This is a genomic window from Stutzerimonas sp. (assembly GCF_982611455.1).
The window spans coordinates 1-55,988 of record NZ_CEXBBO010000016.1; the positions used below are offsets into that span (position 1 = coordinate 1).

A 55,988-nucleotide genomic window follows, 5' to 3' on the forward strand; every position below is an offset into this window, starting at 1 on the left:
ATCGGCAGGGGCTGAAGTCAGCCAGAAATACACAACTACTTCAGACCATCCCTAATCATTGGTTGGCTCAGTAGTTGACTATGAGCGGTAGAGCCTGCGAGACGAGACGAAGTTCAGCCAATGAAAGCTTCGCAAAGCACTATGGCTACCGTTGCGCTGCGTTTATCTACGGCTGACCAAGCCCGAAGCCCTTGCATGACCCTCACGTACTGCTCTGCTAAGCCAAATCTTATAAATAGCAAATGACGATAGTCGCTGTGATGACCCAGCTGCCCGATTGTTGGTCGTGGAAATTCCTGCGGAGTTCGGCTTCACTCTCATTGAGGGGCCGCGGGGCTGAAAGGCGCTCGAGTCAATCTGCACATTCGGAGCAGATATAGCCCGAGCAAGCCGGAACCTATATCTACAGCGCATTTGAATTGTCTCGTTTATTTTTTCGCCGACCTCGAAAATTTTCGAACGAACCTTGGATAAAGCAGTGTCTATATCAGAAGAAGATAATAATAAAGCGGACGGAGGATTATATGAGCGGCGCGTTGAAGTTTGAAGATGCCTGCCGAATACTCGAAGCATCATTTTCGCCCTTGCGATGTTCATGCAAAAAGGACGAGGCCGGTAAGGTTGCGATAAGAATATTCGATGTTTCAGATATAACCAGATATGCAGTAAATGACATTGAAGCTAAGCGTTTAGCATCGATAAGAGGCGTTGCGCAAATGGCGCTTGAATTGAGGCAAGCGTTATCCGCGAAAGAAATCAGCCAAAGGCATAAGAAATTGAAAGCGTAGAGAGCCGTTCAGGTTATCCGGAGGGGATGCTCGGTTCGGTGCCGTTTATCCGATCTTGAGAGGGCGCGCTGAACCGTATAGATAGATACCGTTCTCAATTTATGAGCGCGCCAATTGGGCAGCCATTCTGTTTGGAGGTTATATGTCTAACGATAAAAGCGGAAATCCTGGAAACTTCGCTAATGACCGTGAGAAGGCATCCGAAGCCGGGCATAAAGGTGGCCAAAAAAGCGGCGGTAATTTTGCCAACGACCGCGAAAAGGCATCCGAAGCCGGAAAGAAAGGTGGCCAAAACAGTCATGGCGGTGGCCGCAATTCATAGTGTCACTTAGCTGCACGAATTGAGAACCCGCTATTGCGGGTTCTTTTCGTTGTGCGACCAGCATGGGCGCACTCCTGCGGGTGCAAGTCCCACCATGGTGTCATACCGGATTTTTGTTGGGCGCGGTAGCCAACGCTCAGCGGCTCATGCCGCACCTATCCACTAATAGCCGCTAACACGCCGACAAAGCTGAACAGGCCGCCGAGAGGCAGCAGCCAGCGCTTTCGCCATGCGAGTGTCAGGCTAATCACCAGCCCGGCGAACATCAGCTGTCCGAACCAGACGACCAGACCGATCGATACTCCTAGTGATGCCGAATCCAGGAGAGCGGAGCCGAGCAACGGTGCCGTCGCCAACATACGCAGCCAGCGCCGCCGATTGTGCGTCGGAGCAGCATTGAAAACCTCGCGGTGATGCCGCGTCATTGCAAGGCAGAGCATCAACATTCCTAGATAGGACAGGGCGAAAGCCAGTAAGGTCATCGTGTCAGCTCCTGCTCTCGAGTCGTCATGCGCGCTCCCTGGCGTGCTGGACTTCGCTCTTGTGGGCGACGAAGCGAGCCCCAGGCGCACAGCGAGCCCACGATCAACAACACCCCATCAACGCCAGCTAACGCCAAATCGCCGCGTGCGAGGCTCGCCAGTAAATGGCCCTCCGGTGCGGTCACGCCATTGAGCAACGGTAAACCCAGCGCAAGCGCCGCCAGCAGGGCCAATAGCTGTCGCGACAACCTAAGTGAATGGCGGCGCCCGAGGTAGGCGACGGCAACCACGACAAGCCAACTCAGCGAGAAGCACCAGGCTTCGGCGGAACCACGCGAGGTCATTGCATCGGGCAATAGGCGATTCGCCCAGAGCAACGCGAGCGAGGCGATTGGTAAGCCGAAGAAGACCGCGCCGTTAAGTGCCCGGACGACGTTCAGCCCTTGAATCTGGCGTCCCTCGCGCTTGCGCAACCATACGCCAGTGCCGGCAATCAGCATGGCGCAGCCCGCCAACCCTAGCAGCCCGTAAAGCACCCGCACGATTTGCCCCCCGAATTGCGCCATATGCAGTCCGATCAGCCATATATATGCTCGATAGCCGGCCGGCGCCTGCTGTTGCTGGAGGAGTTCGCCGGTGGTCGCGTCGTAATTCAACGTATCCTGCGGCGAGCCGATACGTGACGGATCGAGGCGACGAATGCTGATTACTGCGGACGCATCTGCGGGATGCTCGACGATAATCCAGCCGGGCTCACCCTCTCCCCAGCGTTGACGCGCATCGGTGATCAATGGGTTCAACGGAACCATTTTCCCAGCCGGCTGGTGCAGTTCATTGCGGTGGTAGCCGCCTTGTACCTCTTCGAAGAAGGCGAGTGGATCACCCCCGTACGCCACCAGCGCGCCGGCCGGCATGTAGGACGCAACGAACACCGCCACGCCGGTGTAGGCCAGTATCAGATGGAACGGCAGGCCAATGACGCCGAACAGGTTATGGGCGTCGAGCCAGGCGCGTTGGCCGTTGGCTTGCGGGCGCAGGGTGAAGAAATCCTTGAAGATTCTTCGATGAACGATAATTCCCGATACCAACGCCACCAGCATGAACATGCCGGCCAAGCCAACGATGTACATGCCGATCGAACCGGCTTGCAGGTTGTAGTGCAGCGTGAAGAAGAACTCACCACCCACCGTTTCGGGCATCGGCTCGCCGCTGCGGGGATCGAATGCGACGCGGCCACGTGCACCGGATTCGTCTTCTTCCCAGCCCAGCTTCCAATAGGGTTCACGTGCGGTAGGGCCATGCAACCAATAGGCGTGCAGCGGCGCGTGGACATTCGCCTGGATCCAGTCATTAACGTGATCGGCAGTGATCGATGTCGCCGTCGGTGTGTGCAGGGCAGGGCGCATCCAGCGCTCGATCTCCTTGTCGAAACAGGCGAGGGTGCCGGCGAAAATAATCACGAACAGCAGCCAACTGGGCAGCAGCCCGCCCCAGGTGTGCAGTCCGACCATCGATTGACGAAGTGTCACGGCCGGCTCCTCCATTCTGTGGGTAGGTAGGCTGCCAGGCAGCAAATTGCGACCAGCCCTGCGAACAGCACCCAGGCGCGCGTGGCGCTGCGGGCGGCGAATGCGTAGATCGCCGCTGCTACCCAGACCGCGAAGCACAGCAAGCTGGCGGTTACCACCCGATCCGGCCTGGGCATCGGCAGGTACACGGAAAAGAACGCCGTGAAACCATAGGCCAATGCATAGCCACCCAGTAGGGCAGCCGAGATGCGCCCGGCCAGACTGGCGTGGCGGGAAGATATAAATGTGTTCATCGATCCTGTCTCCCGGTGCCTGCTCATCAGAAGCTGTAGCTGGCAGTGCCGACTACCGTGCGGCGATTGCCGAGGAAGCAGTCGCCACGCGAAAGACAAGTGGTGTAGTAGGTTTCGTCTTCCAGGTTGGTGGCGTTGAGCGTGAACGCCCAATCCTGATAGCGGTAGCCGAGCATGGCATCGAAGAGGGTGGTCGAGGGCGTTTTCAGGGTGTCGGTGCCGTCCCAGCTTGCGCCGACATAGCGCACGCCTGCGCCCGCACTGAAGCCGGGAATACCGAACAGTTCGAAGCGATGCTGCGACCAGAGCGAGGCCATGTCGTCGGGGATTGTTGCCAGGCGGGCACCTTCCTGGCTTGGTGTTCCTTCCAGCGCTTCGGTATCGATGTGGGTGTAAGTGGCGATCAGATCCCAGGCGGGGGTGACGGCGACCACGGCTTCCAATTCCAGGCCTTGCGCGCTCGTTTCGCCTGTTTGCACGGTATTGGAGGGATTGTTCGGGTCGGGCATCTGTCGATTCTGTTCGCGCAGGTCGAACACCGCTGCGGTGTACAGGCTATTGCTGTCGACCGGTTGGTATTTCACTCCCAGCTCCCACTGTTCCCCTTCCAGCGGCTTGTAGGGCTCGATAGTAACGGCGTTCAAGCCAACAATCGGTTGAAAGGACTCGCTGTAGCTGATGTAGGGCGCGACGCCATTATCGAAGAGATAGGTCAACCCGACTCGGCCGGTGAAAGCATCGTCCTTCTGTCGTGTGCCGCCATCGGTCCGGTTGTCGGCCCAATCCTTGCGCAAACCGAGAGTCAGCATCCAGCGCTCGTACTTGAGCTGGTCCTGTACATAGAGCCCCTGCTGGGCGACGACCTGTTCGGGATCGGCGCTGAGGCTGATGACTGTGGGGTCGAAGGTTCCGTACACCGGGTCGTACAGGTCCAGCGGTGTCGCAGCTCCTCCCGCCTGTTTGCGGTTGGTGACGGCGTGTTGATAATCGGCACCGATCAATAGCGTGTGTTGCACCGGCCCGGTGTCGAACAACGCCTGAGCGCTATGGTCGGCGACCCATACATCGACCTCGGGTTTGGCAACGTAGTAGATGCGGTCGAGGGTGCGGTTGTCGGCATTGAGTACGGGCGGCCAGCCATAGATCTGCTGGTAGCTGACTTCGCTTTCCTGGTAGCGCAGGTTCTGCCGTAACGTCCAGACATCGTTCAGGCGCCAGCTGAACTGGGACGTGAGCGCCAGCTGTTCGGTGTCGTATTCGTCGAACCCCGGCTCGCTGACGAACAGATCGGTATCGTAGTGACCATAAGGCGCGCCGAGCACGGTGCCACGGTGCGGGAGAAATTGCGAAGTGGAGCCGCTGTCGTCTCGCTGTACGTTTGCCAGCACTGTCCACTCGATGTCGTCGGTCGGCCGCCAGGTGATCGACGGCATCAGCACCAGCCGGTCATTCTCCACATAGTCAACCTGGGAATCGCTGTCCCGGGCGATCGCCACCACGCGGTAGAGGAGTGTGCCTTCCTCGTTCAGCGGGCCGGTGCTGTCGATCGCTATCTGCTTATGGTCGTAATTGCCGTATTGAAGCTGCAGCTCGGTCCTTTGTTCTTCGCGGGGACGCTTGCTCACCATATTGATCAGCCCACCCACAGGGCTTTGTCCGTACAGCATCGACGACGGACCCTTGAGCACTTCGATGCGCTCGAGCGTGAAGGGATCGGTACGGGCGTTCGTGTAGCTGCCGAAGGACTGCTGCAGACCGTCGAGAAACAACTCCGGCGTACTGCCACGCACCTTGGACGAATCACCACGGGAATCCAATCCGAACGCTTCGCCGCGCACGCCTGAGACGTAGCGCAAAGCGTCCTGCACCGTCTGCACGCCCTGGTCTTGCATACGATCGGCAGTGATCACACTGATCGACTGGGGAACTTGAAGGATGGGCGTATCGGTCTTGGTGCCGGTCGCTGAACGTGTCGCGACGTAGCCTTCGACATGCCCGTCGGCCCGCTCGGCTTGGCTGGAAACGACTTCTTGCGCAGGCAACTCGAATGCCGATGCGTCTGCAGCCGGAGCTTCGTTCGTCGACTGCGCCACCGCGACCGGGCAGAGGGATGCGGCAGGCACGGCGAGACTGGCGGCGCGCAACGCCACGAAGAGCGGGCGCAAGACTGGGTGGCGGAACATGAGCATCTCCAAATCCATTTATTGTTGAGATGCGGATGTTAATGCGAATACGTTGTATTTGTAACTGACAAATTCGTATCGCGGATGAACCCCGACTGATTGATCACATAACGTCCGCCGTGTCAGGCGATGATGTGAAGCTCATTTCCATAGCGCTGCTTCGCTGTTCCGACTGGCGGCTTGCACCAATCGAGGCTTGGTAGCTCGAACCTGAAGAGGCCATTGGGGGCCTCACTGCGAGGTGAAGCATGCGAGGTGAAACCATGGATGTGCCCGCTCGGCAGCAGGCGGCAAACGATTCTGGCGCGGATGCGCCTCTGCCTGGGGATCCGGATGGTGCAAGCATCAACGATGCTCCGATGACCGATCCCGATGAGACGGAAGTCACCGACGAAGACATCGATATGTTTGAAGACGACCCGACTATTCCAACCGAGTAGTCAGCTAAAAGCCTCATGATCAAATGGGGCTTTTTTGTGGCGCGGCGTGGTGAAAAAGGCATGGCGAAAAAACTGAAAGCCCCTCCCAAGGGCTTCTTTTTTTCTTACCGGAAAAATCAAGGCGATATAAATCAGGCTCTACAATCGGCCGGTTTGGATTTTAACCAATCGCCCATCTATGAAACGCAGGAAGCTATGCGCCCCATTATCTGGGCCGTAAACCCAGGTCTCCACGGTTGCAGAATTCCTTGGTGAATTTCCGTCAGGCTGGACGGTAGGCTCAACCACCTCCTTGTCGGCAGGCTCACCGCATTTTGTCAGCACCTCAAACGAAGTTGCGCCTGTAGCAATTAGCCCGCCATCACAGCGCATGGTTGCCGCATCGGCTTGGCTAAAACAGAAAAGCGCGCCTAATAACACTGTGATAAGCGAAGCGCGTTTCATCAGACCTCCTTGAAGGGGAGAGGGGGCTCGGCCCCTTACGAGCCATTGAATCTACGATGATGTTGGTTGCATTACCTGCAATAAAAAACCGCAGCCGCCCGGAGGCTGACTGCGGTTCAGCGGAATCAGGCTGTTCAGCCTGATCCCTGTCGCGTCATTAACGGCTAAATGCTGCACCTGTGCCGACAACCGAAGCGGACGGCAGCAGCTGGCTGATGAAGCGGTTCCAGCGAGTGATGCCGGCTGGACCAACGAACACTACGTCCTGCGGTTGGAGCGGGAAGCTCTTGGCCAGGGCGAAGGCGGTCGGGGATTTGGCGTTAAGCTGGAACACCTTGGCTTGCTCGGTAGCGATGCTTTCGGCGCCGCGGATCACGTAGACCGCTTCGCCATCCGCCGTTTCCTGGCGAATACCGCCAGCAGTACCGATCGCGTCCATCAGGTTGAAGTTCGATGCCTTGAAGCTGAGCGCCTGCGGCTGCGTGACTTCGCCCAGTACATAGATCTTCTTCTGATCGTTGTATGGCAGGTGCAGCTGGTCACCGTCCTTCAGGTACACCTGATGCAGCCAGGAGTCTGGGCGGTTCAGATCGTCGAGGTTCAGCATGTACTCACGGCCGTCCCGTTTGAGCATCAGACTGGAAAGGTCGGCGGTTTCGGTATCGACGCCGGCCTGACCGATTGCCTGGACGATGGTCATCGGTGCGGTGGTCACCGGTACTTCGCCCGCCGTATTGAATGCGCCTGACAATACGACGCGCTGGCTACCGTAGCGAAGCAGGCTGACGTCTACTTGCGGGCTGTCGATGTAGTTGGCGAGGCGGCGCGCGATTTCGGCGCGCAGCTCTTCGATGGTGCGGCCCGCGGCGTTGACATTGCCGATATAGGGATAGAAGAGGGTACCGTCAGGGCGGACCAGGCGGCCATTGGCATCGAGCTGCTGCTGCGCTCCGGATGGTGCGGTCAGTTCAGGGTGATCCCAAACGGTGATAAAAAGTAGATCGTTGGCACCAACGCGATACGCCTCGGGCTTGAAATCAAGCAACTCCTGCTTGCTGGAAGTGCCCATGTCGGAAGACAGTTCGCCTTTGAGCATGTCAGGAGTGATGCGGATCAGTTGTACGGTTCCGTTCTCCACTTCCGCTCCATCCTTGAATTCATCCGGATCAAGATATTGGCCAGGCGAAAACACACATCCCTGGAGCGCCAGCACAGAAGAAAAAGCGAGAGCAAATAATGGTTTCATGGTTCTTCATCCTTGACGGAATAGTTGTTTTTACAAAGTGAAACGGCTGAATTCACTTTTAACTGAAGGAACGAGCGAAAATTGAATCGTCTATCGCCAACCGACGGTGACATCTATGAAAGCGCATAAAAACGAACTCAATATCTGCTTCTCCTGGTGTCGCTACCGCAAGCTTGTCGAGGAACTTCCTCGACTCACTAAGGGGAGACCTGTTTCGGGCAAGCTACCGGTGTTTCTTCTGCTCACCCCTGCGTAACGCCTTTTCACGAACGACCGAAACAAGCGCCTTACTGCTCACAGTAAGCATAGACCGCTGCGTTTCTCAGGGGTTCAAGAGCACAGCACAATTGAATGGCCGGCGCTGACACAAGAAGGTTTAAGAGTGTTCGAGGATTAATCTGGCCTTGATGCAAGGTATTAATTGCAAGCATCGAGTTGCGCACACTCCATCTGCCAGCTACCAATTCAGTGCAGGTATGCCGAGAGATTTAGCGCTTTTCAAGATCGGTTGGCCCGCTTCTGTTGCCAGGTGTGGTCAATCTGACGAGGCTTAATTATGTGGGAGGCGCTTCTATCATCCAGCGCAGCGTGTCGCGCAGTTCGATCTGAGGAAGTTCACCAACCAGCGAGTTCAGCTTGGCTTTGCAGCCAGATAACTTCTTGACATCAGCACTGCGTACGAAGGCAGGGTTGACCCGCACCTCGAGATGATGGCCGGATAGGATGCCCGCCTGCTCAAGAACGTACTGAAGCGTGTATGCCGAGCCAGAGCAGATATTGACGGTTTCGCCAATCGAGGCGGGAGTCTCAAGGAGTCGCCGATAGGCTTGCACCACCTGACGCACGTCGCAGAAATCTCGTGCTATATCCAGATTCCCCAGCTCTATCACTTCTGCGCGGTGGCGTATGTGCGCGACGATTTTTGGGATCAGGAATTGCTCGGCCTGACCGATACCGGTGTAGTTGAACGGTCTGGTGATGATCAATGGCAAGCGCCCGTAATAGAGCCTCGCCATGTATTCCATTGCAGCTTTGCTGACTGCGTAATCATTGGCTGGAGCCAGCACGGCTGATTCGTCCAACACGCCCTCGGTGGCGTTTCCGTAGACGTTCGCACTGCTGGCCAGGAGAACCCCTTCCAGATCCGTAGCAACTGTGCGTAATGCTTCAAGTAGATGGCGAGTGCCGAGCAGGTTGGCGTTGTATATCGCGTCGGCATCGCTATGCGCGACGAAAGACACTGCAGCCAGATGTACGACATAGGTTGGCCGGATATCCGTCAGCAGGTTTCGCAGCGTCTGCGAGTCGTTCAGCGAGCAACAATGTATGGCCGAAATACACGCAGGCAATTCGCCTTTGGATTGACGATAGCTGAGACCATGAACTTCGTAGCCGCGCGCCGCGAGTTCTTCTGCCATATAGCGGCCAGTAAAACCAGTGATGCCCGTAATCAGCACTTTACGCATGATTCTCTCGATAGGATGAGATCCGGCTCAGCGGAGCGGCTACTCCCGGTCTATTCATGGGATGTTGCCGCTCGGTTAGGGCCGGCTGGGATGACGACAGTGGCGTGTTCAAGCGGCATCATTATTCACCTCATACCAGCTCCGCCTGGATTTCAATGACCGAGCAAGCCGACGAGCGTAGCGGAGCATCTGGCATTGAGCTGAAGGGAAGCGAATGCACAGGGCTAGGTGTAGGTTGCTCTGTGCTGTTCGCTGGCCAATGCCCCAATGCCCCAATGCCCCAGTTGCATCGCTTATGACGGCGTCGTCAGGCGTTCAGGTCGCTCGCTATCAAAACGAAAAGCCTTGCTGATTGCGACGCAGGTCGGCATCAACCATCATGCGGCACAGTTGTTCCAGCGAGGTTTTAGGTTCCCAGCCCAGCACATCCTTGGCCTTCTGTGGATCGCCAATCAGCAGGTCGACTTCCGAAGGGCGATAGAATTTCGGGTTTACCCGCACAACGACCTTGCCGGTCGCCATGTCGATCGCCAGCTCCTGTTCGCCGGAGCCTTCCCACTGCAACTCGATATCGACCGCCTTGAAGGCCAGGGTCACGAAGTCGCGCACGGTTTCGGTGCGGTTGGTTGCCAGCACGAACACATCGGGCTCATCGGCTTGCAGCATGAGCCACATCCCCTCGACGTATTCCTTGGCAAAGCCCCAATCGCGCTTTGCGTCGATGTTGCCCAATTCGAGCACGTCCAATTGACCCAGCTTGATCTTGGCTACCGAATCGGTGATTTTGCGGGTCACGAATTCACGGCCGCGAAGAGGCGATTCGTGATTGAACAAAATGCCGCTGCAGCCAAAAATCCCGTAGGACTCCCGGTAATTGATGGTCATCCAGTGCGCATAAAGCTTGGCGACACCATAGGGGCTACGAGGGTAAAACGGCGTGGTTTCCGCTTGCGGAATTGCCTGGACCTTGCCGAACATTTCCGAGGTAGACGCTTGGTAATAGCGAATCTTAGGATTGACAATGCGAATGGCTTCCAGAAGATTCACCGCGCCTGCGCCGGTAATATCCAGCGTCGTCAATGGCTGCTCGAACGAAACACCAACGAAGCTTTGTGCGGCGAGGTTGTATACCTCGGTTGCGCCGGTGGTTTGTAGCAGGCGGATACTGGAGGAAAGGTCGGTAAGGTCGTATTCGACGAGATGCAGGCTGGGGTGCTTGTCGATACCCAGCTCTTCGATTCGCCAGAAATTAACCGAGCTGGTGCGACGAAATGTACCGTATACGGTATAGCCTTTTTCCAGCAGAAGCTCTGCGAGGTAAGCGCCGTCTTGCCCTGTAATGCCCGTGATGATTGCTTTCATTTTCTTCCCTGCTATGAGATGACTTTTTCAAAATGGTGTTGCATCGCTCTAGTGTCGGCGCGTTTGCGCTGTAACAGAGTCGGACGCAGTGATCGATGAGCGTGCAGCGGCTACTTGGCTTCGCCATCGCAACTGCGATTGATCAAGCTATTTTCAAATCTGTTAATTGTGTCGTAGCTGATCAAGACTCCTGTTTGGCGGGGCTGGCCTTTTGTTTGGAGCTTTTTTCACGCAAATAAGCGGGCAAAATGTATATGGCGTCGATGAAGTACCGTTTGGCCAGCCTGCGCGGCTCGAGACACATTCTATGAAGCCATTCGAGTCTGTACTCGCGCATCCAACGCGGAGCGCGTTTAATGGTGCCGGTTGCAAAGGAAATCGAGGCGCCAATGCAAAATCCCATTCCCGATCGTTCATAAGGTTGAGTCAATCCCGCCAGAACCTCTCCTCGAGGTGTTCCAACTGCATAAAGCACCAGGTCGGACGGGTTATTTCGAACGAACTGCAAGCAACGTTGCACCTCTTCCGGTTTTTTGATGAAGCCCATCGGTGGGTTGTAGTGATAAAGATCGATGCCGGGATAGATTGTCCGAAGCCTGTCGGCTTCTGTCGTTGCAGAGCCGATGAGCACGACGCGCAAGCGATCCTGGTCGGCCCACTTGAGCAGATCAAGGGTCAGGTCGCTACCAGGAATAGCTTCGTCTATATGTACGCCCAGACGACTCACCAGAGATAGCAAGATGCGACTGTCGCAAAGCCTCCAGCGCGCTTTTGCATAGGCATTACGTAACTCTTCGTCACTTTCCAGCTGAACGAGGTGGTCAACGTTGGGCGTTACTACAAACGAGTAGGGCTGCTTGATGCCCTCGCGAATGCAGGTCAATAAAGCTTTCTTATTGCCGGAATAAAAGTCAATTCCGAACGCTGTAGTATCACTTGACACTCATTGCTACTCCCTTGAAGGCGCCTTTGATACCCGACCAGACGAGGGTGGGATTTCTGAATTCCTTTATCGTCGTCACTGCCGAGAGGAGAAATGCGGAAGTAAGAGCGAAGACCGGCCCGTAGAAGCGTTTGTTAAAGCGAGTAGCAGCGCGGTTGCGGTAGTAATGGTAAAACGCCGAGCGGTTCCCCAGACTGAGAGAGCCATAGTGAAACAGACGGCTTTCAGGGATTACTTTTATCGATACGCCAAAACGCCTGGCACGATATTGCCAATCAACTTCTTCAAAATACATGAAGTATGTTTCGTCCATCAGGCCGATTTCTTCGGTCAGTGCAGCTGAAAACGCAAGGCTGCAACCCATTAAATAATCCGGGTTGTGCTTAGGGTCCTGGAGTTGTACCGCTTCAATGCTCTGGTCCTTTCCGAGCAGGCGGGCCTTGCCCAGGATTGGATATAATTTTCCGCCGCCATAGCATTCCAGGCGTCCGGTATCGGCACTTAGCACTACCGAGCCGACGAATTGCCGATCGTCTCGCTGTAAAGCCTCAAGTAACGGCGAGAATGCATCGCTATTGACATAGGTATCGTTATTGACGACCCAAAAATAGGTAGGCTGCAAATTTTCCATCGCCCAGCGCAGGCCGTAGTTGTTGCCGCCGGCATAGCCGCTATTCTCCGGATTGCTTAGCAGCGTCACCTTCCGGTACGCCTTTTCATCCAGCCATTGCTGAAAGGCAAGGGCGGATCCGTCCTGTGAGTCGTTGTCGACAATAACGATGTGGTCGATTGTCGAACAATGAGCGAGCAGGCTTTCAGCGCAGCTGATGGTCTCAGTAGCAGCTTTGTAATTGAGAATAAGTGCGACGTTCATGTACTCGTTCCTTGCTGCGAAGATGGCGTGCTCTTAAAGCATGTATTACAAAAAGCATGGCGATAACCGGCTGCGCATATTCAAAGAGGCCGCTGAGTGGCCATATCACGAAAAGTGCAAGCATTACCGCATAGCTAAAGCCCATGTCGGAATTAATGTTTCGGGCAATTCGCTGATAGATAAAAAGCGTCAGTGGGACCAATAAAAATGTCAGAAAACCGAAGCGGAACAGGGTGCCGATGATACCAATATCGGAGAGGAAGAAATGCTCGCCAAAATAGGGGATGAAGCCATCCTGCCACATCAACGATAACGATCCACTTGGTAGCCAGTTGACTAGACGCAGATGGTTGAATACCGATGCGATGGTATTCGGACGTACGCCGTCTTCGACATCGCCGTCCAAGCTATTTTCATAAAACTCAATGTTCAGTCCAAGGACGTCCAGTAGCTCCGGGTAGAAATAAAGAGGCGATAAAAGCATGCAGAGGGAAGCGGCCCATACGATGGCTTTGGCCCTTAGACAGAAAAGCGTGAATGCAAGGCAGAGCACGATGAGTTGGCGAGTTTGTGTCGCGAAAACCAGAGTCAATAGCAAGATCGCTGCCATTAGCAGATAAAAATTTTTCTGCCGTTTGTCACCGTTGATAGGGGATATGCCTTTTGACCAAATTTGTATGCAGTAGAAATAAGCAAAGCAGATAAGGAAAGGGCCGATGGATGAACGATCCGGACGATCCCAAGATGTTTGCTCTTCACGCCAATCAGGGAGCAGGCCGAACTTGAAGAGCCATGACAAAAACACGGCGATGAGTGCGGCATAGAGAATCGCACGCTCGAACTGTAGAGTGCTCAGGTTCTTTGCAAGCAATAGTAGAGGTACGAAACCAAAGGCGAACAGGATTCGCCGCTCTTCGATCAGGCCGTAAGTGATCGGCTGGCCATAGGTATAAAAAGAAAATATCGCCGGCAGTACGGTAAACACCAGGACGCTGTAAAGGGCGTAATACATCAGGATGCGAAATTCCCTGGCCGCATCTTCGGTGCTAGCAAGAATCAGAAGCAGCGATGCGCCTAGGCAAACGGCCAGATAAACCTCGTTGAGAAACTTGATACCGATAGGGTTGTGCGTACTATCACCCAGCACAGAGAAGTGCAGAACGACCGCGAGAACCGCCAATGGCAAATAAAATAATTTCGAGCTGATGTTTGTCATCACCTGAGTCCTTAGGTGCTTTTCCATGGTCCAAACCAACTTCGCTGCAACAAACTAAAGCTTTTTACATTGCCATATTGGATGGTTCGCTACGCTGCTGGTGCGTCAATAAAATGCCTACCTCTGAGCGCCCTTTTAACGACGCGTTTCTATAGGCGAAGCCGCCAGGTTGCCGAATTCTGCTCGGATTAACCCCGCTATGACTCGGTCGCAATGTTGGACAACCAGGCTTATGGTTGGGTTGCGTAGAATTTTCAGGATTTTTAAGCTTTTCCCAAATTTTTTGACTGATTTCGCATCGTTGTCCTAACCAACGGTTATTTAACTAACGGATACGAAAAATGCCGCTGAATATTGGCGTCTAGCCGGTATATCGCTTATCGATGCGAGCTGCATTCAGGTGCATGTTACGAACGCGATGTCGGTCCGAATTCCGAGCAGCTGTTGGAAATATTCTTCAGCAGAATCTCCATTTGCGGTCGGTCCTTGCCACCGATGGGTTCGACTGCCAGCACATACTTGCCCCAGCCGGGGCCGCCAGCCCAATAGGCGCTGGGAATACAGTTTTCGTTGAGGTAGGCGAGCATGTTGTCCATGGCAACCAGCATCGATTCGGAATGGTCGGGTACACCGTATTCGCCCAGAAAACCTTTCAAGTTATGTTCTTTCAGCCACTCCACGAAAGGTCGGGCGCGTTCCACGCCGAGCATCGGATCAATGGTTTCGTCGGCTGCATAGCGACCCGAGAAATCTTTGTCGAAGTACACGTGGCCCTCATAGACGATCTTGTTCGCTGGGTCGTCGATCAGAAAATCTTCATTCACTTTTCGCCAGTGGAAGGTACTGGCCCAGCGGTCGCCTTCGACAAATATCAGCGTTTCCATGTCCACCTCGCGGATCGCGTCGACCGCGGCCTGCGCGGCGGCGGGCCACAGCCCCTTGGTGGAATGGGGTTCATTCATGATGTCGTAGCCCAGCAGCGCAGGATGGTCTTTGAATGTTTCGGCGAGCTTGCGCCAGACACTGGCGTAGGCCGTGTAAGGTACTTCGGGCGAGCCAATCAACTCGCCTTTGTATCGGGCATAATTGTGCATATCCAGAATGATTTTCTGATCATGCTGTGCTGCGAAATCAAGCGTTCTTTTTAACAGGCGAATCTGATCGAAGTTAACGCTCTTGTCCAGATCGTGTTGCAACCGCTCCCAGATGAAAGGAAAGCGGATCAGTCGAATATTCTTGTCTGCGTAATACTTGAAATACTTTTTTTCGGGATAGAAATAATTGGTGCCAACTTTCCCAGGTGTTATATGCGGCGCGAAGTTGGCACCGGACATGTTGATACCGATTAGATCGATGCCCGTGTTTTCTCCGCTGGATTGGGCCTGCGCGCTTACTGCACAGCTAATCAGTGTCAGGCCAGCAATGAGCCGTATCGCACTGAACAAAGGTGAAAGAAAGTTAAGTTCCATACTTACTTGATCTCCATTGAGTTCGTAGCGGCTCGATTAACACCTTGGCTTGCGTAAATGAACAAACCGAGGCGAGCTGCTCGCGCGGCGAAAGCGTACGAATGAGTGGTCGTTACGGATCAATAATGGCGGCATGCTGTTGCCCGACATGCAAAGCATGTCGGGCTGTACGCATCACTTGCTCTGATATTCGTACTGGTAGTAACCGTACTCGCTGTAAGTCGACGCCTTGCGAATCACGGCGTTGAAGATCACACCCTTGACCAATAGCCCGTTCTGCTCGAGCCGGCGCTTGGCGAACTCGATTTCCTTAACCCCGTTCAGAGCGTAGCGAGTCACCATCAAGGTGGTACCTGCCTGGCTGCCGACGAGGGCTGCATCGGTAACGGCGAGGATCGGTGGGGTATCGAAAATGACCAGGTCATACATGCTGCTGATTTCCTTGACGAAGCGAGAGAAGTTCTCGTGCATCAGCAGCTCTGACGGGTTCGGCGGCACTTGGCCGTGAGCGATCACGTGCAGATTGTTCAATTGGGTTTTCTGGATGGCGTCGAACAGGGTGATGCGGCCCGACAGGATATCCGAAAGCCCTTTTTCCCCTTGGCAGCGCATGACCTTGTGCAGGTAACCCTTGCGCATGTCGGCGTCTACCAGCAGAACCTTCTTGCCGGACTGCGCGATCACCGCAGCGAGGTTGCTGGTCACGAATGACTTGCCCACTGCCGGGCTGGGGCCGGTGATCATCAGGATGTTGTTCTTCGCCTCGATCATGGCGAAGTGCAGGCTGGTGCGCAGGCTGCGCATGGCTTCGGTCGCCAGATCAGCCGGATCATTGATCGACAGCAAATACGAGGCGCTGCTCTTGTCACGTTTGAAGTTGGCCAGGCGCTTTTCCAGCAGACCCTGCTTCTCGCTGAAGGGGATTGCCGCGTAAACCGGGATACCGACGCGCTCGATTTCTTCCGGGTTCTCCACGCCGCGCTTGAGCGCCTCGCGGACGTAGACGAATGCGACCGCGAGAATCCCGCCGAGCAACGTGGCGACGACCACGATCAACGGCTTGTTCGGCTTCAATGGGTCGTCAATGTCGGCAGCCGCGTGGTCGACGATATGGACGTTGCCCACGGTGCCGGCACGGATGATGTCCAGTTCCTGAGTCTTATTCAGCAACATGGCATAGGTTTCGGACGACACCTCGACGTCACGGTTCAGGCGCAGCAGCTCCTGCTGGGTCGAGGGCAGGGTGCCGATCTGTTTCTCCAGTTCAGCTTTCTGCGTCTGCAGTTGATTGATCTGGTTCATCAGCGCCTGGAAGTTCGGATGCTGACGGGTGAAGCGTCGCTCCATCTCTGTGCGCTTGAGGTTCTGCTCGGAAATTTGCTTTTCCAGATCGACGATTCGATCAAGTACCGACTGGGTCTCGGCTGAAATGTCCACGGAGCGATTGCCGGTCTGGTATTTGTTCAGCGCCGTCTGTGCGGCATTGAGCTTTTTGCGAACTTCCGGTACTTGCTCGCTGAGGAATTCGAGGCTCTGGGTCGCTTCGGCGGCATTGCGCGCAATGTTCTGGTCCACATACCGCTGGGCTACTTCTTCCAGGACCAGAATGGCCTTTTCTGGATCGGCATCCTCCAGCGTCACGTTGACGATACCGGACTGCTTACCACGCTCACCGGCAGCCAGGCGCTCCTGGTAATTCTCCGTGGTGGCGTAGGTGCGGTTCTTAGTCACGCTGAACGTTGTACCCGGACGGGCATTGAGCTCGGCGACGGTGATGCCGTACTCCGGCGTTTCCACCGGTTCGCCAACCACGCCTTGAGCAACCACCTCACCGTCGGGATCACGCAGGATGAAGCCATTGTTCTCCGCGGCTTCCAGCGTAAGTTCTTCGCCATGCATCTGGTCTGGCACGATCAGTTGGGTGACGCGCAATGATTCACCGCCCCAGGCATAGGATTCGAAACCAGCCGGGTACCAACCCAGCTCGTTTTCTTCCGACGGCTCGAAACGGCGAAAAATAAAGCCGCCGACAAGGGGGAAGTGGTGCGGTTCGATGATGATGTCAAGATTCAGTGCTTCCACCGCACCGCCGACAACGGAGCGCGATTTGAGCAGCGCAATTTCTGTCTGCGCCGGGGAAACTGCCGGAGCCGCGCCAACCACATCGGTGAGGCTCGGCAGACCATTCTTCGGCTCGATCTGGATCATTGCACTGGCCAGATAGATCGGCGTGGCAAGCAATGCATAGGCCACGCCCAGCGCCGCAAAGAAACCAGTTATCGTGAGAATCAGGGCCCGATTATTGATAAATGTGTCAAAGAGGTGGGCCAGATCAATGTCCTTGTCCTCTTTCGTTTCATAGATGGGTCGGGGCATGGTCGTCATTGAAGTTCCTTCTTCTTATTTCAGGTAAGGAAGCCAGCTTTCGACAGACTGTGTCAGAAGGCTGTGAACGTGTTCGAATGCGGGCTTGGATTGACGAAATGGATCGGGGATTTCCATGTCGTCCAGCCATTTGCCCATCAGGAAGGTCTTGCCATGTACTTCGGGCGCTATCTGGCGGATGTGCTGAATGTGGCTCTGCTCCATGGCGAGAATCAGATCCGCCCCGTGCAGCATGTCGCTATCGACCTGTCGAGCACGATGGGCATTGTGTTGTAGCCCGTGGTCCTGCAGCACCTCATGTGCGTTCTTATCCATTGGATTGCCTACTAATGCACCTATGCCTGCCGAGCTGATCGCCAAGCCTTTTCCCTGAAGTCTGTGGGCCAACAATGCTTCGGCCGCCGGGCTTCTGCAGACATTGCCGACACAGACGATCAATATGTTCTGGAACATGTCGCTCAGCCTCGCAGCACGGAATGCGTGGGCGGGTTGGCGTGCGTATCGCAGAACGCAAATCTGATATTGGCTCGCTTCATTAGTTCAATCTTCCTGCGCTCACGCATGAGTTTGGTTTGTCGCCGTGATGGGGTTGGTCAATGCGTGCGGCAGTCAGTAGACGTCCTTGTTGAACAGCAGAGCGGGGATGGTTCGAGCAAGGATGTAGATGTCGAACCAGACCGACCAGCGCTCGATATAGTCCAGATCGAACTCGACGCGCTTCTCGATCTTTTCCAGGGTGTCGGTCTCGCCGCGGTAGCCATTGATCTGTGCCCAGCCGGTGATGCCCGGCTTGACGCGATGACGCGCGGAGTATTCAGAGACAGCATCTTCGAACAGCACGCCGGCGGCCTTGGTGGCGGTCGCATGGGGGCGCGGGCCGACCATCGACATGCTGCCGAGGAACACGTTGAGCAGCTGTGGCAGTTCGTCGAGGCTGGTTTTGCGGATGAAACGGCCGATGCGGGTGATGCGATCGTCGTCGCGGGTCGTTTGGCGTTCGGCATTGGCGTCGGACTTGGCGTGATACATCGAACGGAACTTGAACACCTCGATCAGCCTGTTGTTGTACCCGTAGCGCTTTTGCTTGAACAACACAGGGCCGGGCGAGTCGAGCTTGATCGCCAGCGCCAGCAGGAGCATCACCGGTGCAGCTGCCAGCAAGGCCAAGCTGGAAAGAATGATGTCCTCAATACGCTTGAACATCGGCGACCAGCCACGCAGCGGTAGATCCGAGGCAATCAGCGTGGGCAGGCCACCGACTTCAGTAATGCGCTTGTTGGCATGACGGAAGGCAACCATATCTGGAACCAGCAGCACATTTACCGGGAGCTTGCGCAGCTCGCTGATCACTTGGCCGATTCGGCTGTCGGCGAACCAGGGCAGGGCAACCAGCACCTGAGTGACCTTTTCTTCACGGATCATCTGTTCCAGTTCGCGCGTATTGCCTAGTAGCGGCAAGTCGGCGAGCGTCTTAGGCAGGCGCTCCAGACGATCATCGATGAAGCCGAGCACGCCCGTGCGAATGTCGCGGTGACTGGCCAGGTATTCGGCGACGCGCACACCGTTGTCGGTGCCGCCAAGGATCACCGCGTTCTGCAGATACACACCCTTGGCCATCAGGCGGCGAAACAGCGCGAGCATCATCAGTCGCTCGGCGCCGAACAGAACGATACTGGTGACGAACCAGAACGTCAGATGCTTGGCTTCCAAGTAGCTGAACATGCCCAGGCCCTGATGCATGAAGATCAGCAGGCTGAACGCCGCAGCCCAGGCCACCAACATGGTGCGGAAGCGCAGCAGTGTGCTGAATACTTCCTCGCTATAGATGCCGACCGATTGAAAGATGACCACGCTGATCACGCCAAAGAACATCAGGAACGTGCTGAAGGTACCGCCACCCACCGGCAGATCGAGGGGCAGGAATAACAACAGCAGAACGCCCGGCAATACCGCAGTTAGCCCATGGATCAGGCGAACGCTGGCAAGAAAATAATCGACGAAACTGGGATGGGCGTACTCAAGGGTTCCAACGGACTGTAAGCGCATACAAGGCTCCTTCCTTCGGCTATTACTAGCTCAATACTCGTTTTGATCGCCGCGATCCGCGGTTCTGATGGCAGGCCGCTATCGCAACCTTCAACTGGACAACTGCTCCGACCGCCTGCCAAGGAATGAGTTCATCGACAGGGAGCAAAGTGCCGAATAAACGGCGAGGATTAAATTGGCTTGATAACCTTTTGATTTGAGGACATAAAAGCCATTCGTAAGCACTCCGGTCAGTCATTTTTGGCTGCACGCTTCTGACAGGTGGTCGATGCGCCTAAGCCTTCGGCTTAAGCCGTCTCGGGCGGCTGAGCCACAACTTTTCTGGGCCGATGCAGGTCTATTGCCGGATACCGAAAATGGAAGCGATTGGCATGAATGAATCCAAAGCGTTGCTGGTCCTTCACGGGAAGCAGGCGCTCAATGAAGAAGTGCGTGCGGCTGTCAGCGAGTGGCGCCAGATTGGAAAAGAGCTGGCCGTGCGGGTGACATGGGAACCTGGCGACGCCGGGCGTCTGGTACACGAGGCATTGGCGGCTGGGTATCGAACGCTGGTTGCTGGCGGTGGAGACGGCACGCTGCGGGAAGTCGCGCTGGCGCTCTTGGAGAGCGGCGTCGATGCGAGCCTGGCGTTGCTGCCGCTGGGTACCGCCAACGACTTCGCCCACGCCGCCGAGATTCCGCTGGAACCCTTCGATGCGCTGACGTTGCTCGACCGGGAGCCGGTGCTGATCGATGTCGGCGAAATGAACGGTGAGCCTTTTCTCAACATGGCGACCGGTGGCTTTGGCTCCAAAGTGACGGCCACCACGTCGGAAGAGTTGAAGAAGGTGCTGGGTGGCGGCGCGTATCTGTTGACCGGCTTGTCCCGGTTCAGCGAGTTACGAGCAGCCTGGGGACGTTTCGTTGGGCCTGACTTCGCCTGGGAGGGCGATTTCCTGGCGCTGGGTATAGGCAATGGACGTCAGTCGGGCGGCGGGCAGCTGCTCTGCCCGCAGGCTTCGGTCGATGACGGACTGCTCGATATCTGTATCGTCCCAGCACCAGCGGATACCGTGGGAACCTTGGGTACGCTGCTAAGCGGCGGATTGCTTGGAATTGATACCGTTTCGGTTAAGGCGCGTGTGCCGTGGCTCGAAGCCGAGGCGCCGGACGAGATTGATATCAACCTCGATGGAGAGCCTTCTGCAGCGAAGCGCATGCGTTTTTCCGTGCGGCCCAAGGCGCTGCGGTTGCATCTGCCCTCAGACAGTCCGTTACTGCGTGGCGAGCCGCTGGTTGGGAGCTGATGCGACCAGCTGACAGACGCAGGGTCGGCTGGGGTGCGTCGCGCCATTGGTCGGCGCATCGAATCGGCCCATAAATAATTGCGCCACCGGATAAAGCGTAGGGCCTTGCGGCCGATATCCTTCTTAGTCCCGTAATCACCAAGGAGCCCGCAATGGCCGGCATTCTAGAATCAGTCGATCAACGCACCCGATTGGTGGGGCAGAATCGCCTGGAGATCCTCATGTTCCGGCTCTCCGGCCGTCAGCAATTCGCAATCAACGTCTTCAAGGTGCAGGAGGTGGTGCAACTGCCGAAAATGACGCTGATGCCGCACCGCCATGGTTCGGTCTGCGGTGTGGTCAATCTGCGTGGACAGACATTGCCGGTTATCGACCTGTCGCGTGCCATCGGTCTGCGCCCGCTGGTGCCTGATGAGCGCAGCACCATCATCGTGACCGAGTACAACCGCTCGATTCAGGCCTTTCTGGTCGGCGGCGTCGACCGCATCCTCAATCTCAACTGGGAAGAAGTACTGCCGCCACCGACGACAGCGGGCCGCCAGCATTACCTGACGGCGATCACCAAGGTCGACGATCGGCTGGTCGAAGTCATCGATGTGGAAAAAGTGCTCGCTGAAATCGTTCCCTACGACACCAGCATCTCGCCGGAGCGTCTGGCGGATCCGGTGCTTGAACGCGCCAGAGGGCGTGAAGTGCTTTGCGTCGACGACTCCACCGTCGCGTTGGCACAACTGCGCGAGACTCTGAGCCAGCTCGGCATCACCGTGCATTCAGCCAGCGATGGCATGAAGGGCCTGAACAAACTCAAGGCCTGGGCCGATGCTGGTGAGGTGCTCACCGACCGTCTGCTGATGGTCTTCACCGATGCCGAAATGCCGGAAATGGACGGCTATCGGCTCACCACCGAAATCCGTAACGATCCGCGCCTGCGTGACCTTTATGTGGTGTTGCATACCTCGCTTTCCGGTAGCTTCAATTTGGCAATGGTGCAAAAAGTCGGCTGTGACAACTTCCTTTCCAAGTTCCAGCCGGAGAAACTGGTGGAAGTCATTCGTGAACGTCTGTTGCTGGACGAAACTCGCTGACCCAGCCCATCCGATCGAGGCACCTGCATGCATCTTTGCTCGTTGTATCGTTTTCCGCTCAAGTCCGGTTCCGCTGAATTGCTTGAGGAGGGGAGGTGCGACGAGCTCGGTCTGAGTGGCGACCGTCGCTGGATGGTGGTGGATGCCGCAACCGGGAAATTCCTGACGCAACGTGCATTGCCGCAGATGGCGCTGCTGCACGCTCGCTGGCAGGGCGAAAAGGCGCTGCGGCTGAGCGCATTCGGTATGGACGATCTGCTGGTGCCGACTCCCGACTCGACGAGCGTTGCGCGTGGAGTACTGGTCTGGCGCGAAAGTCTGCAGGTCCCGGATGCTGGCGACGCAGCGGCGGCATGGTTGACTCGCCTGCTCGAGCGCCCGTGCCGTCTCGTCTACCTACCTACTAGCCAGGGTATTCAGGTCGACCTGGACTATGCCCATCCTGGCGAGCGGACGGCGTTCAGTGATGGCTTCCCGTTTCTACTGATCGGTCAGGCATCGCTCGATGATCTTTCCGCCCGGGTAGGGCGGTTGTTCGACATGCGACGGTTTCGGCCAAATCTGGTGATCTCCGGTGCGGCGCCCTACGCCGAGGACGGCTGGCGTCGCATCCGCATTGGCGGCATCGAATTTCGAGTGGTCAAACCTTGCTCACGCTGCGTCATTCCAACCATCGATCCGCTCGATGCAGAGCGCAGTCCGGACCGTGAGCCGCTGGCCACTCTGATGAACTACCGCAAGGGTGAGGGCGGGGTGTTCTTTGGACAGAACCTGATCGCCGAGGGCATCGGCGAGCTGAAGGTCGGTATGCCGGTCGAAGTGCTCGAATAGGTCCGTTGAGCAACAGACCCGACCGCTCCAAGCGCTACACGACGGCGGGGCCGCCGGCTTCCGCCCCGCAGAGCGTTAGTCCTGGCGCCTCCGCCAGCCATCCGATCGACTCATGGACCGGGCCGCGCAGGTACAACTCATCATCACCTCATGGCGATGGGTTCGACGCATCATTGAGCATCGAAGTAGCGCTCGTGCCACTCGACCAATGACTGCGGCGCGTTGAGCTTCTGCCCGTAAATGACCGAATAGGTCAGCACGTTCTGCACGTACTGGCGGGTTTCATCGAACGGGATGTTCTCGACCCAGACGTCGAAGGGCAGGTGCTCGGCGTTCTTCAACCATTGCCGGACTCGGCCGGGGCCAGCGTTATAGGCAGCCGAGGCCAACACCCGATTGCCATTAAACTGACCGTAAATCTGGCTGAGGTAGGCTGCACCCAACTGGATATTGACGTTAGGGTTGAGCACCTGTCGCGGTGATGACAGCGGGATGTCGAAGCGTCTGGCGGTCTCCTTCGCAGTGGCCGGCATTAATTGCATGAGCCCCGTGGCGCCGACAGGGGATCGTGCATCGGCCATGAACCCGCTTTCCTGGCGGGTAATGGCGAATACCCAACTCGGATGAATCTCCCTCGCTTTTGCGGCATTCACGATGCTGCCGCGATGGGCCATGGGGAAGCGGATATCCAGATCGTCCCAGTACTTCGCCTGACTGATGGTGCGGATTGCCGGGAAGTACCATTCCATCTCATAGGCCAGGCGTGCCTGGGCTACCAGCTCGTCGCGGCTGAACAAACGACTGACGTGATACCACTCGCGGCGACCGTCGACGATCTGCCCGCGAGCATGAAACTCCATGGCGCGCCGAATGCCCGCGGTGTTGCGGACCTTCTGCACCAGCTTCGGGTCAAGCGCCAATGGCTGGTGGTTGAGCTTGTAGGGTGCCTGAATGCGGTCCGCAGAGAGGAATCCGTAGAAATCTCGCTCGCTGGCAACCGGTTTGTAGAGCGGGGCTGCCTGGTCATTGTCGGGCTGTGCCAGCTCCAGGCTCCGAGCCTTCCAGTAGCGCCAACGGTTGCTGCTGGCGAGTTCCTCGGGGAACCGCTGAGTCAGCGCATAGACATCATCCCAGCGGCCCAAACGCAACAGCAGGCGTGCCCGCCATTCGCTGACCGTGTTATCGCGCAGCTCAGGATCATAGTCGGCCATCACTTTCAGCGCGCGGGCATCGAAGCGCTTGGCCAGGGTGAGGCCGATCTGCCTGGCGATCGCGACTTTCTCGTCAGTAGAGAACGACATGCGTCTGGCATAGCGGTCGAGCAGTTCGAGCGCCTGTTCCGGATCCTTGCGAGCCAGCCGGCGCAGGCCAATCGAGACGATATCACCCATGGCCGGGGTGACGGGCGTGAAACGATCCGGCTGACCGAGCATTTGCGGCTTCTGGGCGACATCGACGAGCAGCTCGCCCTGCTTTTTCAATGTTGGCAAGCTTTTCACCAGGAAGCTGGCCAGGCCGTAATTACCGCTCTCGACCGCGAGCTTGGCGCGTTTCCAGCGCAATTCCTCGGTGAGCTGTCCCGCGTCGGCCCAGCGCTCAAATAGCGCATCGCAGGCGTTGTGCTGCGACTTGCCGACCAGCCAGAGCCGCTCGGCCGTCTCGTAACCCTGCTGCTTCTGCCCGCTCGCGAGCTGGTACTGGCCGAACAAGCAATCCAATTCAGCGAAATTCATCTTCGGATCGTAGTGCGCAACGAATGGACGCCAGTCGCCGCGAGCGGCTAGCAATCGCAGCCAGCGCAGTTTCATCCAGCTGGCTTGGGGCAGGTCGCCATGCTCGTCGAGAAATTTCTCGACTTCGTCATTACTGGCAGTCTTAAGACGTGCAGTCAGCTCGTCGTAGGCCAAGTAAGGTTCGAGCGGATAGTCCCGAAGCGCGCTGGCGTAACGTCGATACGGCCCACTGTCGCCTTTGGCCAAGGCCTGCTTGGCTTCGTCATAGTATTGACGTTGCTGTTGGAGGCTGGCGGCTTGAGTGGTTTCGAGGGTGACGGCAGTGAACAGAAGGCAGAAACAGATACTGGAGAGTCGACCGCGCATGAGACTTCCGAAGACGGGGACAGAGGATTTCTTCGGCTAGCTTAGCGCGGCCCGTAGGGCAGTTAAAACGCGGATTAAGCTCTTGAAACAAACAAAGCAAGACTTCCGACGAACGTACCGTCATGACGGGTGCAACAACTTCTCAAGTGCATCTGAACGGCGACGAACGGTAGCGGCGTAGCCCGCGAGTGACGCTGGTGTTGGCGGGCTTCAACCGTTCGGCGGCGCCCGTCCGACAGGCGCCTTCTGCTAGACTGCGCGCCCTGTTTTCCGGAGGTAATCATGACCCTGCTCAAGTTGACCGATGTGTCCCTCGCCTATGGCAATAATCCATTGCTCGATGGAGTGTCTTGGCAGATTGCGCGAGGTGAGCGGGTTTGCATCATCGGCCGCAACGGGACCGGCAAATCCAGCATGCTCAGTCTGGTCAAGGGCAGCCAGTTACCGGATGACGGCGAGATCTGGCGCGCGCCGGGCCTGAAAATCGGCGAATTGCCCCAGGAGCTTCCGCTCGCCGACGCGCGCACCGTGTTCGATGTAGTGGCCGAAGGATTGTCCGGGGTAGGCCAATTGCTTGCCGACTACCATCACCTCAGCCAGAACATCCAGAACGAGGCCGATCTGGACAAGCTCATGCACGTCCAACAGGAACTCGAAGCGAAGGACGGCTGGCGCCTGCAGCAATTGGTCGACAGTACCCTGAGCCGCTTGCAGCTGCCGGCCGATAAAACCCTGGCCGAGCTTTCCGGCGGATGGCGCCGGCGCGTCCTGCTGGCTCAGGCGCTGGTGTCCGAGCCCGATCTGCTGTTGCTGGACGAGCCGACCAACCACTTGGATATCGGCGCCATCGCCTGGCTGGAAGAGGCGCTAACCGGCTTCAACGGCGCGGTACTGTTCATCACTCACGATCGCGCGTTCCTGCAGAATCTGGCGACCCGCATTCTTGAGCTGGATCGTGGCCACATGATCGACTGGAATGGCGATTACGCCAGCTTCCTGGTGCACAAGGAGCAGCAGATGGCGGCCGAAGAGACCGCCAATGCGCTGTTCGACAAGAAGCTTGCCCAGGAAGAAGTGTGGATCCGCCAGGGCATCAAGGCCCGCCGCACCCGCAACGAAGGGCGCGTCCGCGCGCTCAAGGAGTTGCGCAACGAGCGCAGCGAGCGTCGTGAACTTCAGGGCAAGGCCAACATCCAGATTGATGCGGCAGAGAAGTCCGGCAAGCAGGTCATCGTCGTCGAGCATGCAAGCTTCGGTCATCCCGGTGGGGAACTGCTCATCCGGGATTTTTCGATGGTGCTGCAACGTGGCGATCGCATCGGTTTGCTGGGAGCGAACGGTACGGGCAAGACCACACTGCTCAAGCTGTTGCTCGGCGATTTGCAGCCTACTAGCGGTACGGTCGAGGCCGGTACCAAGCTTGAAGTGGCGTATTTCGACCAATTGCGTCACCAACTGGAACTGGAAAAAACCGTCATCGATAACGTTGCCGAGGGCCGCGACTTCATTACTATCGATGGTCAGAGCCGCCATGTTCTCAGCTATCTCGGCGACTTCCTGTTCAGTCCGCAGCGTGCGCGCACCCCAGTCAAGGCGCTGTCTGGCGGCGAACGGGCACGGCTCTTGCTCGCCAAGTTGTTCAGCAAGCCTTCCAACCTGCTGGTGCTCGACGAACCGACGAACGATCTCGACGTGGAAACACTCGAACTTCTGGAAGAAGTGCTGCTCGGTTTCCAAGGCACGGTGTTGATGGTCAGTCACGACCGGGCATTCCTCGATAACGTGGTCACCAGCACCTTGGTGTTCGAAGGCAGCGGGGTCGTCCGTGAGTATGTAGGCGGCTATCAGGACTGGCTGCGCCAAGGCGGTTCGGTAAAGCTGCTTGGAGTAGCGGAGACGAAGGAAGCGAAGGCCGAAATGCCGAAGAGCAAACCGGCGACACAAGCAACTGCCGAACCCACACCGGCAAAGAAGAAGCTCAGCTACAAGGTGCAGCGTGAATTGGAGGCGCTTCCAGGGAAAATAGACGCAGTCGAGAAAAACATCGCCGCGTTGCAAACGGAAATTGCGCAACCGGCGTTCTATCAGCAGACTACCGAGCGTAGTGGCGAAACGATAGCCAAGCTGGAGACGCTGCAGAAGGAACTCGACGGACTTCTGGAACGCTGGGCCGAGCTGGAAGAATGAGCCGAGCAACCGTGGCCTGACTCGCCACGGTTCAACGCTGCACCGGCCTTTCGATGCATCGCGCAGAGTAACTCCGCAGCACCCGTATAGCGTGACGAGGGACCGTCACGAAGACACCCAACGACATCTGTCAGCACTCGATGGAGCATAGATGGCAATTGATTACCGCATCGTCCTCGACGACGAGCACGAGTTCAGCTACCGGATCGAGCTGGACCGCGCCTACGATCACGAGGCAGCCATGCAGGCGCCCAAATGGACACGCCTTGATCACCAGCAGTGCAACAACTGTCCACTGAGCCGGGAGAACTTCAGCCATTGCCCCGCCGCGGTAGATCTACACCGGGTCATCGAGGATTTTCAAGGTCTGCCAGCCGTCAAGAAAGCGCAGGTGCGCGTACGCACGCCGGAGCGTGAATACAACAAGCTGGTAGGGCTGGAGGAAGGGTTGCGAGCGTTGCTTGGCGTGATCATGGCAACCAGCGCTTGTCCGGTCCTGGGCAAGCTCAAGCCGATGGCACATCAGCACTTGCCGTTCGCCAGCAATCAGGAATTCGTGCTGCGCGCGGTATCGCTGTATCTGGCTCGGCAGTATTTCAACCTGCGCGAAGGGCGGCATGCCGATTGGGAGCTGCGTGGACTGGTGCGCTCGTTCCAGCAATTGCAACTGGTTAACCAGGCGTTCTGGCAGCGTATTCACGATACTTGCCATGGCGACTCGAATCTGAAGGCCTTTCTGACCTTCTTCTCCATGGCATCGAGCCTGACCTATTCGCTGGAAACTCAGCTGCAAAAGATCAGGCCGCTGGTGATGAGTGCTGGCGAGGGTGTGGAAACGGCCTGAGCCATTCAGGCTCAGGCGCTCGTATCGGGTTATTCGGGTTTGTTCAAGCGTACCGCGAGAACGTCACATGGCGCTCCGTGCAGGATGTCGTTGGCGGTAGAGCCGAGCAGCAATGACAACCCGTGGCGGCCGTGGCTGCCAACCACGACCAGGTCGCAACCCTGCTCCTTGGCCAGGCGGTGAATTTCCTGGCGTGGTTGGCCATATGCGAGGTGCCGTTGTTCTGCGGTCAGGCTGGGATAGCGGTCCGCGAAACCGGTCAAACGTTCCCGGGCTTGATCGAATTGCTGTTGCTGGAGCATCGACAGATCCATCGGAACATCGCCGCCAAACGCCATGGCCATGGGTTCGATGACATGGACCAGCGCCAGTTTCGCACCGCTGGCTGTCGCCAGCGCCTGAGCGCGCGCTACGACCGGATGGCATTCGTCGTTCAAGTCGGTGGCGACCAGAATATGCTGGTAGGTCATGATTGTTCTCCTGATGTGTCAGATGCGACAAGTATGGCTTCTTGACGCGCAATTGGGGGCTGATGGCCCTTTTTGTTTTCAGCGTTTATACGGCGTTGAATGCATCATGACCAGCGTGTCATCACATCGCCTGCTGGCAGCCAGCAGGCTCGTGGCTGTTATCATGCGCGGCGTCAAGCGCCGGTGCGCGCGTCCGGCCTACATAAGAGATCGTCATGTTTCTACTCGCTAATGAATACCTACTCGCGTGGACAGCCTATGGGGTTGCCGCGCTGGGATGTTTGCTGGTGTGGTTCCGCATTACCCGGCCCATGTGGCGCTGGCTGCGCGAACCGCTGCGGCTGATCGTCGCCGTGCTGCTGTTGACGCCGACCATCGTCGACCCTGCGAAGGAGCTGTTCGCCCCTGCAGTGGCAGTCACCGCACTCGATGTGCTGTTCAATGTCGGTAATAACGCTTGGCGTGCGGTGGCCGATCTGGCGCTCTATGGACTGATCGCGTTTGTGTTATACGCAGCGCTGGTGGCGGTGCGTTGGCCAATCGAGCGCCGGCTCAAACAGCGACGCGCGGAGTCTACCTCAGGCGAGGATCCGCGTACCCTGCGCGAGCGGCTGGAGGAAGACGAGGACGAAGATTACCGTCCCGTGGGCCGCTACCAGACGCGGACCGAACCCAGGTTGTGATGTGAAACCATGGTCTGAATCAATGCCATAAGACGCAGCGGAGATCGCGCATGTGTGAACTGCTCGGCATGAGCGCCAACGTACCCACCGATATTCATTTCAGTTTTACCGGACTGATGCAGCGCGGCGGTCGCACCGGGCCGCATAAAGATGGCTGGGGTATCGCCTTCTACGAAGGCCGCGGTTTGCGCTTGTTTCAGGACCCGGTGGCCAGTTGCGAGTCGGAAGTGGCGAAGATGGTTCAGCATTACCTGATCAAGAGCCAGGTCGTGATCGGTCATATCCGTCACGCCAACGTCGGCAAGGTCGCACTGGTCAACACTCATCCATTCGTCCGCGAGCTTTGGGGGCAGCATTGGTGCTTCGCCCACAATGGTCAGCTCGCAGATTTCAACCCGGCGCGTGGGTTCTACCGGCCGGTCGGCGACACCGACAGCGAGGCGGCATTCTGCGATCTGCTGAACCGTGTCCGCACGGATTTTCCCGAGCGTGTCGACGTCGAAGATCTGTTGCCTCGTCTGCTCGATGCCTGCGCCGGCTATCGTACGAAAGGGGTTTTCAATTGTCTGCTGAGCAACGGGGAATGGCTATTCAGCTTCTGCACGACCAAACTCGCGCAAATTACGCGTCGTGCGCCTTTCGGCCCGGCACAGTTGAAGGATGCCGAGTTGACCGTTGATTTTACCGCCGAGACCACGCCGAACGATGTGGTGACCGTGCTGGCTACCGAGCCCCTGACCGACAACGAGCAGTGGGACGTCCACCAGCCAGGCGAATGGACGCTCTGGCGGCTTGGCGAATGCGTCGCGCGCGGGCAGGTGCAGTGATGCTGAGAAGTTATCTGCGATTGACCCTGTTCGCCCTTGGCTTGTTGGTCGGTGTCCAGGTGCCGGGATTCATCCATGCATATGGGGAGCATGTCGAGGCTCGTCGTCTTGAGGCTCAGCAGGGTTTGCAAGGCTTCCAGGACACCGCCGGGCGTTTCTTCGAGGGCAATCTGAACGCGCTGGTCGAGCACTATCGCGCCAGTGACGACCCGGTTATACAAAGTGATGCGCGCAGTGTCGCGGCGCTGGTCGAGCGTGCGCGACTGCTCGATCGTGAGTGGCGGTTCATGCAAGGGCCTTGGTATGCGCGCGCGTGGCATGTACTGATCGGTGCCGATCAAAGCTTGAGAGGGCAGGTCTGGAGCAGCTATCGCTTCCAGGTGATGCTGGCGCCGGAGGCGATCGCCTGGGGCCTGAGCTGCGCTCTTCTGCTGGCCTGGATTGCCGAAAGCATCTTCGTACTGATTCGCCGGACGTTGTTTCCTCAGCGCCGCCGACGCCAGCGGCGTACCGCTAAGGTGGCTTCGTCCAGCAAGAGACTTGACTAGGTCGCTGCCCGGGCAAACCGACGGCCAGCCGCCGAATGCCCCGCTGGTAATGGCCGAGGGGCAGGTTGTAGAAACGCAGCGGTTCAGTCGGGCTTTGCATTGCAGCTATTTGGCTAGAAACTTCATCCCTTCCTCCAGCCCGCTCAACGTCAGCGGGTACATTCTGTCTTCCACCAGTTCACGGATGATGCCGGTGGACGAGGTATAGCCCCAGGTGTCTTTTGGATAAGGGTTGATCCAGATGAGCTTTTTGTACTTTTCCATGAAGCGCTGCATCCAGACATAGCCCGCTTCCTCGTTCCAGTGTTCGACGCTGCCGCCGGGCTGGGTAACTTCGTACGGCGCCATCGCGGCGTCGCCCACGAACACCACCTTGTAGTCGGCACCGTACTTATGCAGCAGATCGAGCGTCGAGGTGCGCTCGGAGGTGCGGCGAAAATTATTCTTCCAGACCGATTCGTAGATGAAGTTGTGAAAATAGAAGTACTCGAGATGCTTGAACTCGGTCTTGCAGGCCGAGAACAGCTCTTCGCATATCTTGACGTGAGCGTCCATCGAGCCGCCGATGTCGAAAAGGATCAGCAGCTTCACGGCGTTGCGCCGTTCCGGACGCATCTGGATATTCAGCAGGCCGCCGTCTCTTGCGGTGTGGTCGATGGTGCCGTCGAGGTCCAGCTCGTCCTGTGCGCCCTGGCGGGCGAATTTGCGCAGGCGACGTAGAGCGACTTTGATATTGCGTGTACCCAGCTCGACCTGATCGTCGAGATTCTTGTACTCGCGCTGATCCCAGACCTTCACCGCCTTGCCCTGGCGCTTGTCGGCATCACCGATGCGGATGCCTTCGGGATTGTAACCGCCCGAGCCGAAGGGGCTGGTGCCGCCGGTGCCGATCCACTTGTTGCCGCCTGCGTGCTTTTCCTTCTGTTCTTCCAGGCGTTTCTTGAATTCTTCGATCAGCTTGTCCAGTCCGCCCAAGGACTGGATCTTCGCGCGCTCCTCGTCGCTCAACGAGCGCTCGAATTCCTTGCGCAGCCATTCCTCTGGAATCAGTGCTTCAATATGCTGATCAAGGTGTTCCAGACCCTTGAAGTAGGCGCCGAATGCTCGGTCGAACTTGTCGAAGTGGCGCTCATCCTTGACCAGGATGGCCCTCGATAAGTAGTAGAACTCATCCATGTCGGCAAATATCACGTTGTGTTTCAACGCGTTGATCAGGTCGAGCAGCTCGCGTACCGAAACCGGTACCTTTGCAGCGCGCATTTCATTGAACAGGCCAAGCAGCATGGCAAAACCTCAGGAGTGCCGTCGTGCCGGCACCATTACGTTTGATGAATCAGCGGTCTTCGTCGTGTTCGGCGTGTCCATCGCGGATCTCATACCAGTCAGCCTTGGAGCCGACGAAGATATGTTCCTGCGGCGGAACCGGAAGCGGCGAGTCGAGCGTACCGGCTGCGACGCCGACCTCATGCTCGCGATTGTCGACGAACTGCAGATTGGAGCCGCAGCGAATGCAGAACGTCCGCGTCACGTGTTCGGAAGAGTGATAGACGCCCAACTGGTCCTTGCCTGAGAGAAAGTGAAATGCATCCAGCGGCACGCTTGCATAGGTCGCGAATGCGGCGCCGTGTGCCTTGCGGCACATCTTGCAATGACAGTGGGTCAATTCGTCTATCGGTGCATCGATGCGGTACCGCACGACGCCGCAGAGGCAACTACCGGTATGCGTTTGCATGGCTCTTCCTCCAGTAAAGTGAGGGCGGCCGGCTCGTGTGAACCGCCGCCGGTCAGCGACTGGCGCGACGACTCATGAACGCCAGACGTTCAAGCAATTGCACGTCCTGCTCGTTTTTCACCAAAGCACCGGCCAGCGGTGGGATGGCCCGGGTCGGGTCACGCTCGCGCAGGACGGCCTCGCCGATGTTGTCGGCCATCAGCAACTTCAGCCAGTCGACCAGCTCGCTGGTGGACGGTTTCTTCTTCAGGCCCGGCACTTTGCGGACATCGAAGAACACATCGAGGGCTTGAGCCACCAGGTCCTTCTTGATGTTCGGGTAATGCACATCGACGATCTTCTGCAACGTTTCACGATCGGGAAATGCGATGTAGTGGAAGAAGCAACGACGCAGGAACGCGTCCGGCAGCTCTTTTTCATTGTTCGAGGTAATGATGATGATCGGCCGTTGCTTGGCCTTGATGGTTTCATTGGTCTCGTAGACATAGAACTCCATCTTGTCGAGTTCTTGCAGCAGGTCGTTGGGGAACTCGATGTCGGCCTTATCGATTTCATCGATCAGCAGGATGACGCGCTGCTCGGACTCGAAGGCTTCCCACAACTTGCCTTTCTTGATGTAGTTGCGCACGTCATGCACGCGGTCCGAATCCAGCTGCGAATCCCGCAGTCGGCTCACCGCATCGTATTCATATAGTCCTTGATGCGCCTTGGTGGTGGATTTGATGTGCCAGGTGATCAATGTTGCGCCGAACGACTCGGCCAATTGTTCGGCGAGCATGGTCTTGCCGGTTCCCGGCTCACCCTTGACCAGCAGAGGGCGCTCCAGCGTGATGGCGGCATTGACGGCAAGTTTCAGGTCGTCGGTGGCGACGTAGGACTGGGTGCCTTCGAACTTCATCGGAATTTCCTTGATCGGGCCTGGCGTGCAGGCGCTTCATGTTTGTTTAGAGACCGACTATAAGTGATGGGCGCTTCACTGTGAACGCGAGTGGATCATTCAGTCACTGAATGGCCGTGAGCGCATATGCTGTTCGGTTTTACTCGTCGCCCTCGGTCAGCGAACGCTCAAAGCGAGCCGAGAAGGCTTCGATGAAGGCGTTTCGCAAGATTGCGACGAACGCCTGGAACGGGCTGATATCGGTGTTCTTGGTGCTGCCGGAAAGCTCTACCCGCGTTGCGAACTGTTCCTTGCGCTGATTCTGCAGCACTTCTTCACCGCCACCGACCACGGCTTCCCAGATACCACGGAAAAAGCCCTTGTCCTCGTTCTCGACGTCCTGTTCGAAGTCGAACACTTCGACATTGTGCAGCAGGGGCTTGATGTAGCCGTCCAGCTGACTGTCGTTGGCCTCGACCTCCATCACCAGATCGCCCGTGCCAGCTGCGAAATCGAAGTTGCCATAGGCATTGCTGAAGTCGTTCAGTTTGGTCAGATCCAGGCCGGTCAGCCGCAAGTCCAGATCGAAATCCTCCCAGTCGGTAAAGGGGTCGAAGTGCGCGGTGGCTTCGATGGGGGCCTGATTGAAGAACTTGGCCGTACCTTCGAACGTGGCGGCGCGTCCTTGCTCGCGGTCGGCTGTATTGGTCAGGTTGTAAAGGCTTGCGTTGATCGCATTGGCATAGACATGCACCGGCGGGTCGGCATCGAAATTCCGAAACGACAGTTGGCCGTCGACCACACGTAGCTCGTTCAGCGTGAATGGCATCAGTGCTTCGACGCGCTCACGCCAATCGACACCTTCGCCTGTCTGCGAATCGTCGGCCGCCTCGCCATCGACGAAATTCAGCTGGGGTTGTTCCATCACCACCTCGCCAACCAATGCTTGGTCCTTCCAGAGGGCACGCCAGCTTATGCCGATATCGATCGAGCGTGCGGTGAACAATGGTGCCTGGACCTGCTCGCTCTTCTTTTCGATAAACAGCCCATCGGCCCGATAAGCGCCACGCCACCAGGCCAGATCGACATCTTCGATGTGCCCTTGGTACTCGCCCATATCTGCCAGCTTGTCGTTCAGATAATTGAGTACCAGATGAGGCAGCGCGAGGTGAACGATCAGCAATAGCAGGGCAAGCGACAGGAATATCCACAAAGGAAGTCGGTAGCGTTTTTTCATGACAGGCCTGGTTTGGTCGAGGATTCATCATGGAACTGCTTATTACCTGTGGGTGGACCCCGGCACGCATCGGTGAGTTCGGCTGGACGAGCCATGAGACTGCGCTTAGGCTCATCAGTCTGGTTTTTTCTTCGCAGGACACAGTCATGAGCCGCATCTTTGCTGACAATGCACAGGCCATCGGTAACACACCGCTGGTCATGATCAATCGGCTGGGCCCCAAGGGCGTCAGCATCATGGCCAAGATCGAAGGGCGCAATCCGGCTCATTCGGTCAAATGCCGGATCGGCGCGGCGATGATCTGGGATGCCGAGGAAAGTGGCCGCCTCAAACCGGGCATGACGCTCATCGAGCCGACGTCTGGGAATACCGGGATCGGTCTGGCTTTCGTCGCTGCGGCGCGCGGTTACAAATTGATGCTGACCATGCCAGCGTCGATGAGTCTGGAGCGCCGCAAGGTACTGAAGGCGCTCGGCGCGGAGCTGGTGCTCACCGAACCGGCGAAAGGCATGAAGGGTGCGATCGAGAAAGCGGCGGAGATTGCCGCGTCGGATCCCGAGCGGTATTACCTCCCGCAGCAGTTCGAGAACCCATCGAACCCGGCCATTCATGAGAAAACCACCGGGCCGGAAATTTGGAACGATACCGAAGGCAGCATCGATGTGCTGGTTGCAGGTGTCGGCACCGGAGGCACCATCACCGGGGTTTCGCGCTATATCAAGAACACCAAAGGCAAGAAGATTCTCAGTGTGGCGGTCGAACCGACCAGCTCTCCGGTGATCAGCCAGACTCTAGCCGGCCAGGAGGTCAAACCCAGCCCGCATAAGATCCAAGGGATCGGTGCCGGCTTCGTGCCGAAGAATCTCGATTTGACGATGGTCGACCAAGTCGAGCTCGTCGATGACGAAGAGTCCAAGGCGATGGCGCTGCGATTGATGCGTGAAGAGGGCATCCTTTGCGGTATTTCCTGTGGTGCCGCCATGGCTGCGGCGGTGCGTCTGGCCGAGCGTCCTGAAATGCAGGGCAAGAATATCGTGGTGATTCTTCCTGATTCCGGCGAGCGTTATCTGTCCACCATGCTGTTCGCCGATATGTTCGGCGAACAGGAACTGCAACAGTGAGTTTCGCTGCGCCGGCCTGTCTTGGCAGATCTGGCGCAGCACCGCTATAGTCTGCTTTCCTCGTTTCGAGATCGGTATGAACAACGCAGCCCGCGGCACCAGCACTTATTACGAAAGCCCGTACCTTACAGGCGATGCTGCTGCGTGTGCGTTCATGCCGATCATCCTTTCCTGCCTGTCTGCGAGCCCGCCGCCGGGCTTGTCCCTGGCTCCGCCACCGCCACCTCCCGCGCTGGCCTGAGCTACGCCGGTTCGCCGGCATCTCCGTCACTGCGTTTGCCATTCGCTGGCGCAGTCTCGTATTGCCTTTCCCAAAGGTGGCAGGATGATTTCGTTATCACGCAACAACCTGGTCGCGTATGCGACTACGGTACTTTTCGTGCTGCTCTGGAGCAGCGGTGCAATTGTTTCAAAATGGGGCTTGGCGTACGCATCGCCTTTTGCCTTTCTGCTGGTTCGTTTCGTGATCGCATTCGTTGCGTTGGTGGCCGTGATGCGGCTGACCTCGCTATCGTTGCCGGAAAGCAGGAGGGCGCGCTGGTTTGCGCTGGCGACTGGCGTGGTTCTGCTGGGCTCCTACCAGATCTTCTATTTGCTTGCGCTGGATATGCAGGTGACGCCCGGCGTCATGGCAACGCTGCTCGGCGTTCAGCCGATCCTTACCGCGGTGTTACTGGAGCGTAAGGGGCTGCGGCCGATGCGGCTGCTCGGTTTGTTGCTCGGATTGGGCGGTCTTGTGCTGGTGGTGTATCACAGCCTCGGCGTGGGTGGGCTGTCTTGGGCGGGCGTGGCTTGCGCTCTATTGGCGCTGCTGAGCATCACGCTAGGGTCGATGATGCAGAAGCGCGCCAGCGGCGATCCGTTTCGCGCCATGCCCTTGCAGTATTTCGCCGGGTTGTTGCTCTGTTCGCTGTTCGTGCCTTTCCAGCCATTCGAGATCACGTCGTCGCTGGGTTTCTGGATACCGGTGTTGTGGATGGGGCTGCTGATATCCGTGGCGGCGACATTGCTGCTGTATCGGTTGATCGCACGTGGGGATCTGGTCAACGTGACCAGTCTGTTCTATCTGGTGCCGGCAGTTACCGCGCTGATGGATTATCTGGTATTCGGTAACGTACTGCCGATGCTCAGTCTTATCGGCATGCTGTTGATCGTGCTCGGGCTCGTTCTGGTGTTCCGGTGTTCGTCCGACCAGCGCTAGCCGCGCTGGGTTTCAGGCGCCGCCACGGTTGTGGCCGGCGCCTGTTTCAGCACCAGCCAGAGCGCCACCGCAATCAGCGCACCACCATAGAGATAGGCCCAGGACAGCGGCTCGTTGAGCAGTAGGGCGCCCCAAAGTACGCCAAACGGTGGAATGATGAAGGTCACCGTCAGCGTGCGGACCGGGCCGATGTCAGCCAAAAGTCGGAAATAGAGGATATAGGCAAAGGCGGTGCAAACGACGCCGAGCCCGGCAAGGCTGAGCCAGACCGTACCGCCGCCCCAGGATACCGGCGGGGCCACTAGCAGCGATATCAGAAACAGCGGCAACAGGCACAGTGCTGCGCCCATCTGGCTACCGAAGGCTACCAATTCGCTGCTCAGCCCGCCGTGCTGGTTGATCCAGCGGCGTGTCAGGAAACCACCGAATCCGTAGCAGGCGGTCGCCCCCAGGCATGCAAGCGCGCCGATAAGCAGGCTCGCGTCGAACGCCACGGGGCCGGTGCGCGTCAACAGCGCCACGCCGCTCAGGCCGCAAAGCACGCCGACCACCTTTGTCGTCGTCAGCTCCTCGGCGAAAAACAAGGCGCCGATGATCACGCCCATCATCGGTGTGGTGGCGTTGAATATGGCTGAGTAGCCCGTCGGCAGAAGCTGCGCGGCCAGCGCATAGAATGCGAAAGGAATGCCTGAATTGATCATTCCCAGAACTAGACATAGTTTCAGCTTGCCGCGAAAGTCCCAGCGAATCCGTATCATCGCCAGTATTCCCAGCAAGCCGATACAGGCGAACAGCACGCGGAAAAACGCGGTGGGAAAGGTTCCGAGTTCCGGCGCGATGATGCGCATGAATAGGAAGCTGGCACCCCAGATTGCAGCGAGACTGAGTAGACGCAGAAGATCTAAAGGGCGCATGAGTTGGCTCCGGTGATGGACGTCGAAAGTGTTGGTGAGACGTGTTCATCTCGCAACTCGAATCACGCTTTCAAACTTTTCCCGGTCTCGTTGCAGCACTTTCATTGCCGTCGGCCACTGGATAAGCTCGGGTTTTTGTCGCTGCATGGATAATCGACATGGTGCAGACATCCCCGGACGCCGAGATTGCGCGGCAGATTCTGCTGGGCTTCGATGATTACCGAGAGCACTTCCGGCGGATCACCGAGGGCGCACAGTCTCGCTTCGAGCAAGCGCAGTGGCAGGATGCCCAGCGTGCATCAGCGGCACGTATCAATCTGTACGAGCAAAAAGTCGGCGAAACCGCTGCGGCTCTGCGCGTGGCATTCGAGCGCGAGGTTTTGCTGGACGTGCAGCGCTGGCCACGAATCAAAAGCGCTTATATCGACCAGATCAACCCGCGCTTCGACGATGAGTTATCCGAGACCTGGTACAACTCGATCTTTTGCGCGCTGTTCAGTCACGACTGCATCAGCGATGGCACCATGTTCATCCATACCACCCGGCCATCGAGCCGTGCCCACGAGCGTAGGGCGCAAACGCGTCGGTATCGACCCGAAGGCGACCTTCATGGTGTGCTTGCACAGATTCTCGATGACTTCGTCTTCGCTGTGCCCTATGGCGACCTGAGCGGCGATTTACGGCGTCTCGAGGCGCAGCTGCAAATGTCATTGCCAGACTGGGTATGTAAAGACCCCGACCTCACCGTCGAGCTCTTTTCTTCGGTGCTTTACCGCAACAAGGGTGCCTATCTGCTCGGGCGAATTTTTACGCGTGATGAGCAGTGGCCGCTGGTAATTCCATTGCTGCATCGCGAGGGCAAGGGCATCGTCGCCGATGCGCTGATCACGGATGAGGCGGAAGTCTCGATCATCTTTTCCTTCACCCGTTCGTACTTCATGGTCGAAGTGCCGATTCCGGCAGAGTTCATCGGCTTTCTCCAACGCATCATGCCGGGCAAGCACATTGCCGAACTCTATACTTCCATCGGTTTTTACAAACACGGCAAATCGGAGTTCTATCGCGCACTGATCAATCACCTGGCAACCACTGATGATCGTTTCATCATGGCGCTGGGCGTGCGTGGAATGGTCATGAGCGTGTTTACGTTGCCGGGCTTCAATACGGTATTCAAGATCATCAAGGACCGTTTTTCTCCGACCAAGAGCGTCAATCGGGCCACCGTTATCGAAAAGTATCGGTTGGTAAAAAGCGTCGACCGGGTAGGGCGCATGGCCGATACCCAGGAGTTCGCGGACTTCCGTTTCCCCAAGTCCAAGTTCGACCCTGAGTGCCTGGCTGAATTATTGGAAGTTGCGCCATCAACGGTCGAGGTGCAAGGCGATACGGTGCTGGTGCGTCACTGCTGGACCGAGCGGCGGATGACGCCGCTGAACATCTACGTGGAAAATGCCAGTGAGCAGCAGGTCCAGGAGGCACTGGAGGATTATGGCCTGGCGATCAAACAACTCGCTGCGGCCAATATCTTTCCCGGCGATATGCTGTTGAAGAATTTCGGGGTGACTCGTCATGGTCGGGTGGTGTTCTATGACTACGACGAGATCTGCTTTCTTACCGAGGTGAACTTCCGCTACATCCCCGAACCCCGCTATCCGGAAGATGAAATGTCCGCCGAGCCCTGGTATTCGGTTGGCCCGAATGATGTCTTTCCCGAAGAGTTTCCGCGCTTTCTGTTCGCCGATATCAAGCAGCGCCGGCTGTTCGCCAAGCTGCATGGCGAGCTATACGACGCCAACTATTGGAAAGGCCTGCAGCAAGCGATAAGCGATGGCAAGGTGATCGATGTCTTTCCATACCGGCGAAAGGTGGAAGTTACCCAATGAGCGACCGCCGGGTGAGATTCGCTGAACGCTCAGCGTTTGTTCCGGTCGCAATTTATAGAGCCGGATGAAGGCCACTCTGCCTGAATAAGCTGCAACATCTGCCACAGGCGGCTGTGCAATTCTTGGGTTATGCTCATACGAAGCCCCAAGGCTCCACCAAGACCCGTTACAAGCAGGAGGGTTAAATCATGAAAGCATGGCTCAGTAGTGTGTGCTGGAATCTGGGAGTGGCGCTTGGCTTCATCGAACCGCCTCGTCTGCAACCCATTCCGATACGCGCCCAGCGAGACAAATCAGCGACATCGCGCCGCTGATTCGATGACGATACGGGGCTGAGTCGTTCAGCGCCCTGGCATAACTGGACCACCCCGTTCTATAGCGCGTCGATAAGCGGGGCGGTCATGTATCCGTTGCAGGAACGCCATCAGCCGAGGGCGGTTGGCGTCAAGTCCTGCGCGGGCTTGCGCAGCTTCTAATGGGAAGCTCATCTGTATATCCGCAACGCTGAATTCTTCTCCTGCAAACCATAGATTGGTCTCCAGTTCGCTTTCCATATAGTCCAGATGCAGCTTTAGTTGCGGGCCTATGAATGCCTTGTCGGCACCCTTGGCGATTGCCCGAGCTACAGGGCGGATAAAAAATGGCATCGGCCCCTTGGCGACGCGGTCGAATACAAGTCTGAGCAATAGCGGCGGCATGGCCGAGCCCTCCGCATAATGCATCCAATAGCGAAAGCGGAGATATTCCGGGGAGCCCGATGGCGGGACCAATCGGCCTTCGCCGTAGCGCTCGACGAGATATTCGAGAATCGCGGCTGACTCGGCCAATGTCAGTTCACCATCAGTAATAACTGGCGACTTGCCCAGCGGGTGCACGTTTCTCAATTCGGCTGGCGCCAGCATTGTCTTTGGATCCCGCGCGTAGCGTTTGATCTCGTAAGGCAGCTGCAACTCTTCCAAAAGCCAGAGCACGCGTTGCGAGCGGGAATTTTCCAGATGGTGCAGCGTAATCATCGGCGCGTGCCTCCTCGTTATCATGAAGGTGATCAGCATAGCCTGCCGTCACGTTTCCGCTCGCTGTGGCAGACTTCGCTTCCCTGCAGGAGCCGCCATGTCCCGTCCGCAATGCCCGCGTTGTCAGCGCCCATCGAGCCACTGCCTCTGTGCGCTTATCCCTTCGCTTGCCAGTAGAACCCAAGTGCTGATCTTGCAGCACCCGAGCGAAACCGGACATGCGCTGAATACGGCTCGTCTGGTGGCGCTCGGCCTGACCAACGCCGAGTTGCGTGTAGGGGAGTCGTTCGATGATTTGCCTGTCGAGGATGGCACCGACAGCTTCCTGTTATTTCCCGGCGACGATGCCTTGCCGCTCATGGAACTGGCGATGAGGGCCGAGCCGTTGCGATTGATCGTACCGGATGGCACCTGGCGCAAGGCCCGCAAATTGCTGTACCTCAATCCGCGTCTAGCCACTTTGCCTCGCGTGGCGTTGCCCGCTGGGATGATGTCCCGCTATCGACTGCGCAAGGCCCCGGTGCCCGGTGCGCTATCGACGCTCGAAGCGATAGTGACGGCATTGAATACGCTGGAAGGAGCCGGACGCTTCGATCCCTTGCTGCGGCCGTTTGAAGCCCTGATCGAGGCGCAGATAGACGCTATGGGCATGGATGTATACCAACGCAACCATGGCGTTTAACGGCAGAACGAGCGCTGGCTGGGCACCTAGCGGGAAGGGAGCGTTTTCAGACGGAGGACATATATCGTCACCAGCGTCGCACTGATCAGCATGCTGATCCGTGCCCAAGGCAGCGGCACCAGCCAGCACGACACGCCGATGCTGAGCCACATCGTTGAGATTGTGTAGATTTTCGCCTTCAGCGGGACCCCGTTACCTTCCAGATAATCCCGGAACCAGGGGCCCAGCCTGGGATGTGTCACCAGCCAGTCGTAGAAACGCCGCGAGCTACGTACGAAGCAGGCGGCGGCGAGCAGGAGAAACGGCGTAGTGGGTAGGACCGGCAGGAAGATGCCGATGACGCCCAGGGCGACGCTCAGCCAGCCGACCACCAATAGCGCGTAACGCGCAACCGGGTTGCGATACGTCGGAATATCGCGGTGGGCCAAGAGGCTATCCGCGTATCAGTGCCGGCGCGGCTTGAGTAGCGCTGGCTTTTCTTCTGGGGCGTGGCAGATCAGATACAGCGCTGTAAGAATCTCGGGAATCTGCGAGACCATTTCATCGACCAGCTCCGAATCTGTGGCGATGTCGCTGAATTCGGGTTGCTCATCGAAAAGCCCGGAGCCGACCATGATCGGCAACAGCAGTTCGCTGACTTCTTCCTCAGCCTCTTCGAACCACACCGCTTCACGCATGAACACGCCTTCCATGAAGCCGATGCACCAGCCGCGCAGGTCGGATTCGTCAGGCTCCTCACCCATGTCCAGCTCGCAGGGCAGCTCCATGTCCTCGTCACTGGCCAACTGACGGGCGATATGCGCCTTGAGCTGAATGAGCGTCGCCTCGATGGCTTCGCGCTCGGTGTCGTCGGTGTACTGCGGGGGTTCGGCGAACAGCGCGTCGATCCATTCGCGCTCGGGCACCTGCTCTGAGCAGATGCACAGGGCGGTCAGGTAGCCGTGCGCGGCGATGTAATCCAGCGCTTCTTCATGCAGGTCATCTGCGTCCAGAAACACTTGCAGGCGGGCGAGTTGCTCGGCGAATGACATCGATGACTACCTTGGATTGGAAACAGCGGTGATTCTAGACGAGCTACGGGTCTCCGGCTACCGCGCGCTATAACGCTGCAGCGGCCGCGTCAGCTTTTTCCGGCTCTATGCCTTCGACAGATGGAAAAAACCTTCCGGAGTTCAACCGAAATGGCCGTGTCGTCCGGCTATCGCGTCGTAATGCTGTTCAGCCTGAACGGTACGCCGGTGTCGCGTATACTCGCGCGTCTTGTTTCGGAGACCGGCATGCTCGATCAGGCACAGCGCATTCTCAAAGATGTTTTCGGCTACGACGCGTTTCGTGGCAACCAGGGTGCGATCATCGAGCGCGTGGCCAGTGGCGGCGATGCCCTGGTACTGATGCCGACCGGTGGCGGCAAATCGCTTTGCTTCCAAGTGCCGGCGTTGCTTCGTGACGGGCTGGCAGTGGTGGTGTCGCCGCTGATTGCGTTGATGGACGATCAGGTGGCTACGCTCGAGGAGCTTGGCGTTGCGGCTGTGGCGCTCAATTCCACACAGAGTCCAGAGCAGCAGCGTGAGATCGCCGATCGCTTGCGTCGCAACGAAATCAAAATGCTCTATCTCGCGCCCGAACGGCTGGTTCAGCCGCGCATGCTGGCGTTTCTGCAGCGCTTGCAGATCGGTTTGTTTGCCATCGACGAGGCCCATTGCGTCTCGCAGTGGGGTCATGATTTCCGCCCTGAATATCTCCAGCTCGGACAGCTTGCGGAGTACTTCCCTAACGTGCCGCGGCTTGCCCTGACGGCGACAGCGGACAAGCGAACGCGGGAAGAGATCGTTCAGCGGCTGCATTTGGAAAACGCAGAACGCTATTTATCCAGTTTCGATCGACCGAACATTTTCTATCGTATCGTGCCGAAGGAGCAGCCGCGCAAGCAGTTGATGGCCTTCCTCAGCGAGCGCCGTGGAGATGCAGGCATCGTCTATTGCCTGTCGCGTAAGAAGGTCGATGAAACTGCGGCGTTCCTGACCGAACAGGGCTTTCCCGCGTTGCCTTACCACGCCGGGTTGCCAAACGATCTCCGAGCTTTTCACCAAAAGCGCTTCCTCAATGAGGAAGGTCTGATCATGGTTGCGACCATCGCCTTCGGCATGGGCATCGACAAGCCCAACGTGCGCTTCGTCGCGCATCTGGACCTGCCCAAGTCGCTGGAAGCCTATTATCAAGAAACCGGCCGTGCGGGACGTGACGGCCTGCCTGCCGATGCCTGGATGGCGTACGGCCTGCAAGACGTCATCTTCCTCAAGCAAATGCTCAACAATTCCGAAGGTGACGAGCGGCACAAGCGCCTCGAACAACACAAACTCGACGCCATGCTGGCGCTGTGCGAGGAAACCCGCTGTCGGCGTCAGGTGCTGCTGGCGTATTTCGACGAGCAGATGCCGGAGCCTTGCGGCCACTGCGACAATTGTGTCGACGGGGTGCAGACCTGGAATGCCACCGAACCCGCGCGCCAGGCGTTGTCGGCTATCTACCGCAGCGGCCAGCGTTACGGTGTCGGGCATCTGGTCGATATCCTGCTCGGTCGTGACAACGAAAAAATTCGCAGCCTTGGTCACCAGCACTTATCGGTGTTCGGTGTCGGCAAGACGTTGTCCGAAGGGGAGTGGCGCTCGCTGTTCCGCCAGCTGGTCGCACGCGGTTTGGCCGATGTAGATCTGGACGGTTTCGGCGGGCTGCGGCTCAGCGACAGCTGCCGTGCATTGCTGCGTGGCGAAGTCACCTTGGAGTTGCGCCGCGAGTTGACTACCAAGACGCCGAAGTCAGCCGCCAGTGCGGCAAGTCAACTAGTGCGTAGCGAAGAGCGCGAAACCTGGGAGGCGTTGCGCACCTTGCGTCGCAAGCTGGCCGAAGAGCATGGCGTGCCGCCGTACGTGATCTTCCCGGATGCGACCTTGCTAGAGATGCTCCGCAGCCAGCCAGGCTCTCTCGGTGATATGGCGCGCATCAGTGGCGTCGGCGCACGCAAGCTGGAGCGTTATGGCCAGGCGTTTCTGGAAGTGCTGCAAGGCACGGCAAGTGCCGTCAGATCGCCGGCCGATGTCCGTCACGAGCTGATCACACTGGCGCGCGCGGGCATGACGCCAGCGCAGATCGCTCGTCAGCTCGATTGCAGCGAAAAGAACGTCTACGCCATGCTCGCCGAGGCGATCGGCCAGCAGCAGCTCAGCCTGGAACAGGCTTTGGATTTGCCCGAAGAGCTGCTCGGTGAGATCCAGGAGGCCTTCCTCGATGGCGAGGGCGAGCTCCCGCCCGTTGCGGCAATTGCCGAGCTGTTTGCCGGGCGAGTGCCTGAGGCCGTGTTGTTCTGCGTGCGGGCCTCCCTCCAGGCCGAGTTCGAACTTTAGCGCGGCACGCTTAACATGCGGCGTCATGCCGCTGTGCTTGTTGGTCACGAGGTCTGGAGTGGGCGTCGTGCAACTCACGGTTACGTTCTCAGGTCGATGGTGGCCTTGCCAGTATTTTAGAGCTGTGATTAGCTCACTAATAATTAGCTTTTTTCAGGAAATCCGCTCCATGTACCCCGACCAACACCGCTTCGCCATGCAGTTGGCGCAACTCTCGCGTAGCTGGCGCGCCGAGCTGGATCGCCGACTGGCGGATCTCGGCCTTTCGCAGGCACGGTGGTTGGTTCTTCTCCATCTGGCTCGCTTCGATCATGACCCTACCCAGCGCGAGCTTGCTCAGAGCGTTGCAGTCGAAGGGCCGACATTGGCGCGCTTGCTGGACGGCCTCGAGGCGCAGGGACTGGTCCATCGCAAGGCTGCGCCGGGAGATCGTCGGGCCAAGCTGATCACGCTCGGCGCTCCGGCGCGTCCACTGATTGAAAAGATCGAAGCGATATCCACCCAGGTCCGCGAGGAACTCTTCGATGGCATCGACGAGGACGACCTGCGCAAGTGCCAGCAGGTTCATGCGCGCATTCTTGCCAATCTGGTCAAGCGTTAGCAGTCTCTTTTCTTCTGAAGACACCGACTCCCGCATCCTTAAAGCGGTATTTGCATGGGCTTTCGCCCCGATCGATACGCGCCAGTTCAGCGTTACGCATTGATCGTTGCATCGCGATGCCCTCACTCCCGTATCGAGCAAAAATCCCTGGCGCCTTACGGCACGAGCGCCCGTCGGGTCGCCGTCTGTCTTTTGACGCTAGGCTGAAATTCGTCAATGATGGCACAATGCCTTATCGCATCAGCCGACGGGCTGCATAAACCTTTTCCAGGTTTCGTCGATAACTGCGTCACAGGTTGAGCATTCAAACAGGTGAGCCGGCGATCAATCGTGCCGGACGTGCCGTTGCTGCGGAGGTCATATGGCCCTTGGTCGTCGAGTATTGTTGTCAGTAGCGGGTGGCTCGCTGCTCTATTCCGGCATGGTTTCAGCGCTGGGAATGGGCGACATCACGCTTCACTCGGCGTTGAACCAGCCGCTGAGTGCTGAAATTGATCTGTTGGATGTGGGTGAGCTTTCGGCAGACGAGATTCGAGTGGTGCTGGCGTCCAGCAGAGATTTCGAGCGCGTCGGCGTCGAGCGCCTGGAATTCTTGCAGAATCTGACCTTTACGCCAGTGATCGAAGGGAATCGCAGCCGCATTCGTGTTACGTCCAATAAGCCGGTCCGCGAGCCCTACCTGAATTTTCTGGTGGAAATAACGCGCGCCAGGAGTCGGCTGTTGCGCGAATACACGGTCCTGCTCGATCCGATGCCCAGTGAACCGCAGTTCACGGCCAGTGCGATCGTTAGCGCTCCGCAAGCCGCGGTTTCGCCAGTGCGTACCGAGTCGTCGCGTTTCGTGCCGCCCGCCGCTCTGCCGCAGGCGTCTCTAGGCAAGCGCCACGTCGTTGCGAGCGGCGAAAGCCTGTGGACGATCGCCAGTGCGTATATGGCGGAAGGCGGTCAGGGCTCGTTGTCGCAATTCATGCAGGAAATCCGGGTGCTGAATCCAAACGCCTTTGCAGATGGCGACCCGAGTCGACTCAATGCAGGTGCAAATCTGCTGCTGCCAGACGCGGCTGAGCAACCTGCGATTGCGCAGGTGGAACAAGTCGCTGAGTCAGCGTCGATCGATGCGCTGACTCCCATGCCTCAGCCAACCGAGATGACAGCGGCAGAAGACCAGGTTGCTGTTCTGCGCCGGCAGCTGTTCGAAGAATTGGCCGCCAGCCGCGACGAAAATCAGCAGTTGAAACAGATGCTGGTTGAATTGCAGCTTCAGCTCGAACGCGTCAATGCTCAACTTCAGAACCAGCGCAGCCTACCGGAGGCCGCAGCTGAACAGCCCAGTACGGGGCCGTCGACGATCGAACCGTTAGCACCCATTATCACAACGCCGTCAACCGTCGAGCCGCAAAACGCGGTGGAGCGGGCTGATAGCGCGCCGTCGATTGCGCAGCCTGTCGTGATCAACGCGGCACGCGACGCTGGGTGGCGTGATTGGGCGGTACCTGGCGCAGGTGTGCTGGTTTCGCTGTTGTTCGGGGGCTTTTGGTTCAGCCGTCGCAGCAAGTCTGCAACCAAGGCGCTCGAGGCCACACCCAATAGTGCAATGCTGTCGAAGCGGCTACCGCCGTCGGCGCCCACGGCGGGCTCGGATATGCCACGCCAGCCGGCACATGCTTCGGTAAGCGAAACCGACGTACTCGAAGCGGCCGATATCTATCTCACCTACGGCCGCCGCGCTGAGGCAATTGACGTGCTGCAGCGGGGCATCGAGCGGGCACCGGATCAGCTAGACCTGCGCCTGCGTCTGCTCGGACTGGTGGCGGAGTCAGGCGATGTGGAGGCGTACCGCGGCGCCGCAGCGGCCTATCTTCAGGCGGGTGGCAATTCGGCGCAGTTGAGTCAGTTGGTAGCGTTGCATCCCGCATTGGCCGCCGCCGTGGCACCGGTGGAACCGTTGCAAGACCCAGCGGAGCGGGTAATTGCCGACGCGGAATTCATTCTCACGTTGAACGAGCGCATGGCGGCACCGTCGGTTTCGACGGAGCACCGTTCCGTAATGACCGACCGGCCTGATGATGGCGTCGAAACAGCTGCAGCCTCACAGCCCTGGCTGGATGGCTTCGACGAGGTGCTGACGCTGGGTGAGCTGCCATCGCTGCTGGATAACACCGACTCGTTCGCGTCGATGCCATCAGCTGAGGAGATCCGCCAGTTGGAGCCGAACCCCGAACACCTGGTTCGCCTCAATCAAGCCGTGGCCTATATCAAGCAGGGCGACATGGAGAGCGCCTGCAGGATCCTGGAAAGTCTCGCCACTGAAGGTGACGAGCAACAGCGGCAGCAGGTCAATGAGCTGCTCGCTCAGATCGCCTGAGTATCACCTCGGTGGGCTAGCGCTTCTGACACTTCAGCTATGGACGCATCGGATCAGAAGCTGCGTCCGAGGTTCATGTACAAGGCACGCTCGGCTTCATCGTTGAGGCCGTAGCTGAAATTCAGCGGCCCCAGCGGTGTTTCGTAGCCGATGAAAATACTGCCGGCATTGATGTATCCGCTATCGAACTCGTTATCGTTGTTCCATGCGCGACCGCGCTCCAATGACGCACCCAGGTACAGCGGGAAATCCAGCGGCAGGAATGAACGCGGCGTCATCCGTCGGAAATAAATCATGCGCGCCAGGCTGATGTTCTGACCGGAGAGGGCGTCCTGGCGAAAGCCCGATAGTTGCCTTGCTCCGCCGAGCAGAAAGCTGGACGTGACGACCTCCGCGTCGTCCAGCGTACGTCCGTAGCGGCCACCGAAGACCAGCGTATCCACGCCGTGGCTAACCGCTTTGTCCAGACTGAATTCCCACTGACGGTAGCGTTCATCCGAGCCCAGTCCGGGATCATACTGGCGCAGCGTCAACCCGATATCTTCACCTTCACGGGGGAAGTCGACGTTATCCACTGTGTCGAACGAATACTGAAGCTGGTAATAGCCTTCCTCGAAACTGAATTCCGGCAGTTGCTGGTCGCCGACACGGACATCCGCCTCGCCCAATGCCTGCCCAACACCAAAACGTATCTCGCCATTGTTGGCGATCTGCCGGCCGAGGTTGAGCCCATAACCGTAGCGCTGCAGGCGATATTCGGCGATGGGATCATTGTCCAATATTGCTTCTACGTTCTGGGTTTCGGCAAACAGGTTCGGCGCGACGAACCATCGTGAGCCGGCATCCAATGGCTGATAGAACTCGCTGAAAAGTTCTTGGCGGTCACCTACTTGCAGTCGTGTCAGCCATTCGGCGCCCAGCTCGTTAATGCCGTTCTTGCGATAGCTCGCGCCGATGTTGAAGGCGCTGTCGCCACGAAAATCGTCCGAGAGGTTGATGCCGAGGCGCAAATAGTCGGTACCGGAGCGTTTTTCACGGGTGGTGATGACCAGCGTGTTGCCTGGATCGCCATGTACGACCCGGTATTCGACCTGCTCGAAGTAGTCCAGTCCATACAGGGTGCCCATGTCCTTCTGCAGGTCCTGCAGATCCAGCCTTTCGCCTGCCTGCTGGCGGATATGTCGACGAATGACCGCATCGCCGACTTTCGAATCATTTTCGATGCGCACTTCGGTAATCAGCGGCGTGCGCGGGTCGGCTGAGCGGGCGAGACTCAGGGCAAGATTGCCGCCGCTCTCGCTACGCATGGCGTTCAGTCGGGCTTCCTTAGCGCTGGCGGCGCGGTAGCCGGCATCGATGAGTTGCTGCGCGCGGCCAAAGTCGGTCGAACCGAACCCCGCCAGCATCGGCTGCACCAATAGATCTTCCGAGCGTAGCGTCGCCAGCTGCTCTTCGGAATTGCGCCGCGTCATCATGGTGATCGATTGATTGAGCACGTCGACGACAGTGAGCAATTGCTCGCGCGACTGCAGCGGCGATCCGATATCCACCACGATCAGTCGATCCACTCCCATATCTCGGGCGACGTCCATCGGAATGTTGTCGACCATACCGCCATCGACGAGCAGGCGACCGTCCACCTCGACAGGTGCAAACACTGCCGGTATCGACATGCTGGCGCGGATGGCCTGGGGCAGATGGCCGCTGCGAAAGATCACCTTCTTGTCGTTGGCGATGTCGGTTGCCACTGCGCGAAAGGGGATCGGCAGACGGTCGAAGTCACGGGTGTCGCTGGTATGTACCAAGAGGCGTTCGAGCAGCAGGGCGAGGTTCTGACCCTGAATCACGCCGAGCGGCAGTCCGAGGCTGCCATCGTCGCGGAAGCTGAGTTTGCGTTTGACCAAAAAGTCGCGATCGTCCTGCTTGCGTCGGAACGGTACGTCCTGCCGCGGCGGATCGTCCGACAGTACCTGCTGCCAGTCGAGGCTGAGCGCCAGCTTCTCCAGTTCTTCAACGCTATAGCCCGCCGCGTAGAGCCCGCCAATTACCGCACCCATGCTGGTGCCGGCAATCGCGTCGATTTGCACGCCATGTTCTTCCAGCGCTTTCAGCACGCCGATATGGGCCAGCCCACGTGCCGCGCCGCCGGAAAGCACCAGACCGGTTTTGGGTTGGGGTTCGGCGAATCCTGCCAGCGGCATCAGAAGGATCAGCATGAGCAATAGGCGGGACATGGCAACACCGGCGGAGGAACGCGAAATGGCGGCTATTATAGGCGTCCGCCAACTGCGCGAGCGCCTCGTCATGCCCGATATCAAGCCGGAAATCGTCATTACCTATTGCACTCAATGCCAGTGGTTGCTGCGTGCGGCCTGGTTGGCGCAAGAACTCTTGTCCACTTTCTCCGATGATCTGGGCAAGGTGTCGTTGGTGCCGGCGTCCGGCGGCACCTTTCATATCACCTGTGACGGGACACAAATTTGGGAGCGCAAGCTGGACGGTGGCTTCCCCGAAGCCAAGGAGCTCAAACAGCGCGTGCGCGATCACATCGACCCGCAACGGGACTTGGGGCATAACGATAGAAATTGACGCAGATGCCGTCCGGTGCCCGCTGCTGCAGTGCGGATAAATGCTGTCAGCTTGGTAGCTGCTCGGCCTGCATTTCCTCTAGCAGCAGCCGCGCGGCAGACGAAAGGCTGCTGCCGTGGCGGACGATGACGCCGTAGGGCTCGCTGCGTGACTGCAGGCTCAGTGCCAATTGGCGGACCATGCCGAAGCCTTCACTAAACTGCGCCACCGCCAAGGGCATCACCGCCACCAGTTCAGGGCCTTCCTGCAGCAGGCTGAGCATGGTGAAGGTGGAGGCGGTTTCCACGGGATAGCGCGGAAATTCCAGGCCGGCCTGGCTGAACTCGCGCTCGAGCAATAGGCGCATGGGCATGTTCGCCGGGTAAACCACCCAACGGTAATCACTCAGGTCGGCCAGTTGCAGGGTCTCGGCCCCGCTGGCCGGATGTTCCGGGTGCGCGACAACGGCCAGTTGTTCCGGATGCAGGGTCAGGCAGTCATAGGCATCCGGTCGGCGGCTGACGCTGCTGCGACAGATGGCGAGATCGAGCCTGCCCTCGTCAATCAGTCCGAGGAGTCGGGCGCTGGTGTCCTCGACGATTTCCACGGAGAGCTCCGGCTGCCTACGCCGCAACCGGCCCAGCGCGCGCATCAGCAGCGGCACCGCGCCCATGATCACGCCGACCGACAGGCGTCCGCCATGGCCTTGGACAATCCCGACCATCTCTTCACGCAGGTGCGCCAGATCGCTTTGGATCAGTCGTGCGTAGCGAATTACGCAGCGGCCGAGGTCGTTCGGCTGCAAACCTTGGCTGGTGCGGGTGAACAGCTCGGTGCCAAAAGTGGTTTCGATCTCATGCAGCGCCTTGGTCGCGCCGGGTTGACTGATCGATACCTGTTCTGCGGCACGGTGCAGCGAGCCCTGTTCGTCCAGGGCTATCAGCAACCGCAGCTGCTTGAGTCGCAGGCGGGAAACGATGGTGGGGAGCGCGGCGATCATGGGGATGACTGAAAGTTATCACTTAATCAGAAGCTTTCATTAGGCACCAGTCAGGGTGGTTTTTAAAGTGATTGCGGCAAACGCCTGCGGTGTCAGGCGCCATTACAACAAGAGGAAGCGCGCATGCGGTTGATTCAATTCGAGAACGAGCAGGGCCAGCGGCAGGTAGGCGTGGTCAACGGCGAGCGCATCGAGGTGCTTTCGGATGTGTGCAGCACTCGAGCGCTGGCGTTGGCGGCTATCCGCGCGCAGCGCGGTCTGGTGTCCCAAATCGAAAATCAGGCGCGGGAAAGCGGTCCGCTTTATCGCGCTCTGCTCGATGCCGGACGCGTGCTGCCTCCGCTGGACCATGAGGACCCTGCGCACTGTCTGATCAGCGGCACCGGCCTTACCCACCTGGGCAGCGCCTCGACCCGCGACAAGATGCATCAACAGGCCGAGCAAGAGGAAAGCAAGCTCACCGACAGCATGCAGATGTTTCGCTGGGGCATGCAGGGCGGTCGTCCGCAGGCGGGTACTGTCGGCGCCCAACCTGAGTGGTTCTATAAGGGTGACGGCAGCATTTTGGTGCGTCCGGGAGCGGATTTCCCAGTGCCGGATTTCGCCGAGGATTATGGTGAGGAACCGGAACTGACCGGGCTCTATGTCATTGGTGATGACGGTCAGCCTTACCGTCTAGGCTTTGCCCTTGGTAACGAGTTTTCCGACCATGTGGTCGAGCGCAAGAACTACCTGTACCTGGCACACTCGAAACTGCGTTTCTGTTCATTCGGCCCCGAGCTGCGGGTCGGTGAACTGCCGGCGCATCTGGTGGGTAGCAGCCGCATCCGCCGCGGGGATCAGCTGTTGTGGGAGAAGGAATTTCTCTCCGGCGAAGAAAACATGTGTCATAGCCTGGAAAACCTTGAGTATCACCATTTCAAATATGCTCAGTTTCTACGTCCAGGCGATGTGCACGTACACTTTTTCGGTACGGCGACGCTTTCGTTTGCCGATGGCATCAAGGCGCAGCCGGGCGATCGGTTCGAAGTCAGCCTGGAAGCGTTCGGCGAGCCGCTGTGCAACGGCATAAGTATTCGTCAGCCAATGATCGCTCCAGGCGGTGTAAAGCAACTTTGAACTACGACCGGCCTGTCTTTTGCCCGGTCCCGCAACAGCCCGCCAATCTCGCGCAAACATTCGCGGGTTTGCTTCATTCACGGGCCGACAGCCCATCTGCGCAGCGCGCGGGGCTCTGAACCCAACAGGTCAAGGAGATACTCATGCTCAATATTCGCGGTCACAACTACATCGGCGGCGGCCGCAGCGCCGCTGGTTCGGTCACGCTACAGAGCGTCGATGCCAGCTCCGGGGAGGCGCTGCCGTACGAGTTTCATCAGGCCACCCAGGATGAGGTGAATGCCGCGGCTGAAGCCGCCGCTGCGGCTTATCCGGAGTACCGGTCGCTGTCGGCGAGCAGGCGCGCCGAATTTCTTGAGGCCATTGCCGATGAGCTGGACGCCTTGGGTGATGATTTCGTCGAGCTGGTTTGCCGCGAGACGGCATTGCCGGCCGGGCGAATTCAAGGCGAGCGCGGGCGTACCAGCGGCCAGATGCGCCTGTTCGCCAAGGTACTGCGACGCGGCGACTTTCATGGCGCGCGCATCGATCGTGCATTGCCTGAGCGCAAGCCACTGCCACGTCCCGATCTACGCCAATGCCGCATGGGCCTGGGACCGGTAGCGGTATTTGGCGCAAGCAATTTCCCCTTGGCGTTCTCCACCGCTGGCGGCGATACCGCCTCGGCATTGGCCGCTGGTTGCCCGATCGTGTTCAAGGCCCATAGCGGGCATATGGTGACGGCCGAGTGCGTGGCCGATGTGGTGATCCGTGCCGCAGAGAAAACCGGCATGCCCAAGGGCGTGTTCAACATGATCTATGGCGGCGGGGTTGGCGAATGGCTGGTCAAGCATCCGGCGATTCTGGCGGTCGGCTTTACCGGTTCGTTGCGTGGTGGTCGTGCTTTGTGCGACATGGCGGCAGCGCGCCCGCAGCCCATACCGGTATTCGCGGAGATGTCCAGCATCAACCCGGTGTTGGTCTTGCCCGAGGCGCTCAAGGCGCGCGGCGATGCCATCGCCAACGAGCTGACTGCTTCGGTGGTGATGGGGTGTGGTCAGTTCTGTACCAATCCCGGCATGGTGCTCGGTATCCGGTCTCCGGAATTCAGCGCGTTCGTGGAGCGGCTCGCTGCGTTCATGAGCGAACAGCCAGCACAAACCATGCTCAACGCTGGGACGCTGAACAGCTACGGCAAGGGCCTACAACATCTCCAGGCTCATCCTGGCATCAGCCATCTGGCCGGCCAGCCGCAGCAGGGCAATCAGGCCCGGCCGCAACTGTTCAAGGCTGATGCCAGCCTGTTGGTCGAGGGGGACGAACTGCTGCAAGACGAGGTTTTCGGTCCGACAACGGTCGTTGTGGAGGTGGCTGACAAGGCGGAGCTGATGCGTGCCCTGCAAGGCCTGCGCGGTCAGCTCACCGCTACGCTGATTGCCGAGCGGGCCGATCTCGCAGCCTCCGCCGACCTGGTGGCGCTGCTCGAACAGAAGGTCGGACGGCTGTTGCTCAACGGCTATCCGACCGGTGTCGAAGTATGCGATTCGATGGTCCATGGCGGGCCGTACCCGGCGACGTCCGATGCTCGCGGCACCTCGGTAGGGACTCTGGCGATCGACCGATTCCTAAGGCCGGTGTGCTACCAGAACTTCCCCGACGAGCTGCTACCGGACGCCCTGAAGAACGCCAACCCGTTGGGTATCACTCGCCTGGTTGATGGCGAAACCACTGACGCCTCGCTCTGAGGCCGAGGCTGGCTAGGCCGGCGAGTGATGCTTGTCGGCCTAAACCGCCACGCGGGCTTCCCTCGTTCCAGGTGAGCCTTTTGACCTGCCGGGCTAATCGCGACAGATTTTACGCCATGCCTACCGAGCGCTGAACCATCTAGCCCAACGGCATTTGCCGGGCGGTATCACGTAGCAGTTCCAGCACGTTGCGCGCTGCGGGAGAGAGCAACTGCTGATCCTTTGTGATGATGCCGTAGGGCATCAGGCCTTGGTTCAGGTCGGTATCAATACTGGGGTCGACATCGATCTCTGCAAGCATGCCGTAGCGCGCATAGTGCGCCAGTACATCACGCGGTAGCACGGTGAGTACGTCGTTCCTTTCTACCAGCGTGGTAACCATCAGCAAGTTTTCCGCGTTGACGACCTTGGTTGGCGGACGCATACCGACGCGCAGAAACAGCGCATCGAACTCCTGACGCAACACGCTGCCTGCCGGCGGCAGAACCCAGTCGGCGGCATTCAATTCGGCGCGCGACAGTGGCCCTTGAACAAGCCCGGCGCGCGCGCAGATCCGCAGCGGTTCCTTGGCCAGCGGCTCGAAGCGCAGATCGTGCTGCTGGCTGTCCGCAAAAAAGCGCGCTACCAGGAAATCCAGCTCGCCGTCGTCGAGGATCGCTACCAAATCATGGCTCGAACCGGTGCGAACGCTCAGCTCCAGACCTGGGAAACGCTGCTTGGCGAGGCCGATCACTTCTGGCAACAGCTCGGCGCATGGGGTGAGGATGGTGCCGATGCGAACGTGCCCCTGTTGACCCTGGCGTAACGCGTCGACCTCGCTATAGACGCTTTCCAGCGTGTTCTGCAAGCGTCTGGCGTGGCGAATCATCGTCTCGCCGTAAAGGGTCGGCACCACGCCGCGCGCGTGTCGTTCGAACAGCGCCACCCCAAGGCCGTCTTCCAGTTCCTTCAACAGCTTGGAAATGGCCGGTTGAGAAATTCCCAGTCCCTCGGCCGCGCGGTTGAGGTTGCCGGTGTCGCCCAGCGCCACCAGCAGCGGGATATGACGGTTCTTCAGGCGGGCTCGAACGAACCAATTGCTATTGATCGGCTTCATGTCAGTTATATCCGTTTGGGTATCGGTCTGGCTTGATTTTGTATTTGTTGATGATGGCTACGCGCTCTAGTCTTTTCAACGGCAGGACAGGCCGCATGCAACAAGTTCTGTCATTGCGATCCGAAGATGCCGAATAAAAATAATGGGAGTCGCTGATCAAGCGCGCCCTCCAATGGGAACTGACCGATGACTGAAAAACGTCCCCTGCGCTCCGCTCAATGGTTCGGCACCACGGACAAGAACGGCTTCATGTATCGCAGCTGGATGAAGAACCAGGGCATCCCGGATCACGAGTTTCAGGGCAAGCCGATCATTGGCATCTGCAATACCTGGTCGGAGCTGACGCCTTGCAACGCGCACTTCCGTAAGCTCGCCGAGCATGTGAAAACGGGTGTGCTCGAGGCGGGCGGGTTTCCGGTGGAATTCCCGGTTTTTTCCAGCGGTGAGTCGAATCTGAGGCCGACCGCGATGCTGACCCGCAACCTGGCCAGCATGGACGTCGAGGAGTCGATACGCGGCAATCCGGTCGATGCCGTAGTGCTGCTCGTCGGCTGCGACAAGACCACTCCGGCATTGCTGATGGGCGCTGCCAGCTGCGACGTGCCGGCCATCGTGGTAACCGGCGGGCCGATGCTCAACGGCAAGCACAACGGCCGGGACATCGGCGCCGGAACCATCGTCTGGCAGATGCACGAGGCCTACAAAGGCGGGCTGATCAGCCTCGATGAATTCCTTTCCGCCGAGGCCGGCATGTCGCGCTCGGCCGGGACTTGCAACACCATGGGCACGGCCTCGACCATGGCCTGCATGGCCGAAGCGCTAGGCACCTCGCTGCCGCACAACGCGGCCATACCGGCGGTGGATTCGCGCCGCTATGTGTTGGCGCACCTGTCCGGCATGCGCATCGTCAAGATGGTCGAAGAAGACTTGCGGCTGTCCAAGGTGCTCACCAAACAGGCTTTCGAGAACGCCATTCGCGTCAACGCCGCCATCGGCGGATCGACCAACGCGGTGATTCACCTCAAGGCGATCGCCGGGCGGATTGGGGTTGAGCTCGATCTGGATGATTGGACGCGCATCGGGCGGGGCATGCCGACTATTGTCGA

52 protein-coding genes (1 of these 52 running past the window's edge) are annotated in these 55,988 nt (G+C 58.2%); 24 read left to right on the top strand and 28 right to left on the bottom strand.

From position 1 onward, the window contains the following. The first annotated feature begins 524 nt into the window (after positions 1-524). Both AC2LD7_RS11445 and AC2LD7_RS11450 read left to right on the top strand, forming a co-directional pair. Positions 525-788 (top strand): DUF1652 domain-containing protein, encoded by a 264-nt coding sequence (locus tag AC2LD7_RS11445; protein ID WP_484597856.1) that lies wholly within the window; start codon positions 525-527, stop codon positions 786-788. 142 nt (positions 789-930) lie between these two features. Further along, positions 931-1,110 (top strand): con-10 family general stress protein, encoded by a 180-nt coding sequence (locus AC2LD7_RS11450; protein ID WP_484597857.1) that lies wholly within the window; start codon positions 931-933, stop codon positions 1,108-1,110. A 155-nt stretch (positions 1,111-1,265) separates the two neighbouring features. Here AC2LD7_RS11450 and AC2LD7_RS11455 read toward each other — a convergent pair whose 3' ends face one another. From AC2LD7_RS11455 to AC2LD7_RS11470, 4 genes are read right to left on the bottom strand one after another with little or no spacing between them, the layout of a single operon-like run. Continuing rightward, positions 1,266-1,592 (bottom strand): DUF3325 domain-containing protein, encoded by a 327-nt coding sequence (locus tag AC2LD7_RS11455; protein WP_484597858.1) that lies wholly within the window; start codon positions 1,590-1,592, stop codon positions 1,266-1,268. Then, a complete protein-coding gene (locus AC2LD7_RS11460) occupies positions 1,589-3,121 on the bottom strand; it encodes a PepSY-associated TM helix domain-containing protein (RefSeq protein WP_484597859.1) in 1,533 nt (510 codons plus the stop codon). Before AC2LD7_RS11460 ends, AC2LD7_RS11455 begins: the two co-directional genes overlap by 4 nt. After that, entirely contained in the window at positions 3,118-3,414 is a 297-nt protein-coding gene (locus tag AC2LD7_RS11465; protein ID WP_484597860.1) for a DUF3649 domain-containing protein, read from the bottom strand. The genes AC2LD7_RS11460 and AC2LD7_RS11465 overlap by 4 nt, the downstream gene beginning before the upstream one ends. A 26-nt stretch (positions 3,415-3,440) precedes the next feature. Next, positions 3,441-5,597: a TonB-dependent siderophore receptor gene (locus AC2LD7_RS11470; RefSeq protein ID WP_484597861.1), complete on the bottom strand. Its 2,157-nt coding sequence runs from the start codon at positions 5,595-5,597 to the stop codon at positions 3,441-3,443. A gap of 248 nt (positions 5,598-5,845) precedes the next feature. On the opposite strand from AC2LD7_RS11470, the gene AC2LD7_RS11475 reads away from it, so the two are divergent. Next, complete coding sequence (locus tag AC2LD7_RS11475) at positions 5,846-6,037, top strand: hypothetical protein (protein ID WP_484597862.1); 192 nt, start codon at positions 5,846-5,848, stop codon at positions 6,035-6,037. 138 nt (positions 6,038-6,175) lie between these two features. On the opposite strand, the gene AC2LD7_RS11480 is transcribed toward AC2LD7_RS11475, so the two are convergent. The 11 genes from AC2LD7_RS11480 to AC2LD7_RS11530 form a co-directional block, all read right to left on the bottom strand. Continuing rightward, positions 6,176-6,481 carry a DUF2845 domain-containing protein gene (locus AC2LD7_RS11480; RefSeq protein WP_484597863.1) on the bottom strand — a complete coding sequence of 102 codons (306 nt, stop codon included), beginning with the start codon at positions 6,479-6,481 and terminating at the stop codon, positions 6,176-6,178. A gap of 157 nt (positions 6,482-6,638) precedes the next feature. Beyond that, on the bottom strand, positions 6,639-7,727 hold the full coding sequence (locus AC2LD7_RS11485) for a polysaccharide biosynthesis/export family protein (protein ID WP_484597864.1): 1,089 nt from the start codon (positions 7,725-7,727) through the stop codon (positions 6,639-6,641). 554 nt (positions 7,728-8,281) lie between these two features. Then, positions 8,282-9,193, bottom strand: coding sequence for a GDP-mannose 4,6-dehydratase (locus tag AC2LD7_RS11490; protein WP_484597865.1), 912 nt, complete (start codon positions 9,191-9,193; stop codon positions 8,282-8,284). Positions 9,194-9,523: 330 nt separating this feature from the next. Continuing rightward, entirely contained in the window at positions 9,524-10,555 is a 1,032-nt protein-coding gene (gene gmd / locus AC2LD7_RS11495; RefSeq protein WP_484597866.1) for a GDP-mannose 4,6-dehydratase, read from the bottom strand. A gap of 181 nt (positions 10,556-10,736) precedes the next feature. Then, positions 10,737-11,498 carry a WecB/TagA/CpsF family glycosyltransferase gene (locus AC2LD7_RS11500; protein WP_484597867.1) on the bottom strand — a complete coding sequence of 254 codons (762 nt, stop codon included), beginning with the start codon at positions 11,496-11,498 and terminating at the stop codon, positions 10,737-10,739. Beyond that, positions 11,488-12,372 (bottom strand): glycosyltransferase family 2 protein, encoded by an 885-nt coding sequence (locus AC2LD7_RS11505; RefSeq protein ID WP_484597868.1) that lies wholly within the window; start codon positions 12,370-12,372, stop codon positions 11,488-11,490. Before AC2LD7_RS11505 ends, AC2LD7_RS11500 begins: the two co-directional genes overlap by 11 nt. Further along, the gene (locus AC2LD7_RS11510) at positions 12,332-13,588 is read right to left on the bottom strand and encodes a hypothetical protein (protein WP_484597869.1); all 1,257 of its coding nucleotides are present in this window, start codon (positions 13,586-13,588) and stop codon (positions 12,332-12,334) included. The genes AC2LD7_RS11505 and AC2LD7_RS11510 overlap by 41 nt, the downstream gene beginning before the upstream one ends. 407 nt (positions 13,589-13,995) lie before the next feature. Beyond that, positions 13,996-15,057 (bottom strand): glycoside hydrolase family 5 protein, encoded by a 1,062-nt coding sequence (locus tag AC2LD7_RS11515; protein ID WP_484597870.1) that lies wholly within the window; start codon positions 15,055-15,057, stop codon positions 13,996-13,998. Between the two features lie 174 nt (positions 15,058-15,231). After that, positions 15,232-17,442: a polysaccharide biosynthesis tyrosine autokinase gene (locus tag AC2LD7_RS11520; RefSeq protein WP_484597871.1), complete on the bottom strand. Its 2,211-nt coding sequence runs from the start codon at positions 17,440-17,442 to the stop codon at positions 15,232-15,234. Between the two features lie 15 nt (positions 17,443-17,457). Continuing rightward, positions 17,458-17,895, bottom strand: coding sequence for a low molecular weight protein-tyrosine-phosphatase (locus AC2LD7_RS11525; protein ID WP_484597872.1), 438 nt, complete (start codon positions 17,893-17,895; stop codon positions 17,458-17,460). A gap of 156 nt (positions 17,896-18,051) precedes the next feature. Further along, positions 18,052-19,488: an undecaprenyl-phosphate glucose phosphotransferase gene (locus tag AC2LD7_RS11530; RefSeq protein ID WP_484597873.1), complete on the bottom strand. Its 1,437-nt coding sequence runs from the start codon at positions 19,486-19,488 to the stop codon at positions 18,052-18,054. Between the two features lie 371 nt (positions 19,489-19,859). Between AC2LD7_RS11530 and yegS the strand changes: the two genes are divergently transcribed. The 3 genes from yegS (at position 19,860) to AC2LD7_RS11545 (ending at position 22,690) form a co-directional block, all read left to right on the top strand. Beyond that, positions 19,860-20,774 (top strand): lipid kinase YegS, encoded by a 915-nt coding sequence (gene yegS, locus AC2LD7_RS11535; RefSeq protein WP_484597874.1) that lies wholly within the window; start codon positions 19,860-19,862, stop codon positions 20,772-20,774. A gap of 152 nt (positions 20,775-20,926) precedes the next feature. Next, a complete protein-coding gene (locus tag AC2LD7_RS11540; protein WP_484597875.1) occupies positions 20,927-21,859 on the top strand; it encodes a chemotaxis protein CheV in 933 nt (310 codons plus the stop codon). Between the two features lie 27 nt (positions 21,860-21,886). Next, positions 21,887-22,690 carry an MOSC domain-containing protein gene (locus AC2LD7_RS11545; protein ID WP_484597876.1) on the top strand — a complete coding sequence of 268 codons (804 nt, stop codon included), beginning with the start codon at positions 21,887-21,889 and terminating at the stop codon, positions 22,688-22,690. A gap of 170 nt (positions 22,691-22,860) precedes the next feature. On the opposite strand, the gene AC2LD7_RS11550 is transcribed toward AC2LD7_RS11545, so the two are convergent. After that, positions 22,861-24,789, bottom strand: a complete 1,929-nt coding sequence (locus AC2LD7_RS11550; protein WP_484597877.1) for a transglycosylase SLT domain-containing protein — start codon at positions 24,787-24,789, stop codon at positions 22,861-22,863. A gap of 282 nt (positions 24,790-25,071) precedes the next feature. On the opposite strand from AC2LD7_RS11550, the gene AC2LD7_RS11555 reads away from it, so the two are divergent. Continuing rightward, entirely contained in the window at positions 25,072-26,976 is a 1,905-nt protein-coding gene (locus tag AC2LD7_RS11555) for an ATP-binding cassette domain-containing protein (protein ID WP_484597878.1), read from the top strand. Positions 26,977-27,127: 151 nt separating this feature from the next. Next, a complete protein-coding gene (locus AC2LD7_RS11560; RefSeq protein ID WP_484597879.1) occupies positions 27,128-27,820 on the top strand; it encodes a DUF6901 family protein in 693 nt (230 codons plus the stop codon). Positions 27,821-27,849: 29 nt separating this feature from the next. Here AC2LD7_RS11560 and AC2LD7_RS11565 read toward each other — a convergent pair whose 3' ends face one another. Then, positions 27,850-28,290, bottom strand: a complete 441-nt coding sequence (locus AC2LD7_RS11565) for a universal stress protein (RefSeq protein ID WP_484597880.1) — start codon at positions 28,288-28,290, stop codon at positions 27,850-27,852. A 215-nt stretch (positions 28,291-28,505) separates the two neighbouring features. Between AC2LD7_RS11565 and AC2LD7_RS11570 the strand changes: the two genes are divergently transcribed. From AC2LD7_RS11570 to AC2LD7_RS11580, 3 genes are read left to right on the top strand one after another with little or no spacing between them, the layout of a single operon-like run. Next, complete coding sequence (locus AC2LD7_RS11570) at positions 28,506-28,973, top strand: MFS transporter (protein WP_484597881.1); 468 nt, start codon at positions 28,506-28,508, stop codon at positions 28,971-28,973. A 50-nt stretch (positions 28,974-29,023) separates the two neighbouring features. Next, a complete protein-coding gene (locus AC2LD7_RS11575; protein ID WP_484597882.1) occupies positions 29,024-29,800 on the top strand; it encodes a class II glutamine amidotransferase in 777 nt (258 codons plus the stop codon). Beyond that, complete coding sequence (locus AC2LD7_RS11580; protein WP_484597883.1) at positions 29,800-30,348, top strand: DUF2937 family protein; 549 nt, start codon at positions 29,800-29,802, stop codon at positions 30,346-30,348. The genes AC2LD7_RS11575 and AC2LD7_RS11580 overlap by 1 nt, the downstream gene beginning before the upstream one ends. 105 nt (positions 30,349-30,453) lie before the next feature. Here AC2LD7_RS11580 and AC2LD7_RS11585 read toward each other — a convergent pair whose 3' ends face one another. From AC2LD7_RS11585 to AC2LD7_RS11600, 4 genes are all read right to left on the bottom strand, one after another. Further along, on the bottom strand, positions 30,454-31,632 hold the full coding sequence (locus tag AC2LD7_RS11585; protein ID WP_484597884.1) for a vWA domain-containing protein: 1,179 nt from the start codon (positions 31,630-31,632) through the stop codon (positions 30,454-30,456). Between the two features lie 49 nt (positions 31,633-31,681). Continuing rightward, entirely contained in the window at positions 31,682-32,080 is a 399-nt protein-coding gene (locus AC2LD7_RS11590) for a GFA family protein (RefSeq protein ID WP_484597885.1), read from the bottom strand. Between the two features lie 52 nt (positions 32,081-32,132). Next, positions 32,133-32,978, bottom strand: coding sequence for an AAA family ATPase (locus AC2LD7_RS11595; protein WP_484597886.1), 846 nt, complete (start codon positions 32,976-32,978; stop codon positions 32,133-32,135). A gap of 139 nt (positions 32,979-33,117) precedes the next feature. Further along, positions 33,118-34,194 (bottom strand): AsmA family protein, encoded by a 1,077-nt coding sequence (locus tag AC2LD7_RS11600; RefSeq protein ID WP_484597887.1) that lies wholly within the window; start codon positions 34,192-34,194, stop codon positions 33,118-33,120. Positions 34,195-34,340: 146 nt separating this feature from the next. Between AC2LD7_RS11600 and cysK the strand changes: the two genes are divergently transcribed. The 3 genes from cysK (at position 34,341) to AC2LD7_RS11615 (ending at position 36,516) form a co-directional block, all read left to right on the top strand. Next, on the top strand, positions 34,341-35,315 hold the full coding sequence (gene cysK, locus AC2LD7_RS11605) for a cysteine synthase A (protein ID WP_484597942.1): 975 nt from the start codon (positions 34,341-34,343) through the stop codon (positions 35,313-35,315). 76 nt (positions 35,316-35,391) lie between these two features. After that, positions 35,392-35,556 carry a hypothetical protein gene (locus AC2LD7_RS11610; protein WP_484597888.1) on the top strand — a complete coding sequence of 55 codons (165 nt, stop codon included), beginning with the start codon at positions 35,392-35,394 and terminating at the stop codon, positions 35,554-35,556. Between the two features lie 84 nt (positions 35,557-35,640). Continuing rightward, positions 35,641-36,516 (top strand): DMT family transporter, encoded by an 876-nt coding sequence (locus AC2LD7_RS11615; protein WP_484597889.1) that lies wholly within the window; start codon positions 35,641-35,643, stop codon positions 36,514-36,516. On the opposite strand, the gene AC2LD7_RS11620 is transcribed toward AC2LD7_RS11615, so the two are convergent. Next, positions 36,513-37,430 (bottom strand): DMT family transporter, encoded by a 918-nt coding sequence (locus AC2LD7_RS11620; protein WP_484597890.1) that lies wholly within the window; start codon positions 37,428-37,430, stop codon positions 36,513-36,515. The genes AC2LD7_RS11615 and AC2LD7_RS11620 overlap by 4 nt on opposite strands. A gap of 158 nt (positions 37,431-37,588) precedes the next feature. Between AC2LD7_RS11620 and aceK the strand changes: the two genes are divergently transcribed. Then, positions 37,589-39,313: a bifunctional isocitrate dehydrogenase kinase/phosphatase gene (gene aceK / locus AC2LD7_RS11625; RefSeq protein WP_484597891.1), complete on the top strand. Its 1,725-nt coding sequence runs from the start codon at positions 37,589-37,591 to the stop codon at positions 39,311-39,313. A 188-nt stretch (positions 39,314-39,501) separates the two neighbouring features. Continuing rightward, positions 39,502-39,627: a PA1414 family protein gene (locus tag AC2LD7_RS11630; protein ID WP_484597892.1), complete on the top strand. Its 126-nt coding sequence runs from the start codon at positions 39,502-39,504 to the stop codon at positions 39,625-39,627. 27 nt (positions 39,628-39,654) lie between these two features. Here the strand turns inward: AC2LD7_RS11630 and AC2LD7_RS11635 are convergent, their stop codons facing one another. After that, positions 39,655-40,326 (bottom strand): glutathione S-transferase, encoded by a 672-nt coding sequence (locus tag AC2LD7_RS11635; RefSeq protein ID WP_484597943.1) that lies wholly within the window; start codon positions 40,324-40,326, stop codon positions 39,655-39,657. A gap of 97 nt (positions 40,327-40,423) precedes the next feature. Here AC2LD7_RS11635 and AC2LD7_RS11640 point away from each other — a divergent pair, with 97 nt between their 5' ends. Continuing rightward, on the top strand, positions 40,424-41,008 hold the full coding sequence (locus AC2LD7_RS11640) for a tRNA-uridine aminocarboxypropyltransferase (RefSeq protein ID WP_484597893.1): 585 nt from the start codon (positions 40,424-40,426) through the stop codon (positions 41,006-41,008). A 26-nt stretch (positions 41,009-41,034) separates the two neighbouring features. Here AC2LD7_RS11640 and AC2LD7_RS11645 read toward each other — a convergent pair whose 3' ends face one another. Next, positions 41,035-41,436 carry a YbaN family protein gene (locus tag AC2LD7_RS11645; RefSeq protein WP_484597894.1) on the bottom strand — a complete coding sequence of 134 codons (402 nt, stop codon included), beginning with the start codon at positions 41,434-41,436 and terminating at the stop codon, positions 41,035-41,037. Between the two features lie 15 nt (positions 41,437-41,451). After that, a complete protein-coding gene (locus AC2LD7_RS11650) occupies positions 41,452-42,039 on the bottom strand; it encodes a UPF0149 family protein (protein ID WP_484597895.1) in 588 nt (195 codons plus the stop codon). 246 nt (positions 42,040-42,285) lie between these two features. On the opposite strand from AC2LD7_RS11650, the gene recQ reads away from it, so the two are divergent. The 3 genes from recQ to AC2LD7_RS11665 all read left to right on the top strand — a co-directional run bounded on the left by recQ (position 42,286) and on the right by AC2LD7_RS11665 (position 47,375). Further along, positions 42,286-44,409, top strand: a complete 2,124-nt coding sequence (gene recQ / locus AC2LD7_RS11655) for a DNA helicase RecQ (RefSeq protein ID WP_484597944.1) — start codon at positions 42,286-42,288, stop codon at positions 44,407-44,409. Positions 44,410-44,578: 169 nt separating this feature from the next. Then, complete coding sequence (locus AC2LD7_RS11660; RefSeq protein WP_484597896.1) at positions 44,579-45,010, top strand: MarR family transcriptional regulator; 432 nt, start codon at positions 44,579-44,581, stop codon at positions 45,008-45,010. 361 nt (positions 45,011-45,371) lie between these two features. Beyond that, positions 45,372-47,375, top strand: coding sequence for a FimV/HubP family polar landmark protein (locus AC2LD7_RS11665; protein ID WP_484597897.1), 2,004 nt, complete (start codon positions 45,372-45,374; stop codon positions 47,373-47,375). 53 nt (positions 47,376-47,428) lie between these two features. On the opposite strand, the gene AC2LD7_RS11670 is transcribed toward AC2LD7_RS11665, so the two are convergent. Beyond that, positions 47,429-49,609 (bottom strand): patatin-like phospholipase family protein, encoded by a 2,181-nt coding sequence (locus AC2LD7_RS11670; protein ID WP_484597898.1) that lies wholly within the window; start codon positions 49,607-49,609, stop codon positions 47,429-47,431. Positions 49,610-49,679: 70 nt separating this feature from the next. Here AC2LD7_RS11670 and AC2LD7_RS11675 point away from each other — a divergent pair, with 70 nt between their 5' ends. Beyond that, entirely contained in the window at positions 49,680-49,964 is a 285-nt protein-coding gene (locus AC2LD7_RS11675; RefSeq protein WP_484597945.1) for an Rdx family protein, read from the top strand. 46 nt (positions 49,965-50,010) lie between these two features. Here the strand turns inward: AC2LD7_RS11675 and AC2LD7_RS11680 are convergent, their stop codons facing one another. Then, positions 50,011-50,943: a LysR family transcriptional regulator gene (locus tag AC2LD7_RS11680; protein ID WP_484597899.1), complete on the bottom strand. Its 933-nt coding sequence runs from the start codon at positions 50,941-50,943 to the stop codon at positions 50,011-50,013. Between the two features lie 123 nt (positions 50,944-51,066). On the opposite strand from AC2LD7_RS11680, the gene araD1 reads away from it, so the two are divergent. Together araD1 and AC2LD7_RS11690 are read left to right on the top strand one after the other, a co-directional pair. Further along, positions 51,067-52,062: an AraD1 family protein gene (gene araD1 / locus AC2LD7_RS11685; protein WP_484597900.1), complete on the top strand. Its 996-nt coding sequence runs from the start codon at positions 51,067-51,069 to the stop codon at positions 52,060-52,062. A gap of 143 nt (positions 52,063-52,205) precedes the next feature. Continuing rightward, the gene (locus AC2LD7_RS11690) at positions 52,206-53,786 is read left to right on the top strand and encodes an aldehyde dehydrogenase (NADP(+)) (RefSeq protein ID WP_484597901.1); all 1,581 of its coding nucleotides are present in this window, start codon (positions 52,206-52,208) and stop codon (positions 53,784-53,786) included. A 139-nt stretch (positions 53,787-53,925) separates the two neighbouring features. Here the strand turns inward: AC2LD7_RS11690 and AC2LD7_RS11695 are convergent, their stop codons facing one another. Further along, positions 53,926-54,882, bottom strand: a complete 957-nt coding sequence (locus AC2LD7_RS11695) for a LysR substrate-binding domain-containing protein (protein ID WP_484597902.1) — start codon at positions 54,880-54,882, stop codon at positions 53,926-53,928. A 186-nt stretch (positions 54,883-55,068) separates the two neighbouring features. Between AC2LD7_RS11695 and AC2LD7_RS11700 the strand changes: the two genes are divergently transcribed. Beyond that, positions 55,069-55,988 carry the 5' portion of an IlvD/Edd family dehydratase gene (locus tag AC2LD7_RS11700; RefSeq protein WP_484597903.1) on the top strand. 817 nt of this gene lie beyond the right edge of the window, so only the first 920 of its 1,737 coding nucleotides appear in the window; it begins with the start codon at positions 55,069-55,071; the stop codon falls past the right edge of the window.

Coding starts and splice junctions, on each gene's coding strand:
- cysK (WP_484597942.1), top strand. CDS start 34,341: ATGAGCCGCATCTTTGCTGACAATGCACAGGCCATCGGTAACACACCG.
- AC2LD7_RS11585 (WP_484597884.1), bottom strand. CDS start 31,632: ATGCTGCTTGGCCTGTTCAATGAAATGCGCGCTGCAAAGGTACCGGTT.
- AC2LD7_RS11505 (WP_484597868.1), bottom strand. CDS start 12,372: ATGAACGTCGCACTTATTCTCAATTACAAAGCTGCTACTGAGACCATC.
- AC2LD7_RS11640 (WP_484597893.1), top strand. CDS start 40,424: ATGTCCCGTCCGCAATGCCCGCGTTGTCAGCGCCCATCGAGCCACTGC.
- AC2LD7_RS11675 (WP_484597945.1), top strand. CDS start 49,680: ATGCCCGATATCAAGCCGGAAATCGTCATTACCTATTGCACTCAATGC.
- AC2LD7_RS11615 (WP_484597889.1), top strand. CDS start 35,641: ATGATTTCGTTATCACGCAACAACCTGGTCGCGTATGCGACTACGGTA.
- AC2LD7_RS11450 (WP_484597857.1), top strand. CDS start 931: ATGTCTAACGATAAAAGCGGAAATCCTGGAAACTTCGCTAATGACCGT.
- AC2LD7_RS11610 (WP_484597888.1), top strand. CDS start 35,392: ATGAACAACGCAGCCCGCGGCACCAGCACTTATTACGAAAGCCCGTAC.
- AC2LD7_RS11490 (WP_484597865.1), bottom strand. CDS start 9,193: ATGCGTAAAGTGCTGATTACGGGCATCACTGGTTTTACTGGCCGCTAT.
- AC2LD7_RS11580 (WP_484597883.1), top strand. CDS start 29,800: ATGCTGAGAAGTTATCTGCGATTGACCCTGTTCGCCCTTGGCTTGTTG.
- AC2LD7_RS11515 (WP_484597870.1), bottom strand. CDS start 15,057: ATGGAACTTAACTTTCTTTCACCTTTGTTCAGTGCGATACGGCTCATT.
- AC2LD7_RS11540 (WP_484597875.1), top strand. CDS start 20,927: ATGGCCGGCATTCTAGAATCAGTCGATCAACGCACCCGATTGGTGGGG.
- AC2LD7_RS11680 (WP_484597899.1), bottom strand. CDS start 50,943: ATGATCGCCGCGCTCCCCACCATCGTTTCCCGCCTGCGACTCAAGCAG.
- AC2LD7_RS11545 (WP_484597876.1), top strand. CDS start 21,887: ATGCATCTTTGCTCGTTGTATCGTTTTCCGCTCAAGTCCGGTTCCGCT.
- AC2LD7_RS11665 (WP_484597897.1), top strand. CDS start 45,372: ATGGCCCTTGGTCGTCGAGTATTGTTGTCAGTAGCGGGTGGCTCGCTG.
- AC2LD7_RS11690 (WP_484597901.1), top strand. CDS start 52,206: ATGCTCAATATTCGCGGTCACAACTACATCGGCGGCGGCCGCAGCGCC.
- AC2LD7_RS11670 (WP_484597898.1), bottom strand. CDS start 49,609: ATGTCCCGCCTATTGCTCATGCTGATCCTTCTGATGCCGCTGGCAGGA.
- AC2LD7_RS11630 (WP_484597892.1), top strand. CDS start 39,502: ATGAAAGCATGGCTCAGTAGTGTGTGCTGGAATCTGGGAGTGGCGCTT.
- AC2LD7_RS11470 (WP_484597861.1), bottom strand. CDS start 5,597: ATGTTCCGCCACCCAGTCTTGCGCCCGCTCTTCGTGGCGTTGCGCGCC.
- aceK (WP_484597891.1), top strand. CDS start 37,589: ATGGTGCAGACATCCCCGGACGCCGAGATTGCGCGGCAGATTCTGCTG.
- AC2LD7_RS11595 (WP_484597886.1), bottom strand. CDS start 32,978: ATGAAGTTCGAAGGCACCCAGTCCTACGTCGCCACCGACGACCTGAAA.
- AC2LD7_RS11550 (WP_484597877.1), bottom strand. CDS start 24,789: ATGCGCGGTCGACTCTCCAGTATCTGTTTCTGCCTTCTGTTCACTGCC.
- AC2LD7_RS11455 (WP_484597858.1), bottom strand. CDS start 1,592: ATGACCTTACTGGCTTTCGCCCTGTCCTATCTAGGAATGTTGATGCTC.
- AC2LD7_RS11575 (WP_484597882.1), top strand. CDS start 29,024: ATGTGTGAACTGCTCGGCATGAGCGCCAACGTACCCACCGATATTCAT.
- gmd (WP_484597866.1), bottom strand. CDS start 10,555: ATGAAAGCAATCATCACGGGCATTACAGGGCAAGACGGCGCTTACCTC.
- recQ (WP_484597944.1), top strand. CDS start 42,286: ATGCTCGATCAGGCACAGCGCATTCTCAAAGATGTTTTCGGCTACGAC.
- AC2LD7_RS11570 (WP_484597881.1), top strand. CDS start 28,506: ATGTTTCTACTCGCTAATGAATACCTACTCGCGTGGACAGCCTATGGG.
- AC2LD7_RS11530 (WP_484597873.1), bottom strand. CDS start 19,488: ATGCGCTTACAGTCCGTTGGAACCCTTGAGTACGCCCATCCCAGTTTC.
- AC2LD7_RS11520 (WP_484597871.1), bottom strand. CDS start 17,442: ATGACGACCATGCCCCGACCCATCTATGAAACGAAAGAGGACAAGGAC.
- AC2LD7_RS11510 (WP_484597869.1), bottom strand. CDS start 13,588: ATGACAAACATCAGCTCGAAATTATTTTATTTGCCATTGGCGGTTCTC.
- AC2LD7_RS11695 (WP_484597902.1), bottom strand. CDS start 54,882: ATGAAGCCGATCAATAGCAATTGGTTCGTTCGAGCCCGCCTGAAGAAC.
- AC2LD7_RS11560 (WP_484597879.1), top strand. CDS start 27,128: ATGGCAATTGATTACCGCATCGTCCTCGACGACGAGCACGAGTTCAGC.
- AC2LD7_RS11525 (WP_484597872.1), bottom strand. CDS start 17,895: ATGTTCCAGAACATATTGATCGTCTGTGTCGGCAATGTCTGCAGAAGC.
- AC2LD7_RS11660 (WP_484597896.1), top strand. CDS start 44,579: ATGTACCCCGACCAACACCGCTTCGCCATGCAGTTGGCGCAACTCTCG.
- AC2LD7_RS11555 (WP_484597878.1), top strand. CDS start 25,072: ATGACCCTGCTCAAGTTGACCGATGTGTCCCTCGCCTATGGCAATAAT.
- AC2LD7_RS11600 (WP_484597887.1), bottom strand. CDS start 34,194: ATGAAAAAACGCTACCGACTTCCTTTGTGGATATTCCTGTCGCTTGCC.
- AC2LD7_RS11565 (WP_484597880.1), bottom strand. CDS start 28,290: ATGACCTACCAGCATATTCTGGTCGCCACCGACTTGAACGACGAATGC.
- AC2LD7_RS11485 (WP_484597864.1), bottom strand. CDS start 7,727: ATGAAACCATTATTTGCTCTCGCTTTTTCTTCTGTGCTGGCGCTCCAG.
- AC2LD7_RS11480 (WP_484597863.1), bottom strand. CDS start 6,481: ATGAAACGCGCTTCGCTTATCACAGTGTTATTAGGCGCGCTTTTCTGT.
- AC2LD7_RS11590 (WP_484597885.1), bottom strand. CDS start 32,080: ATGCAAACGCATACCGGTAGTTGCCTCTGCGGCGTCGTGCGGTACCGC.
- yegS (WP_484597874.1), top strand. CDS start 19,860: ATGAATGAATCCAAAGCGTTGCTGGTCCTTCACGGGAAGCAGGCGCTC.
- AC2LD7_RS11475 (WP_484597862.1), top strand. CDS start 5,846: ATGCGAGGTGAAACCATGGATGTGCCCGCTCGGCAGCAGGCGGCAAAC.
- AC2LD7_RS11620 (WP_484597890.1), bottom strand. CDS start 37,430: ATGCGCCCTTTAGATCTTCTGCGTCTACTCAGTCTCGCTGCAATCTGG.
- AC2LD7_RS11465 (WP_484597860.1), bottom strand. CDS start 3,414: ATGAACACATTTATATCTTCCCGCCACGCCAGTCTGGCCGGGCGCATC.
- AC2LD7_RS11445 (WP_484597856.1), top strand. CDS start 525: ATGAGCGGCGCGTTGAAGTTTGAAGATGCCTGCCGAATACTCGAAGCA.
- AC2LD7_RS11635 (WP_484597943.1), bottom strand. CDS start 40,326: ATGATTACGCTGCACCATCTGGAAAATTCCCGCTCGCAACGCGTGCTC.
- AC2LD7_RS11650 (WP_484597895.1), bottom strand. CDS start 42,039: ATGTCATTCGCCGAGCAACTCGCCCGCCTGCAAGTGTTTCTGGACGCA.
- araD1 (WP_484597900.1), top strand. CDS start 51,067: ATGCGGTTGATTCAATTCGAGAACGAGCAGGGCCAGCGGCAGGTAGGC.